Source organism: Pseudomonas sp. B10(2017) (genome assembly GCF_002113295.1).
Lineage (GTDB): Bacteria > Pseudomonadota > Gammaproteobacteria > Pseudomonadales > Pseudomonadaceae > Aquipseudomonas > Aquipseudomonas pudica.
This window is the reverse complement of sequence record NZ_NEJU01000009.1, coordinates 168,663-210,886: the sequence shown is the minus strand read 5'-3', so window position 1 is coordinate 210,886 and position 42,224 is coordinate 168,663. Positions and strand designations below refer to the sequence as shown.

Below are 42,224 nucleotides of genomic sequence, written 5' to 3'. Positions count from 1 at the left end.
TGAATGGCAAGCTGAATGCCAGAGGTGCCTTGAGCACGTGTGGGAGCACAAGCTGCCATTCACCGTTCCACTTTGGCGAGAGCCCGAACAGTTGGATGAGGACCTAATCTCGAACCACAAGCGTGGGCCACGCCAAAGCTCTCTCACACTGTGAGTCTAGGAGGTTTTGGCGATGGCTTCCTTCTTGGGTATCGATGTTTCCAGTCTTTCCCTTGATGCACTGGTGCGGCCCCAGGACATCAGGATCAGTGTGCGCAACGATCCAGCGGGCTTTGAGGAACTGGTGAAGAGCCTTCGAGGGCTCAGCATCAAGCGTATCCTGCTGGAAGCTACAGGCGGCTACGAGCTTGATGTCATGCGCTTTCTCCAGAACGCCAGCTACAAGGTCATACGCGTGAACCCCAAGCGAGCCAGATCGTTCGCGGATTCCTTGGGTATCAAGGCCAAGACCGATGCCATCGACGCCGCAGTGCTGGCCCATTTCGCTGAGGTCATTCCAGACCAGCCAACCCTGAAAACAAGCCCTGAAAGGGCCCTGTTACGGGAACTCCTTCAGCAGCGTGATCGCCTAGTCCAACAGCGAGATGACGATCGACGGCGCCTGAAGCAGGCCCAGTCAGCGATGGTCGCCAATTTCCTGAAAACCAATCTTCAGCACTTTGCATCGCAGATAAAGTTGGTGGAGCAGGCGATCAAGCGGCAGGCCACAGTGCTCAACGATGAACGGATAGCCAAACTGAACGAAGTCAAAGGCATCGGGATGGTAACCGCGACCAAGCTGGTAGCGCTCTTGCCGGAACTGGGGCACGTGGAGTCCCGGGAAATAGCCTCTTTGGTCGGTGTGGCCCCCTTCAATCACGACAGCGGAAAGTCCGTGGGCAAGCGCTTTATCTCAGGAGGCCGATTTGAGGTAAGGCGTGCGCTGTACATGGCGTGCCTGGTAGCGGTGAAACATAATCCAACGCTCAAAGCCCGATATGAGGTGCTGCGTGGGCGAGGGAAACTTGCCAAGGTTGCGCTTGTAGCCTGCATGAGAACCTTCATCGTGCGCCTCAACGCAATGCTCAGAACGGGCACGCCGTGGCTGGATGACTTACCGCAGCCTGAAAACATGGCGCAGATCACAGCGTGATCCCTGTGGGAGCGGGTTACCCGCGAAGAAGACACCGCGATGGATGGCACGGGCTTCGCCCGTGTTCGCGGGCAAGCCCGCTCCCACAGGGATCACGCCAGCTTTTAGAAATTGAGCAAGACAGTTGCTCCCACACCGGCCGCATCGGCCTCAAACCATGCGCAGTCCTTGTAGGAGCCTGGCTTGCCAGCGGTGAGGCCAGTACAGGCAGTACAAGACAGTTTCTCCCACACCGAATACATCGGCCCAAAGCCTGTGCAGTCCCTGTAGGAGCGGGCAAGCCCGCGAAGGGGCCGACAGGAATACCTCACTGGCTGCCCACCAAAGCATCCTCAACCACCTTCAGCAGCACCTCTTCGGAAAATGGCTTGCCCAGGCAGACCAGCGCCCCAAGCGCCATCGCCGCCCGCACCGTTCCTTCATCCAAATGCGCCGACATGCAAATCACCGGCAAACGCCAACCCAGCCGGGCCAATTCGCGCTGCACCGCCAGCCCGCTCATCCCGGGCATCCTCAGATCGAGCAGCACGCACCCCGCCTGCCGCGCCAGTGCCGAGGCCAGGAACAGGTCCCCTGCAGCAAACGACAAGGTCTCGAAGCCTGCCGAACGCAGTAGGTTGGCCAGGCTTTTGCGCACCGACGCATCGTCGTCGACGATGCACACCGCTCTGCTCATGCGCCGCCCAGGCCCTCAGGCCGCGCCCCGATGACGTTGTGCATGGCCACCAGCTCCAGCAGCGAGCGGGACTGCATCTTGTTCATGATGTTCTTCTTGTGCACCTTGGTCGTCACTTCGCTGGTGCCGATCTGCTTGGCGATCTGCTTGTGCGACAGGCCGCCAACCACCAGCGAGAACACCTGCCGTTCGCGTTGGGTCAGGCGCTGGTACTTTTCCTCGACCTGCCGCGCATGGTGCCATCTGCGCCCTTCCGCCACGGCACGCGTGCGCACCGCCTGCAGCAGTGTCAGCAACTGGTCTTCGTCGAACGGTTTGGTCAGGAACTCCACGGCCCCGGCACGCATGGCCTGGACGGTCATCGGGATGGTGCCGAAGCCGGTCATGAACACGATCGGCCAGGGCAGCGCCAGCCGGCGCAGCGCGTCTTGTACCTCCAGGCCACTGGTATCGGGCAGATGCATATCCAGCAACAGGCAGGCACAGGGGGTTTCCAGGCGAGCCTCGAACAACGCCTCGGCACTGGCGAACAAATGATGCGGAATGTCCTGCGAGCGCAGCAGACGGCCCAAGGCCGTGCGCACCGACGGGTCGTCATCCACCACCAGCACCGGCACGTTCAAGTGCTCATCGAACAACTCGACAGTGTCGGCCACGGCGCACAACGGTGATTTGCCCAACGCCTCGCCAGGCACCTCGAGGCTGATCTCGGCAGCCAGGCGATAGCCCCGGCGCGGCACGGTCTGGATCAGGCCACGGTCGCCGAAGGCCTTGCGCAGCAAGGACACCTGCACCTGCAGGTTGTTGTCCTCGACCACCGTGCCGGCCCACACCTGACTGAACAGCTCGTCCTTGCCGACCACCCGGCCCTTGGCCTTGATCAGCGTCGCCAGCACCTCGAAGGCACGCCCGCCCAACAGGATCGGCTTGCCATCAACAAAGGCTTCGCGCCGCTCCAGCGACACCTGGGCATTACCTATTCGGATCATGGCTTCCTCGCGCGGGCATGGGCGTCTCCCAGCCCCGGGCAGCCTAGGCCAGCGTACGCCTTCAGACAATTATCCCGAGGGATAGGTTGGCCTGAGGACTATACAAAAGCCCGCCAGCCCCCAGGGGACGATAACGGACAACAGCGTGCCCGTTCCTGCCAAGCAGGCTGCAGGCCGCATCCGTGCTGGGCCCGCTGCGTATACTCGCGCGTCAGGATGTTGCTAGCAGGGGTGCCTTATGCTCGATGAACGCCTTGCCAACAGGCCCATCGATTACGACCAGTCCATCGACGAGGGCTGGCTGAACCGGTGCGACATCAGCGCGCTGGGCCAGGAAGGTGAGCTCAGCTACTTCCGCCTGCGCGACCCTGCCACCCGCCAGGCCTGGATCGCCGTACGCGCCCCGCGCGAGGCCCCCGCCGCCTGCCAGCGCCTGGAACGTGACTACCGCCTGCAACTCGACCCGGAGTGGGCGGTGATCCCCTCGGCGTTCGTGCGTTCGGCCGAAGGCCCGCTACTGGTGTACCCGGCCGGCCGCTCCATCGCCGACCTTATCGCAGAAGGCCCAGCAGCCCTGACGCCGTTTCTCGAGATTGCGGTAAACGCGGCCACTGCCTTGGCCCAGGCCCACGAACGCAATGTGCTACACGGCGCGCTGCAGCCAGAACATGTGTGCCTGCACACCAACCAACGAGTGCGGCTGGGCTGCTTTCACGCCGACCCGGCGCAGCTGATCAGCGAACAGGGCACCGCGCTCGGCAACTGGGCGTACCTGGCGCCAGAACAGGTCTGCCCGCACGGCAGCAGCAGCGACCGACGCACCGACATCTATGCGCTGGGTGCGATCCTCTACCAGCTACTGCTGGGCGAACTGCCGCTCGCCGGACGCGACACCCAGCACTGGCGCCAGCTGCATGCGGGCGTGCAGCCACGAGCGGCCTGCGAAGTGGACAGCAATGTGCCGCAACCTCTCAGCCGGATCCTGGCCAAGGCCTTGGCCAAAGAGCCGGATGCCCGCTACCAGAGTGCCCGCGCCCTGGCGGTTGACCTGGCCCATTGCCAACGGCAATGGGCCGCCAGCAAATCCATGGAGGCCTTCGAGCCAGGCTGTGCCGACCCGGTCACGCCCGACCGCGCACGCCTGTATGGCCGCTGCGCCGAGCAGAAGGCCATCGCCCTGCTGCTCAAGGCCCTGCGCCGAGACAGCAAGCCACAAGCCCTGTTCATCAATGGGGCTACCGGCATGGGCAAGTCGAGCCTGGTCGAGGCAGCACTCAAGGCCAACGCCCAGGGTTACTGGGCCACCGGCAAATGCAATGGCGTTGCCCAGGCCGTGCCCTACGCGCCCTGGGTCGAGATTCTCGGCGCGCTGACCACCCAGTTGCTGGCCAAGAACAGCCAGGACCTCGACACCCTGCGCCGCGAGATGCTGCGCCGCATCAAAGGCCACGGCCGGCTGCTGGGCAAACTGGCGCCAGACTTGCAGCTGGTCCTCGGCCCCCTGCCCGAGTTGCCGGCCAAGCCCACGCGCCTGGCGCTGCAGAAGGAGCTGCGGGCGATCGTCGAGTTCCTGCAGGTGTTCAGCCGCCCCGGCCAGCCGCTGGTGCTGTTCTTCGATGACCTGCAGTGGGTCGACGACGCCAGCCAGCAACTGCTGGCGCAACTGCTGGCTCACGCGCCCGGCAATCTGTTGCTGATCTTTGCCCGGCGCAATGATGCCCCAGCCAGCAGTCCCCCCATTGCCCTGCCCGCAGCGGTGCGCAGCACCACACTGAACCTGCGGCCCCTGCCGGTGGGCGCGGTGGCCGAGCTGATCGGCGAGCGCTACCACGTCGGCGCCGAGGACGCATTGCAGGTAGCCGAACTGGTGCACGAAAAGACGGCGGGCAACCCGTTCTTCATCAATCAGATTCTCCGGGCCCTGGTCGAGGACCAGCTGTTCACCTTCGATACCCAGGCCATGCGCTGGTCATGGTGCCTGAAGGCCGTGGCCCGCCACCGCTATTCCGACAATGTCGCCGACCTGATGATCCACCGCCTGGCGCGCCTGCCAGAGCCGCAGCGCAACCTGCTGCGGGTGGCCAGCGCGGCGGGCAGCCGCTGCGATGAACGCCTGCTTCAGCAGGTGCTCTCTCAAGTGCCCGGCGAACCGTTGAAAGCCTTGATTGGCGCGGGTTTCCTGCAATCGGGCCAGAACGGCCTGGGCTTCGCCCACGAGCGGGTGATGGAAGCCGCGTACGCTCTCACGCCCGCGCGCGAGCGTGCCCAGTTGCATGCACATATCGCCCTGGCCATGCGCAAGGCCTGGCCGGGGCGCCTGCACGAGGCACTGTTCGAGCTTGCCAACCAGCTTCAACGCGCCAGCCCATGCGGGTTTGCAGCGGATGACTGCGAAGCGTTCCTGCAGCTTTTACGCGAAGCCGCAGCACGCGCACGCGACAACGGCGCTTTCGAACAGACAGCTGGCTACCTGCACACGGCCGAGCAGTTGCTGCACCACTGCGCAACGCTGGAAAGCCGCGCCACGCATGGCTTTGCCATCGCCTGCATGGCCACCGAATGCGACATGCAACTGTCGCGAATGATCGCGGCCGAGGCCCGCATCACTGAATGCCGCCAGCGCGCTCGCTCGGCGTTGGACCAGGCGCGGGTATGCCGCCTGCAGGCGCTGCTGTGCACCTTGCGCGGCGACTATCAGGCGGCCATCGACAGCGCCATATCCGGCCTGGACTTGCTGGGTATGAGCACGGTGCGAGGTGTCGACTGGCAACAGGTCGAGGCCAGTCATGCCCATGTACAGGCCTTGGTCGAACAGAAAGGCCGGCACTGCCTGGAGTCGCTGCAGCGCACCGATTCGGAGGAAGTGACAGTTGCCATCAGCCTGCTGGCCACCCTGTCGTCATCGTTTTTCGTGAAGGACGACATCTGCTTCCTGCACCTGGCCAAGCTCATGGAGCTGTCACTGCTGCACGGCATCGCGCCGGGCAGCACCTATGGCATGGCCTGGTACGGGGTGATGATTGCCGAGCGCTTCGGCGCCTACCATGATGGCCATGCTTGCTGCCTGGCTGCGCTCAAACTGATAGAGCGGCACGGTTTCGACGCTGACTTGACCAGCGCGCTGCTGGCCCTGGACCAGGTCAGCGCCTGGACCTCGCCCATGGAGTTCGCCCGCCGCACCGCGCTGGATGCAGTTGACTCAGGGCGCGTGAGCGGTGACTTGGCGATGAGCTGCTATGCCTGCAACCACCTGGTTTCCGATTCGCTGTTCATGGGCCGCTACCTGCCGGACGTGGTGGAGGAACTGGCGCAAGGCCTGGCCGCCGTGCGTCGCCACGGTTACCGCGACATCGAGCAGATCCTGCAGGCCCAGCAAGCGTTCATCGCCAAATTGAGCGGCACGCCCTCCCCGGCCTCGGCCACAGCCTCGAAATCGCCTACCACGCGATTCTTCCAGTACCTGATGGCCGGCATGGGCGACTTCTACCTGGGCGATATCCCGCAGGCCATGCGCAACCTTGCACTGGCCGGCGACAACACCTGGGCGGTACCAGCGCACATCAACCTGGCTGATTATCACCTGTTTCGCGGCCTGGCCCTGGGCAGCCCCGAGGCCATTGGCAGCCCTGCCGACAAACTGCGCGAGCTACGGGCCCTGCGCGAGCGCTTCGGCCGCTGGGCCGGCTTCAACCCGGCCACCTTCCGCAACAAGCTGTTGCTGATCGAAGGCGTGATCGCCAAGCTCGAAGGCGACGGCCTGGCCGCCATCCGCTGCTTCGACCAGGCACAGATCGCCGCCACCGCCGCCGGTTTCATCCACGAGCAGGCGCTGGCCCACGAACAGCTGGCCGAGGTATGTATCCCCAGCGGCCTGATCTCTGGCGCCAACCTGCACCTGCGCATCGCCCGCGACTGTTTCCATATCTGGGGTGCGACCGGCAAGGTGCACCAACTGGAGGCTTTGCATCCATTCCTGCGCACTCAGCCGATCCAGGAAAGCCACCGCGCCACCAACCAGGCCAAGCTCGACCTGGAAGCCGGCATCGAGGCAGCACGGGCGCTCTCCGAGGAAGTGCTGCTCGAAGGCCTGATCGAAACCCTGATGGGCCAACTGACGCAGCACTCCGGCGCCGATCACGGTGCGCTGCTGATCGTCAGCGGTGCCGAATTCCAGATGGCGGCCCTCGCCTACATTGACGACGCCGGGCTGCACGTGAGCATGGACGACTGCCAGAAGTTCATGACCCAGGCACCGCTGTCGATCATCAACGCCACCATGCGCACCAAGAAGCCCCTGGTGCTCAACGATGCCCAGAGCGATTGCCCCGAGGCCTTCCGCCAGCAGTTGCTGGCGCGCAAAGCCCGTTCGGTGCTGTGCCTGCCGCTGGTGATCCAGGGCGTGCTGATCGGCCTGGTGTACCTGGAAAACCGCCTGGTACCAAACCTGTTCAGCAGCCAGCGCCTGGCCATGCTGGAAATCCTCGCCTCGCAGGCGGCAGTGTCGCTGCAAACCGCCAAGTTCTACACACGCCTGGCCGAAGACAACCAGACTCGCGCCCAGATGGAAGCCGAGTTGCGCCGCTCCCGCGCGGAGTTGGCGCGCACAGCGCACCTGCAGGTGATGAACGAGCTGTCCGCGTCCATCGCCCATGAGATCAGCCAGCCGCTGCTGGGCATAGCTTCCAACGCCGCTGCCAGCCTGCGCTGGCTGAAGCGAGCCAAGCCCGACCTGGAAGAGGCGATTGCCGGCCTGGAAGACATCCGCAACGACAGCGAACGAGCCGCCAACATCGTGCGTGCGCTGCGCTCGCTGGCCAAACAGTCGCCGATGCAACTCAAGGTGGTGAAGCTGGACGACCTGATCCGCGAAGTGGTGCGCCTGACCTCGGCCGATGCCGCCAAGGGCACGGTGGACGTGCAGATGCGCTTGCAGGCGGGGGTGAACGTGATGGCCGATCCGGTGCAGTTGCAGCAGTTGGTGTTCAACCTGATTACCAATGGCCTGGAGGCGCTGGCGGGGTATCGCGGCGATGGGGTACTGCGGATTGCGTCGGCGGTGGCCGGGGATGAGGTGGAGATCTGCGTGGACGACAACGGGCCGGGAATTGCAGCGGATGAGCGCGAACGGGTGTTCGATGCGTTTCATACCACCAAGATCGGCGGCATGGGGATGGGCCTGGCGATCTGCAACTCGGTGGTGCAGGCCCATGGCGGGCAGTTGCAGGCGCTGGTGTCAGAGTTGGGGGGGTGACGGGTTCGCTTTACGCTGCCTGTGAATCCTTCTTGAGCCTGTACCGGCGCTTTCGCGTGTGAACACGCTCCCACAGGGATAGTGCACAGCCTGAGAACTGCACGGTTCCTGTGGAAGCGGGTTCACCCGCGAAGGGGCCGGTACAGGTTTGCATCAACGGGCGCTCAGGGCCGCATAGCTGTTCATCAGGTTGCGGTAGTTGGGTATGCGCTGCGACAGCAGGTTACCCAGCCCTTCGATGTCATTGCGCCAGTCGCGGTGCAGCTCACAGGCCACCGAGAACCAGTTCATCATCTGTGCACCCGCCTGGGTCATGCGCACCCAGGCCGCCTGCTGCACGGTTTCGTTGAAGGTGCCCGATGCATCGGTCACCACGAACACTTCAAAACCTTCTGCCAGCGCCGACAGGGTCGGGAACGCCACGCACACATCGGTCACCACACCAGCGATGATCAGCTGCTTGCGGCCAGTGGCCTTGATCGCCTTGACGAAGTCTTCGTTGTCCCATGCGTTGATCTGGCCAGGGCGGGCAATGTACGGCGCATCCGGGAACATCTTTTTCAGTTCTGGCACCAGCGGGCCGTTCGGGCCCTGCTCGAAGCTGGTGGTGAGGATGGTCGGCAGGCCGAAGAACTTGGCCAGGTCGCCCAGAGCCAGCACGTTGTTCTTGAACTCGTTGGGCGAAAAGTCCTGCACCAGCGAGATCAGGCCGGTCTGGTGGTCGACCAGCAGCACCACGGCGTCGTCTTTGTTCAGGCGCTTGTAATCGGGTTGGCTCATCGGGGTGACTCCTTGGGTTGGGAAAAGGGGCCGGCACTGTCCGCAAGGGCTATACCGGCGGATAGGTTCGGCTTAAGGATGGGCCTGCGCCTGGCGCCAAGCCTTGGGCGGCTGACCGACCAGGCGGCTGAAGGCACGGGTGAAATGGGCCTGGTCGCAGAAGCCGCATTCCAGGCTCACGTGGGTGATCGGCGCCTCGGTGGCGAGCAGGCGCTTGGCCTTTTCCATGCGTGCCAGCAGGCGCCAGGCCTGTGGCGAGAGGCCGGTGTTGACCTTGAATGCGCGAGAGAAGTGGCTGCGGGTGAGGTTGCATACCCCGGCGATTTCGATGATCGACAACGGGCTGTGCAGCATCAGTTCCTTGGCCCGGCGCAAACGCGCTGGCGTAAGTGCGCCGGGGGTTTGCAGCGGTGCTTGGGGCGTCCCGGGGTGCATGGCGACTCTCCTGTTCAATGCAGAAAGTCTCGCCCTCGGCACATGACAAAGTCCTTAGCCAAACCTGAATTGTTGTTAATTGCGCGCTGCTGGCCCTGGCGGTTTTGCCGATACTTTAAGATGCGTTTCGTATTCAGCTTGAGGCCGCTAGTGGCGGCCGGTATCCAAGGCAAAGAGCCATGCAGGAAAAACCCGCCCACCGCACCGTGGCCATGGTGCTGTTCAACGACGTGCTGTTGCTGGATGTCACCGGCCCCATGGATGCCTTCGCCATCGCCAACCGGTTCTTGCCTGCAGAGCGGCAATACCGGTTGTTGACCCTGGCCGAGGGGCAAGCGGCAGTGCGCGGCTCATGCGGGCTGAAAGTAATGGCCGACCTGCGTCTGGAGGACTTGCCGGAGGCCGTCGATCTGTTGCTGGTGCCTGGCGGCCCGGGGGCCTATGACATCGCCCTGCCAGGCATCGAGCGCTGGCTGCCACGCGCCGTGCGCCAGGCCAAACGCTTTGGTGCCATCTGCACCGGGGTATTCCTGCTGGGCCGGGCCGGGCTGCTGGACGGCTATCGCTGCACCACCCACTGGAACTACGTGGAGCGCCTGGCACAGGCGTTCCCCAATGCCAAGGTCGAGACCGAACAGATCTACGTGATCGACCGCTGCCTGATTACCTCGGGCGGCATCACCGCTGGCATCGACCTGGCACTGGCGGTGGTGGCCGAAGACCACGGCAAGGCGCTGGCCCTGGAAGTGGCCAAGGTACTGCTGGTCGCCCGCCATCGCCAGGGCGGGCAGACACCCTACGGGCCACTGCTGGCGGCTGTACCGCGGGATGATTCGCCGATTGCCCGGGTGCAGGCTTATATCGTCGACCATATCGAGCAAGCCTTCACCGTGCAGAAGATGGCCGACCTGGTGGCCATGAGCGGGCGCAACTTCGCCCGGACATTTCTGCGCGAGGTGGGGATCACACCGCTGCAGTACCTGCAGAATGCAAGGATCGACCGCGCGCGAAAGCTGCTGGAAGGCACCGACCTGCCGTTGAAGGTAGTGGCGGCGCAGTGCGGGTTTGGCAGTGACCGGCATTTGCGCAAGGTGTTTTGCGAGCGGATTGGCATGACGCCGGCGCAGTATCGGGCGCAGTTTGGTGGCAGTTGAGTATGCAGATTTCCTGTGCTGGCCTCTTCGCGGGTGAACCCGCTCCCACAGGTACAGCGGTGTGTTCAAGCCTGCGCAACACCTGTGGGAGCGGGTTCACCCGCGAAGAGGCCAGCACGACTGTCACCTGATTCAGGACAATATGTCTTCCTCACAGCAGATTGTCTGGCACCCGCACATTCCCCAGAATTGTCCGCCAAACTGATCTAACGCTGCCCCGGCAGCTCATGGAGTACGGGCCAATGCCACACGAAGGCAGCCTTCTGCAAACCGCGGTGATCTTCCTGCTCGCCGCTGTCCTCGCCGTCCCCCTGGCCAAGCGCCTGCACCTGGGGGCCGTGCTCGGTTACCTGCTCGCCGGTGTGATCATCGGCCCGCAAGCGCTGGGCCTGATCCGCGACACCGAAAGCGTGGCGCACATTTCCGAGCTGGGCGTGGTCCTGCTGCTGTTCATCATCGGCCTGGAGCTGTCGCCCAAGCGCCTGTGGCTGATGCGCAAGTCCGTATTCGGCGTCGGTACCGCCCAGGTGCTGCTGACCGGTGCGCTGATCGGCGCCATCGCCCTGTTCGGCTTCAGCCAGACGCTACCGGCGGCCATCGTGCTCGGTCTGGGCCTGGCGCTGTCGTCCACCGCCCTTGGCCTGCAGAGCCTGGCCGAAAGCAAGCAGCTCAACGCCCCGCACGGCCGCCTCGCGTTCGCCATCCTGCTGTTCCAGGACATCGCCGCCATCCCACTGATCGCATTGGTTCCGCTGCTGGCCGCCAGTGGCCCGGATACCAGCCACGGCGACAGCCTGGAGCACGGCCTGAAGGTGTTCGCCAGCATCGCCGTGGTCATCGTCGGTGGCCGTTACCTGCTGCGCCCGGTGTTCCGTACCGTGGCCCGCACCGGCCTGCCGGAAGTGTCCACCGCCACCGCGCTGCTGGTTGTGATCGGCACTGCCTGGCTGATGGAAGAAGCCGGCATTTCCATGGCCCTGGGTGCCTTCCTCGCCGGCCTGCTGCTGGCCGACTCGGAATACCGCCACGAGCTGGAATCGCAGATCGAACCGTTCAAGGGCCTGCTGCTGGGGCTGTTCTTCATCAGCGTCGGCATGGGCGCCAACCTGCGCCTGCTGCTTGAAATGCCTTTGGTGGTGCTGGGCCTGACCCTGCTGCTGGTGGCCGTGAAGCTGGTACTGCTGATCGGCGTCGGGCGCCTGGCCGGTGGCCTGAACAGCGCCAGCGCCCTGCGCCTGGGCATGGTGCTGGCTGCCGGTGGCGAGTTTGCCTTCGTGGTGTTCAAGCTGGGCAAGGACCAAGGCTTGTTCGACACCCAGACCTACGACCTGCTGCTGATGACCATTACCCTGTCGATGGCCATTACCCCGCTGCTGATGATTGGCTGCGCCCACGCCCTCAAGCGCCCGCAACCGGCGCGTGAGGTGCCGGAGCATTACAAGCAGATCCAGGCTGACACGCCACGGGTAGTGATCGTCGGCATGGGCCGCATGGGCCAGATCGTCGCGCGCATCCTGCGGGCACAGAAGATTCCATTCATTGCCCTGGAAACCTCGGTGGACACCATCGAGATGACCCGTATGTTCGAACAGGTACCCGTGTTCTACGGCGACCCGCTGCGCCCCGAGGTGCTGCATGCCGCCAAGGTGGGCGAGGCGGAATACTTCATCATCACCATCGATGACCCGGAAGCTGCCATTCACACGGCGGAACGGGTGAAACGCCTGTACCCGCACCTGAAAGTGCTGGCCCGCGCGCGTAACCGCCAGCATGTGCACAAGTTGGCGGATGTCGGCGCCGAGCCGATTCGCGAGACGTTCTACTCCAGCCTGGAGATGACCCGCCGGGCATTGGTGGGGTTGGGGTTGAGCGAGGCGCAGGCAGCGGACCGGATTGCGCGGTTTACCCAGCATGACGAAGAGGTGCTGGTGGCCCAGGGACAGGTGCGTGATGACCGGGCCAAGGTGATGCAGACGGCCAAGGAGGCCCGGGCGGAGTTGGAGCGGTTGTTTGATTCGGATGCGGATTGAGGGTTGGCGCATCGATTCAGGAAGAGGGCTCAGGCCCTCTTTTGTATTTTTGGCTTGAGATTGTCTGGGTCCGCTGCGCGGCCCTTCGCGGGCACGCCCGCTCCCACAGGTACTGCACCGCTTGCCAGGCTTGCGCTATTCCTGTGGGAGCGGGCGTGCCCGCGAAGGGCCGCGCAGCGGACCCAGTGCACAAAAATATCAGCAGCATCCTACTTCGTTGCGAGCCATTTCCTACTCAGCCACCCCATCTGACGAATTATCCTACGCACCGTGTCGACGCCCGTCTGATTGTCCGGGTAAAGCCTGCTCTCTAGGCTTGCCGGGTCGCTGTCGGTTCAGCGATCGGGTGTGGAAACCCGTCTGGTCTGAGGTGCTGTCTTCAATGGCAGCTGTGCGCGGGAGGCCGTATGGCCTACCGGGTTGCCTCCGACCGGTTTTCCACCCCGCGTACAACTGCCACCCTTCGTGTGGAAACGGATGGTTGCAGGACAACCTTGTGAGGTCACTGCAATGAAAAAAATTGTCCCCAATCCACCTCTTCCCGACACCAAAGAGCGCGCTTTCAGCCGCTGCGATGCCGGCCATCCACCTTTGTTCACAGTAAACCCGGGCGTCTCCGCCCACGACGCCCTGGTGCATGTCGCCCAGTACCTGCGCGGCGCCTACGACTGTGGCTACAAAGCCCTGGAACACCTGGATGAAACCGGCAAGAGCCTGTTCTGGAGCAACCTGAATGCGCTCGAAATGGCAGAAGGATTGGTTGAGGCATTGCTGGATGGGATTGAGTCGCAGCCTGTAAGTTGAAGTACATTGCATTTGCACAGAGCAGGCTGCGGTAACCGGCCTGCTCCGCCTCAATATAGGAATTTGAGGTATGGCAGGTCGCCTACACCAATGACACCTACAGGTTGGCGTTCATTGGCGTGTACGAGACCAAGCGGCAGATGCTGGTGGTCGTGACACTCGATAACGACAAAATGCTGTGGAATTTCATGCAGTGCGATGCAAAGGCACTGAATAAGCATCGCCATGGAAAACTGCTCTACAAGCGGTACGCTTATATGCCGAGCAAAGAAAAGGGCCACTGTCACCAGTGGCCCTGTGCTCGTGCTTGATACTCATATACACACCCTCAAGCCGGGGTGTGGAGGTCTCACCCGACGCTGATGATTCAGCCATCGACGGGGTTCCTACACCAGCTATTGCCGCTGAATGGCAGCTGGTTTCGCGCTCAGGTGAAACGCTAACAACACTTCTGGACCAAGTCAACGATGGCCCCCTTGCGGAAGCCATCCATCAGATTACTTGGTGTTACTTACCCGCAGTCAGCGCGTTGTAGCTGGTAATCAGGTTGCGATAATCCGGAATGTGGTTGGAGCACAGCGCCGCCAGCCCTTCGATGTCGTTGCGCCAGTCGCGGTGCAGCTCACAGGCCACGCCGAACCAGGTCATCATTTGCGCGCCGGCGCGGCTCATACGGTCATGGGCAGCATCGCGGGTCATTTCGTTGAAGGTGCCGGAAGCATCGGTCACCACGAACACTTCGAACTCCTCTTCCAGGGCCGACAGCGCCGGGAACGCTACACAGACCTCAGTCACCACGCCAGCAATGATCAGCTGTTTCTTGCCAGTGGCCTTCACCGCCTTGACGAAGTCTTCGTTGTCCCAGGCGTTGATCTGGCCTGGGCGGGCGATGTACGGGGCGTCCGGGAACATGGCTTTCAGCTCTGGTACCAGCGGGCCGTTGGGGCCTTGTTCGAAGCTGGTGGTGAGGATAGTCGGCAGGTTGAAGAACTTGGCCAGGTCGGCCAGGGCCAGCACGTTGTTCTTGAACTTGTCCGGCTCGATGTCGCGGACCAGGGACAGCAGGCCAGCCTGGTGGTCGACCAGCAGGACAGCGGCGTCGTCTTTGTTCAGGCGGTTGTAGGTGAATTTGCTCATGGTCTGTGCTCCTAAGGGTTATGAATTTTTCAGCAATCTGGGGTGTTTCGTGTTGATGGGGACAGATTAAAATCATCACCTTTACGGCGGTAGATAGCAGAATTTGGCTTTAGCGTTCCGTTTTACGAACGATAGATTTGCACTGGATTTACTGGCCTCTTCGCGGGCACGCCCGCTCCCACTGGGATCGCACAAGTTTCAAGGCCAGTGCGGTACCTGTGGGAGCGGGCGTGCCCGCGAAGAGGCCAGCACAGGCTGCCAACAACCGGAGACCGATCATTGGAAGACCTCAACTCCCTCTACTACTTCACCCAAGTCGTGGAACACGGTGGCTTCGCACCTGCCGGCCGGGCGCTGGACATGCCCAAGTCGAAGCTCAGCCGGCGCATCGCCGACCTTGAGGACCGCCTCGGCGTGCGCCTGCTGCACCGCACCAGCCGCCACTGCTCGCTGACCGAGATTGGCCAGGCCTACTACAACCGTTGCCTGGCCATGCGCGTGGAAGCCGAGGGCGCGGCAGAGATCATCGAGCGCAACCGCAGCGAACCACGCGGCCTGGTGCGTATCAGTTGCCCGACCACCCTGCTCAATTCCTGGGTCGGGCCGATGCTGACCCGCTACATGCTCAAGTACCCGCAGGTGGAGCTGTTCATCGAGAGCACCAACCGCCGCGTCGACCTGCTGCACGAGGGTTTCGACATCGCCCTGCGGGTGCGTTTTCCGCCGCTGGAGAACACCGACATGGTGATGAAGGTGCTGAGCAACAGTACCCAGTGCCTGGTCGGCCAGCCGCAGTACCTGGAGCAGTTGCCCAAGGGCTTCGACCCGCAGCTGCTCGGCACGCTCCCCAGCGTGCATTGGGGCAGCGCCCAGCGTGAGTACCAGTGGGAGCTGTTCCAGGGCGAGGACAGCAGCCGCAGCATCGTCATCCCGCACACACCGCGTATGGTGACGGACGACCTGTTTGCCCTGCGCCATTTCGTGGTGGCGGGGGTGGGTATTGCGCACCTGCCGCGGGTGGCGGTGCGTGAGGACCTGGCAGCGGGGCGGCTGGTGGAGTTGTTGCCCGACTGGCACCCGCGTTGCGGCATCGTGCATGCGATCTTCCCGTCGCGGCGCGGGTTGCTGCCTTCGGTGCGTGCGCTGATCGATCACCTGGCCGAAGAGTTCGCCATCAGCGACATGGCCTGACGCTCCTTGAGCAGCAGGTCGACCAGCAGCGCCAGCAACACCGCCCCGGCCGCCACCGCGAACAGCACACCGTAGTGGCCATCCGTGGCGGCGAACAACGCCGAGTATGCGTAGCCGGCAATGGCCTGAAAACTGGCGAACGAAACTGTCGCACGGCTCCAGGTCGCATTCTGCCGGGCATGGCCGTCCACCAGCTGATGCACTCTGGCAAGCGCCAGTGGCACGATGCCCGGGGGGAAGGAGCCGATCAGCAGCGCGGCGGCACCCAGCAGGCGCAGGTCGTGACTGCTCAGCAAGATCCCGAGCGCACCCAGTTGTGCCAGCAGCACCAGACGAATGCCGGCACGGGCACCGAGGTGATCGGCCAACAACCCATACAGTACCGGTCCGGCAATCGCGCCCAGGCCATAGAGCCCCCAAATTACAGCGCCAGCGTGGGTGCCCGCGCCCAGGCCGCGGCTGATGTAATCGACCAGAAACATCATGGGTGCCACCAGCGCCGTGGCCATCAACGCGTATTGCCCAAACAGCACGAGAATTGCGGGTGAAACCGCCGCCTGCCGCCGTGCGGGGGGCACCGACGAATGTTCAAGTTCAACGGGCCAGCCAGCCCAGCTGGTAACGGTCAGCAGCAGCGACAACGCGGCCAGCCCCAGCCAGGTCTGCTGCAGGCCTTTATCCAGCAACCATGGCACCAGACTCGCAGAAGCCGCGACGCCCAGGCCCAGGCCCAGGAAGATGGCCCCGCTGGCCAGGCCGCGTCGCGAGGCAGTGACATGGGGCAATATTGCGCTGGCCACCAGCACCATGATCACACCACCTGCCACGCCCGACAGCAGGCGCCAGGCAAAGAACCAGCTCACCGACAACGGCCAGGCACACGCCAGGAATGTCAGGCTCACCAGCACCATCATGCCGCGCAGCGCCATGGCGCTCGACCACCGGGCAGCCAGCGGCCTGCCAATCAGGGCGCCGATCAGGTAGCCGGCCAGGTTTGCCGCCCCCAGATAGACCACTGCTGAACTGGCGAACCAGTGAGCACCGATCAGTGCCGGAATCAGCGGTGTATAGGCAAACCGTGCCAGGCCGATCCCGACCAGGCTGGCACATAGCCCAGCCCAAATCGGCAACCAGGGTGCCCGTAACGAATTGTTCATGATTTTCCCCTGCCCCGTGAACGGCGCTTGATGATGGTGATGGGGAAAGCATAAATTCGCCGAACGATGAAATAACGCAGCGAGTTTACATACCAGCCCTGCATTTTCGCATCACCGAGGACGACTTCGATGAACTGGGACGACACCCGCGTGTTTCTTGCATTGTGCCGCGAGCAAACCCTGCGCGGCGCCGCACGCCGTCTGGGCGTGGACCAGGCCACGGTGGGTCGCCGGCTCGCATCGCTGGAGGGCGCGCTGCATGCCACGCTGTTCCTGCGGACCTCCAGCGGTTACTCCCTGACCAGCGCCGGCGAAGTGGCTATGCGGGCTGCCTTGGCGATGGAATCTGCCGCCGCCGGCCTGCAGCGGCAGATTCTTGGACTGGATGACCGCCTGAGCGGAGTAGTGAGAGTGACCAGTACCGACGCCTTCGCATCGGACTTCATCATCCCAGCCGTGGCTCGGTTGCGCCTGGAACACCCTGGGATCGAAGTGCAATTGCACGCGTCCACGCAGATGCTCAACCTCAGCCAGCGCGAGGCAGATATCGCCGTACGTACGCACAAGCCGGACAACCCTGAACTGGTGGTGCGGAGCCTGGCGCGCTGGCAAACCGCACTGTTCGCCTCGCATACGTACCTCAAGCACTTTGGCGAGCCGGTGCCCGGTGGTGCGTTTGCCGGGCACGAACTGGTGATCTACCAGCCTTATCTGGACAGCGGCAAGGAGGTGACACTGGCCGGCGAACCGATCGCCAAAGGGCGCATCGCCATGACTTGCACCTCGGGGCTGATGGTGCGCCAAGCACTGGCCAGTGGCATCGGGCTGGGTGAACTGCCGGTGCCGATGGGCGCACGTGCGGGCTTACAGCAAGTGTGGGCGCAAGGCAGGCCTTACGACATCTGGCTGGTGACCCATCAGGATGTCCGCCATACGGCGCGGGTGCGGGTGGTGATCGATGCGATCGCCAAGGCGTTCAGCCTCTAGCTGCCCGTTCCAGCACAACCTTACAAGACCGCTGGCCTATCCTTGCTCCACAGTCCCGGATCATCCCCCTTGGAGGCCCCATGATCCGCGCCAACCCCGGACCAGGCCGCGCCCTGCTCGCCACCCTCGCCCTATGCCCGGTACTCAGCCAGGCTGACGAACCCGGCTGGTCGCTGCTCAGCCGCAACTACTTCCTGCACAGCGACTTCCGCTCGCCCTCCGGCAGTGGCCAGAACTACCGCCAGGAATGGGCCCAGGGTTTCATTGGCGAAATCCGCTCCGGCTTCACCGAGGGCACGCTCGGCGTCGGCATCGATGCCCATGGTTTTCTCGGCCTCAAGCTGGACGGCGGCCGCGGCCATGCCGGCACCGGCCTGCTGCCGCGCGACAGCGATGGCCGCGCCGAGTCCGACTACTCAAGCGCCGGCGCCGCACTCAAGCTGCGCCTGGGCAATACCCAACTGCGCTACGGCGAAATGACCGTGGAAACCCCGGTGTTCGACACCAGCGACAAACGCCTGCACCCGGAGTACGCCACCGGCTGGTTCCTGGACAACACCGACCTGCCCGACTGGCGCCTGCAGGCCGGGCATTTCACCGCCTTCAACAACCAGGACAACAGCTCCAGCCACGATGACTTCAGCGGCTATGGCGCTACCACCGACAAACGTGCCATCAGCCTGGCCGGCGCCGCGTTCGCACCCGACGGGCCATTCGGCGGCGCACTGTACGCAGGCCAGCTGGATGACACCTGGCGCCAGGCCTACCTCAACCTGAACCTGGCCGAGGGCAACTGGCGCCTGGACGGCAACCTGTACAAGACCCGCGACACCGGCAATGCCAGTGCCGGGGCAATCGACACCCTCGCCTACAGCCTGCTGGCCAGGTACAGCTTCGGCGCCCAAGCGCTGAGCCTGGCCTACCAGAAGGTCGAGGGCGACACCCCGTTCGACTTCGTCGGCGGCGACTCCATCTACCTGGCCAACTCGATCAAGTATGCCGACTTCAACGGCCCCGGCGAGCGCTCGTGGCAACTGCGCTACGACCTCGACTTCGCCACCCTTGGCGCCCCCGGCCTGAGCCTGATGGGCCGCTACGTCAGCGGCCGTGGCATCGATGGCAGCCATGCCCCAGCCGGTGGCGTCTACGTGGGCCAGTACGGCGACGGCGGCAAGCACTGGGAACGCGACATCGACCTGAAATACGTGGTGCAGTCCGGCGCCGCCAAGGACCTGAGCCTGTCGTTTTCCCACGTCAGCCACCGCGCCAACCAGGCCCAGGCCGGCGATGACATCGACCGGATCTACCTGATCATCGAATACCCACTCAAAGGCAGCTTCTGACATGAGCACATCCCCTTCAGGCGCCTGGAGCCCATTGCGCAACACCACCTTCCGCATGCTGTGGATCGCCACCATCGCTTCCAACATCGGCACCTGGATGCACGAGGTGGGCGCCGGCTGGCTGATGACCACGCTGTCGGCCAGCCCTTTGCATGTGGCCCTGATCCAGGTAGCCGGCTCGCTACCGATGTTCTTCCTTGCCCTGCCGGCCGGCGCGGCGGCGGATATCGTCGACAAGCGCCGCTACCTGTTGCTGGTGCAACTGTGGATGTCTTCGGTGGCCGTGGTGCTGGCGGCCCTGACCCTGCTCGGGCTGATGAACGTCACCCTGCTGCTGGTGCTTACCCTGGCGTTGGGCATCGGCACGGCACTGATGATGCCGGCCTGGAGCGCGCTGACACCGGAGCTGGTGAGCAAGGACGACCTGGCCAACGCGGTGGCGCTTTCCAGTGTCGGTATCAACGTGTCACGCGCCGTCGGCCCGGCTTTGGCCGGCGTGGTGGTGAGCATGGTCGGCCCGTGGCTGACCTTCGCCCTGAATGCCATCTCGTTCGCCGGGGTGATCCTGGTGCTGTTTCTGTGGAAGCGCGAGGTGAAGGAGCCGCTGCTGCCGGCCGAGCGCTTCGTCGGCGCCATGCGCACCGGGCTGCGTTTCGCGCGCAGTGCCAAACCCTTGCAGGCGGTGATATTGCGCGCCTTGGCATTCTTTTTCTGCGCCAGCGCCGGTACCTCGCTGCTGCCGTTGATCGTGCGTGGCGAAATGCATGGCACCGCCGCCGATTTCGGCCTGCTGCTGGCGGCCATCGGCATTGGCGCAGTGGCCGGTGCCACCTTGCTGCCACGCTTGCGCGAACGCATCAGCCGCGACCGCCTGGTGCTGCTGGCCAGCCTGCTGTATGCACTGTTCCTGCTGGCCCTGGCGCTGGTGCGCAACTTCTATGTGCTGCTACCGGCGATGCTGCTCAGCGGCGCGGCGTGGATTGCCGTGCTGTCCAACCTGCAGGTGGCGGCACAGACCTCAGTGCCTGCCTGGGTACGGGCGCGGGCTTTGTCGGTGTATATCCTGATCTTCTTTGGTGCCATGGCCAGTGGCGGGTTGCTGTGGGGCACGCTGGCCAGCCATGCAACGATCACCTTGAGCCTGCTGCTGGCCGCAGGCGGCCTGGCGTTGGGCACGATGCTGACCTGCAAGGTGACGCTACCGGAAACCGCAGCCGAGGAGCTGACGCCGTCACTGCATTGGCCGGTGCCACTGCTGAGCGACGACATGGACAAGGAAAGCGGGCCGGTGATGGTCACCGTGGAATACCACATCGACCCGGCCAAGGCCGAGGCGTTCCAGCAGGCCGCACGGGAGCTGGAGTCGATGCGCAAGCGCAATGGCGCGTTGTCGTGGGGGTTGATGCGCGACAGTGCGGACCCGGCATTGTGGCTGGAGTTTTTCTTCGAGGAGTCGTGGCTGGAGCATTTGCGGCATCACCACCGGGTAACCCGGGGTGAGCTGAAGATCGAGGCGCGGGTGCGGATGCTGCAGACCGATGGGGTGGAAGTGAAGATTCGGCATCTGTTGGCTGGAGCTGAGCACAAGGCTCACCATTGATGTTATTCGCGGGCTCGCCCGCTCCCACAGGGATCGCACAGAGCCTGAGGGCTGTGATGTACCTGTGGGAGCGGGCGAGCCCGCGAAGGGCCCAGCACTGAAGGAACAAAAAAGGAGGCCAATAACTGGCCCCCCTTTTTCACATCAGCTCAGCTTAGAACGCGAAGCACGAGCAACCGAGCGCGCCCCAGAAGCCTTGGTAGTCATTCACCGGCACACTCGAATGGCGGGCCTTCTCATGGCTGTGCGCATGCACCCCGCATGGCCCGCTGCACTGGTGCACGGCGGCTGCCAGCGACGGCGTGCCCACCCGCCAGTGCCCCGGCACTTTGGTCACCGGCGACCACTCCGGCAGCACCGGCACCTGGGGCGGGCCGAGCTTGTCGAATTCCGCCGCGCCATACACCACCTTGCCGTCAACCACGGTCAGCACCGACTCGATGCCCTTGATCGCCTCTTCATCGACACTGAAGAAGTCCAGCGACAACGCCGCCAGGTCGGCCAGCTGGCCCACCTTGATCTGGCCCTTCTTGCCCTGCTCGCTGGAGAACCAGGCGCTGCCTTGGGTAAACAGCTGCAGCGCGGTGTCACGGCTGAGGCCTTCCGGGTACAGCTCCATGCCACCGACGGTCTTGCCGCTGACCAGCCAGTACAGCGAGGTCCACGGGTTGTAGCTGGACACGCGGGTGGCGTCTGTACCGGCGCCCACCGGCACGCCCATGTCGAGCATGCGCTTGATTGGCGGGGTCTGCTCGGCGGCCTTGGCACCGTAGCGGTCAACGAAATACTCACCCTGGAAGGCCATGCGGTCCTGGATGGCGATACCGCCGCCCAACGCACGCACGCGCTCGATGTTTTGCGGCGTGATGGTTTCGGCGTGGTCGAAGAACCACGGCAGGCCATTGAACGGGATGTCGCGGTTTACCTTCTCGAACACGTCGAGCATGCGCGTGATCGATTCGTTGTAGGTAGCATGCAGGCGGAACGGCCAGCGCTGCTCGACCAGGTGGCGCACCACCGGCTCCAGCTCCTGCTCCATGGTCTGCGGCAGGTCCGGGCGCGGTTCGAGGAAGTCCTCGAAGTCGGCGGCGGAGAACACCAGCATTTCGCCGGCGCCATTGTGGCGCAGGAAGTCGGTACCGCTGTGCAGCTTCACGCTGGAGGTCCACTTGCGGAAGTCGTCCAGCTCTTCCTTGGGCTTCTGGGTGAACAGGTTGTAGGCAATGCGCACGGTCAGCTGGTTGTTGTCGGCCAGCTCCTGGATCACCTGATAGTCGTCCGGGTAGTTCTGGTAGCCACCACCGGCATCGATGGCGCTGGTCAGGCCCAGGCGGTTGAGCTCGCGCATGAACTGGCGGGTGGAGTTGACCTGGTATTCCAGCGGCAGCTTCGGCCCCTTGGCCAGGGTGGCGTAGAGGATCATCGCGTTGGGGCGGGCGATGAGCATGCCGGTCGGGTTGCCGAACTTGTCACGCTGGATCTCGCCGCCCGGCGGGTTGGGCGTGTCCTTGGTGTAGCCGACTGCCTTGAGCGCGGCGCGGTTGAGCAGTGCGCGGTCATACAGGTGCAGCAGGAATACCGGGGTATCTGGCGCGGCCTGGTTGATCTCCTCCAGAGTGGGCATGCGCTTTTCGGCGAACTGGAACTCGTTCCAGCCGCCGACCACGCGCACCCACTGCGGGGTCGGCGTACGCGCAGCCTGGTCCTTGAGCATGCGCAGGGCATCGGCCACCGAAGGCACGCCTTCCCAACGCAGTTCCAGGTTGTAGTTCAGGCCACCACGGATCAGGTGCAGGTGCGAGTCGTTCAAACCAGGGATGACCGTACGCTGCTTGAGGTCGATGATTTGCGTGGTGGCGCCCTTGTGGGCCATGGCTTCGGCGTCGTTGCCCACGGCGATGAAACGGCCATCCTTGATGGCGACGGCGGTCGCGGTGGGCTTTTCACGATCAACGGTGTGCAGTTTGCCGTTGAACAGAATCAGGTCGGCGGTCATGGAACCTCCTTGGGTGGATGCGTGAGCGGAACCGGCGGAACCGGTAAAGGGCAATGCGGACCAGAGCGCGCCGGCGGCACCGAGCACGGTACTGGTGGCGAGGAACTGGCGACGGGTCTTGTCGTTGCGGTCCTGGGACATGGGGTTCTCCGTCTGGGTGCGGCAGCGGGCAGGCGCAACTGCGGAGCATGCCGGTTGGTGTAGGGGCAAGGCTTGGATGGATGTGCGGTGGGTGGTTGAAGGTTAGCCCTGTTCAGCATTTGTGCTGCCTGGGCTGGCCTCTTCGCGGGTGAACCAGCTCCCACAGGGACACCACAGGCCTGCAAGACTGTGGTATCCCCCTGTGGGAGCGGGTTTACCCGCGAATGCCTCCCACCATTACTCCTGGAGGAACGCCAGCAAGTCCTCATTCAGCTGCTGTGCATGAGTCACCGCAAACCCGTGCGGCGCCCCCGCGTACACCTTCAGCTCAGCCCCGCGAATCAGCTCCGCCGCCTGCTTGCCGGTGCTCTCGAACGGCACGATCTGGTCGTCGTCACCGTGGATCACCAGGGTTGGTACATCGATCTTGGCCATATCCGGACGGAAGTCGGTTTCGGAGAACGCGGTCACACAATCCAATGTGCCCTTGATCGATGCCATCAGCGCAATGTTCAAGGTCTGGGTTTGCACACCCTGGGACACCTGCTGCCCATGGTTGAGGCCATAGAACGGCGTGGCGAAATCGGCGATGAACTGCGCCCGGTCGGCACGCAGGCCGGCGCGGATACCGTCGAACACCGACAGGTCGACACCTTCAGGGTTGTCGCCACGCTTGCCGAACACCGGTGTCACCGCGCCCAGCAGCACCAGCCCGGCCACCCGCTCGTTGCCGTGGCGGGCGATGTAGCGGCTGACGTCACCGCCCCCCATCGAGAAGCCCACCAAGGTCACGTCGCGCAGGTCGAGGTGCTCGATCAGCTGGGCGATGTCATCGGCAAAGGTGTCGTAGTCGTAGCCGTTCCACGGCTGGCTCGAACGGCCGAAGCCACGGCGGTCGAAGGCAATGGCCCGGTAGCCGCGGCTGGCCAGGAATTCCATCTGCGAATCCCACATGTCGGCATCCAGTGGCCAGCCGTGGCTGAACAGCACAGGCTTGCCGCTGCCCCAGTCCTTGAAGTAGATCGAAGTGCCATCGCGGGTAACGAACGTGCTCATGTCGGTATCTCCTTGAAAATGTCGAGGTAAAGGCCTGGCTCAGCCGCGCAGCCAATTGGCGCAGCGGCGGGTTACCCAAGGCATGATGTAGAACACCACGGGCAGGATGACGAACAGGTTGACGATCAGGTTGCTGGTGATCACTCCACCCAACTGCGGGACGCGTGCGAACAACGGCGCCAGCAGTTGTGGAACGATCATGGTCATCGGGCAGATCACCAGGTAGGTCAGCAGCGCCTGCTTCCAGCGCGGCGGTTGGGCTGCCGTGGTGCCCGGCGTGCTATCAATAACCTGGTGTTGCAGGCATACGGTTACCACTTCGCGGTTGTCTTGGAGTGCGGTGTTCATCGGCGTTCCTTGGGATGAGCTTGCCCGCATCCACTGTGCAACGGCGGGCGGGCGCAGGATTGGACAGGTGTGCTGCCTTGGCGGGCACCGGTTTGCGGTGCCCGCGCATCTGGCTTACTTGCTGGCGTTGAAAGCGTTGTAGCTGGTGATCAGGTTGCGGTAGTCCGGGATGTGGTTGGAGCACAGCGCCGCCAGCCCTTCGATGTCATTGCGCCAGTCGCGGTGCAGCTCACAGGCCACGCCGAACCAGGTCATCAGTTGTGCGCCGGCCTGGCTCATGCGGTCGTGGGCGGCGTCGCGGGTCATGGCATTGAAGGTGCCGGAGGCATCGGTGACCACGAACACTTCGAACTCTTCCTCCAGGGCTGACAGCGCCGGGAAGGCTACGCACACTTCAGTCACCACGCCGGCGATGATCAGTTGCTTCTTGCCGGTGGCCTTCACCGCCTTGACGAAGTCTTCGTTGTCCCAGGCGTTGATCTGGCCTGGGCGGGCGATGTACGGGGCGTCCGGGAACAGGGCTTTCAGTTCCGGTACCAGCGGGCCGTTGGGGCCTTGCTCGAAGCTGGTGGTGAGGATGGTCGGCAGGTTGAAGAACTTGGCCAGGTCGGCCAGGGCCAATACGTTGTTCTTGAACGCGTCCGGTTCGATGTCGCGGACCAGGGACAGCAGGCCAGCCTGGTGGTCGACCAGCAGGACAGCGGCGTCGTCTTTGTTCAGGCGGTTGTATTTGAATTTGGTCATGGTCGTTGCTCCCAAGGGTTTTGATCTTTTCAGTAAGTGGGGTGTTTCGCGTTGATGGGAGAAGATTAAAACCATGACCTTTTTGGCGGTAGATAGCGATTTTTGGCTCTAGCGTTCTGTTTTATGAACGATGGTTTTGTGTGGGCTGTACCGGCCCTTTCGCGGCTAAAGCCGCTCCCACAGGGATTGCGCTGGATTTGAATCGTGCGCAGTACCTGTGGGAGCGGCTTTAGCCGCGAAGAGGCCGGCACAGGCCCCATTGCCTGCCCGGCCAACCTGCTCTATTACTACCCACAGCCCTCCCCTCACCCGAGACCACCATGCTGGCGTTCATCCAGTCATACCCGTTGTTGCTCGGCACCGCCCTGATCCTGCTCGACCTCGTGCTCTGGCAACTGATCCCTCTCCAGCACCGGGCCTGGCGCATCGGTGCGCGGCTGGTGCTGTTCCTGCTGTTCAGCTCGGTGCTGGTGGCTGCCGGCATGAGCCCGATGCAACCGCCACCCTGGCCGGATGATGTTTCGCGCAACCTGATCGCCACAGTACTGGCGATCGGCTGGTGGCTGTTCGGTGCGCGCACGGTGACGGTGGTGTTCGGCCTGTTGCTGGGTGCCCGTGGCAGCCACGGCGGGCGTTTGCTGCAGGATGTGCTGGGGGCGCTGATCTTCCTGGCTGCCGTGGTCGCTGCCGCAGGCTATGTGTTGCAGTTGCCGGTAAAGGGCCTGCTGGCTACGTCGGGGGTCATGGCCATCGTCATCGGCCTGGCGCTGCAAAGCACGCTGGCCGACGTGTTCAGTGGCATCATCCTGAACACCACGCGGCCGTATCAGATTGGCGACTCGATCTCCATCGACAACACCGAAGGCAAGGTGCTGGAAATCGACTGGCGTGCCACCCGCCTGCTCACCAGCACCGGCAGCCTGGCGGTAATCCCCAACTCGGTGGCGGCCAAGGCCCGGCTGCTCAACCACAGCCGCCCGGCCGATGTGCATGGGGTGTCGATCAGCGTGGTGGTGCCGGCCAAGGTGCGGCCCAAACGGGTGTTCGATGCGCTGGAAAAAGCCTTGCAAGGCGTCAGTGCCATTCTTGCAACCCCAAAACCAAAGGTGACGGTGAAAGCCTCGACGCTGGAATCAGTGGAGTACGAAGCCAGCGGCTTCGTGGCCGATGCAGGCGCCAAGGGCGACGCGCGCAACCAGCTGTTCGACCTGGCTCACCGGCACCTGGAGGCCAGCGGGGTGATGTGGAATGCTGACCTGGCCACGCCACCACGCAGCCGCCAGCGCGAGGTGCTGGACGAGGTGCGGGTGTTCCGCTCGCTGAGCGCGGAAGAGCGCGATGCGCTGAGCCAGCGCATGACGGCGGTGGAATACCTGGCCGACCAGGTGATCCTGGGCGTGGGCGAGCATTCCGATCATTTGCTGGTGATTGGCAGCGGAGTGGTTTCGGCGTCGATCCGCGATGGCGACAAGCTGGTGGAGGCCGGGCGCATGGGGCCCGGCGAGGTACTGGGGATCGAAGGGATCGTCGATGAAGAGGACTCGCTGGCCGAGTTCCGCACGCTGACCAGTTGCGTGCTGTACCGGATCGACAAGGAACAGGTGAAGAGCTGCCTGGTGCAACGCGGCGATGTGCAGACGGCGTTGAGCAAGTTGCAGCGATTTCGGCGGCAGAACCGGGAGTCGTTGTTGCTGCAGAAGCCGGCTTCGATCAAGAAAGGCGGCTTTCTCAGCTGGTTGCACAAGTAAGCCTGTGCCGGCCCTATCGCCGGCGAGCCGGCTCCCACAGATACTGCACAGGCCTTAAGGACGATGCGGTCAATGTGGGAGCTGGCTTGCCGGCGATCGGGCCGGTACTTACAACACAACCCTTAGGCATTGCCCCGCGTGGTACAGCGAGAACCCGGACTCATAGAACGCCGTCCGCAGCGAGGGCGCACTCACGCCCTTCATCGGCGAAAACGGAATCGGCAGGCTACCCGCCTCCCCCTTCAGCAGAAACTCGGCAAACGCCCGGCCAATCACGGTCCCGGTGGTATTGCCCCGCCCGTTGTACCCGGTCACCGCCACCAGCCCCGGCGCCGGCTCGAAAAGGCGCATGAGATGATCGGGGGTGAAGTCGATGCAACCGGTCCAGTGCATTTCCCACTCGACCTTGCCCAGCTCCGGGTAATAGTGGCTCTGGATGCGGTCGGCCCAGCTGCGCACGAACCACGCCGGCTTGTTGTCGACTCGGCCCAGGCTGCCTAGCAGCAGGCGACCCTGGTCGTCGCGGCGGATGCTGCTGAGCACGGTGCGGGTGTCCCACGAGCCTTGGCCATGTGGCAGCACCTTGTCGGCTGCAGCGCCCTGCAACGGCTTGGACGCCACCTGGTAGTAATAACCACGGAAGAACTGCTTCTGCAGGTTGCTCCAGTCGCCTTCGGTATAGGCGCCGGTGGAAATCACCACCTTGTCGGCGCGCACCGAACCGCGAGCGGTCTTCACCCGCCAGGCATCGCCGTCACGCTCCAGGCCTTCGACCGAAGACTGCTGGAACAGCTTGCCACCCAGGCGTGCTACCGCTGCGGCCAGGCCCTGGGTGTAACCCATGGGGTTGATGGTGCCTGCGCGGCGGTCGAGCAGCGCGGCGGAAATCTTGTCGGTGCCGCAGTATTCCTGGCACTTGCCGCCGGTCAGCAGTTCCACATCGGCACCACGGCGGCGCCATTGTTCGTGGCGGGCCTCGAGGTCGGCGATACCGGTGGCGTTGTGCGCCATGTGCAGCGTGCCTTTGTGCTGGGCCTGGCAGTCGATGCCAAGGCGTTCGATCATGGCGAACACTTCGGCCGGGGCTTCGCCGAGCACCTTGTTCAGGCGGCTGCCCTGCTGCAGGCCGAGGGTGGCCTCGACATCGTCGGGGCGGATCCAGGTGCCGGCGTTGACCAGGCCGACGTTGCGCCCGGAGCCACCGTGACCGATCTTCCAGGCCTCCAGCAGGATTACCGACTTGCCCTGTTCGAGCAGATGGATGGCCGCCGACAGGCCGGTAATGCCGCCACCGATCACGCAGACATCGGCCTTGTGCTCACCGGCCAGAGCCTGGGCGGCGACGGTCGGTTTGCTGACGAATTCCCACAAGCATTCTTGACGCAGTTCGGACATGGCCCGGCTCCAGCAATTTGTTCTTGTTGGGGCTGCTTTGCAGCCCATCGCCGGCAAGCCAGCTCCCACAGATTACGATCCCTGTGGGAGCTGGCTTGCCGGCGAAACGGGGGCAAAGCCCCCGCCTGCGGACATCAGTCGAACACGATACCCTGCGCAAGCGGCAGCTCGCGCGAGTAGTTCACGGTGTTGGTCTGGCGACGCATGTAGCCTTTCCAGGCATCCGAACCGGACTCACGGCCACCGCCAGTTTCCTTCTCGCCACCGAACGCACCGCCGATCTCGGCGCCGCTGGTGCCGATGTTGACGTTGGCGATGCCGCAGTCGCTGCCCGAGGCGCTCTGGAAGCGTTCGGCTTCACGGATGTCGGTGGTGAAGATGCACGACGACAGACCTTGTGGCACTTCGTTGTTCAGGCGCAGGGCCTCTTCGAAGTCGTCGTAGGCCAGCACGTACAGGATCGGGGCGAAGGTTTCGTGGCGCACCACGTCGCTCTGCGCCGGCATTTCGGCGATGGCAGGCGATACGTAGTAGGCGTTCGGGTACTGGTCGGCCAGCTGACGCTCGCCACCAAATACCTGGCCACCTTCGTCGCGGGCCTTGGCCAGCGCGCCCTGCATGGCATCGAACGACTGCTTGTCGATCAGCGGGCCCACCAGGTTGTCCTTGCGTGGGTCACCGATGCGCACCTTGCCGTAGGCGGCTTTGACGCGGGCAACCACTTCGTCCTTGATCGAACGGTGCACGATCAGGCGGCGCAGGGTGGTGCAACGCTGGCCGGCGGTGCCGACTGCGGAGAACAGGATGCCACGCACGGCCAGGTCGAGGTCGGCGCTCGGGGCCAGGATCATGGCGTTGTTACCACCCAGCTCGAGGATGCTGCGGCCGAAGCGGGCAGCCACACGTGGGCCGACTTCGCGACCCATGCGGGTGCTGCCCGTGGCGCTGACCAGCGGTACGCGCGGGTCGTCGACCATGGCTTCGCCGGCTTCACGGCCGCCGATCACCAGTTGTGCCAGGCCAGCCGGGGCATCACCGAAGGCTTTCAGGGCTTTTTCGAACAGCGCTTGGCAGGCCAGGGCGGTCAGCGGGGTCTTCTCGGACGGTTTCCATACCACCGAGTTACCGGCGACCAGGGCCAGGGCGGTGTTCCAGGCCCAGACTGCGACCGGGAAGTTGAAGGCGCTGATTACGCCGACCACGCCCAGCGGGTGCCAAGTTTCACGCATGTGGTGGCCAGGGCGTTCGGAAGCGATGGTCAGGCCGTACAGCTGGCGCGACAGGCCAACGGCGAAGTCACAGATGTCGATCATTTCCTGCACTTCGCCCAGGCCTTCCTGGGTGATCTTGCCGGCTTCGATCGAAACCAGCTCGCCGAGGTCGGCCTTGTGCTCACGCAGCACTTCGCCGAACAGGCGCACCAGCTCGCCGCGGCGCGGGGCCGGCACGCTGCGCCAGGCTTCGAAGGCGCTCTGGGCCTGATCGATGCGGGCGATGGTCTCGGCCTTGCCGAGCAGTTTCACCGAGGCGATCTGGCTGCCGTCGATCGGCGTGTGAACAGGGTAGTCGCCCTGGGTGTAAGCCTCGGCAGCAACGCCAAGGCGCTCGAGCAGTCCAGCAACCATTTGTGCATCTCCTACATCGGGTGATGGGGTGGAAAAATGATGTGGATCAGTATTAATCCGATCACACCGGTGCAACAAACGACCTTTATTCCGCATATCATTCCGTCAGGTAATGATTTGAGCCGCAGAGACCGCTATGTCCAAACGCCTGGTGCCCTCCATGACCGCCCTGCAGTGCTTCGAAGCTGCAGCCCGCCATTTGAGCTTTACCCGTGCCGCCGAAGAGCTGCACCTGACCCAGAGCGCGGTCAGCAAGCAGGTGGCGCAGCTTGAAGACATGCTGCGCCACCACCTGTTCCTGCGTATCCGCCGCCGCCTGCAGCTGACGCCCGCGGGCAGCTTGTACCTGGCCGAGGTCAACAAGATCCTCACCCAAGTGGATATGTCCAGCCGCTACGTGCTCACCTACGGCGAACAGACCGAGATATTGAAGGTAGCCACTCAGCCGAGTTTTGGTGTGCGCTGGTTGATCCCGCACCTCAAGGGCTTTGGCAAGCGCCACAGCAACATCCACCTGGACATCCGCAACGAGATGGAGCCATTCGCGCTGCTGCAGGGCTCGGCGGACGTGGTGTTCTTCTATGGCCAGGGCACCTGGCCGGGGGCCACCTGCGTGGAGCTGTTCGGTGAGGAGGTGGTGCCGGTGTGCGCGCCAGAGTTGCTGGCCGGGCGTGAACTGAATGATGCCGGGGAGCTGGCGGACCTGGTGCTGCTGCAAAGCACCTCGCGGCCCGAGGCCTGGCACGAGTGGTTCCTGGAGTTGGGATTGCAGAGCGTCAGCGCCTATCACGGGCCGCGCTTCGATACCTTCTACATGGCCTTGAGCGCGGCGCAGGCCGGGTGCGGGGTGGCGTTGGTGCCGCGCTACCTGGCGGCGAAAGAGCTGGCCGAGGGCAGTTTGGTGGTGCCGTGGAACCATGCGATGCGCAGTGCCGGGGCGCATTACCTGGCGTATGCCGAGCATGCGGCGGAAGTGCCCAAGGTCAGGGCGTTGGTGGAATGGATTCGTGAGCAGCTTCAGGCTTGAGGGCCTCTTCGCGGGTGAACCCGCTCCCACAGGTATCGCGCAAGGCCTGGGCCCTGTGAGGTACCCGCGAAAGGGCCCTTGAGGTCGATCAAAAAAGGAATGACACACTCACTTTTTTTCGCTTGTGAGCAAAGTGCATTCCCAGCTTTCATGTAAGCGTCCGAACCCAACCAGGAAGCTAGCGATGCCCGCCCACGATTTCGTCAGCCCCGACAGCATCCGCGCGCAGTTCTCTGCCGCCATGTCGCTCATGTACAAACAGGAAGTGCCCCTTTACGGCACGCTGCTGGAGCTGGTGAGCGAAATCAACCAGCAGGTCATGGCCCAGCAACCCGAGGTTGCCGAGGCCCTGCGCTGGACCGGCGAAATCGAGCGCCTGGATCAGGAGCGCCACGGTGCCATCCGTGTCGGCACCGCCGCAGAGCTGGCCACCATCGCCCGGTTGTTCGCGGTCATGGGCATGCAGCCGGTCGGCTACTACGACCTCAGTTCCGCCGGTGTGCCGGTGCATTCCACCGCCTTCCGCGCGGTGCACGAGCAGTCGCTGCACGTCAGCCCGTTCCGCGTGTTCACCTCGCTGCTGCGCCTGGAACTGATCGACAACCCGCAACTGCGCGAGCTGGCAGAAAGCATCCTGGCCAAGCGCCAGATCTTCACCACCCGCGCCCTCGAGCTGATCGCCCAATGCGAGCGCGATGGTGGCCTGAACGCCGCCGATGCCGATGCGTTCGTGCATGAAGCGCTGCACACGTTCCGCTGGCACCATGACGCTACCGTCACTGCCGAGCAGTACCAGCAGTTGCACGACCAGCACCGCCTGATCGCCGATGTGGTGGCCTTCAAGGGCCCGCACATCAACCACCTGACCCCGCGCACCCTGGACATCGATGCAATCCAGCTCGGCATGCCGGCCAAGGGCATCCCGCCAAAGGCCGTGGTCGAAGGCCCGCCCACCCGTCGTCACCCGATCCTGTTGCGCCAGACCAGCTTCAAGGCCCTGCAGGAAAAGGTAGCGTTCAGCGACCAGCAGGGCAGCGAAGGCAGCCATACCGCACGCTTCGGCGAAATCGAGCAACGCGGCGCGGCGCTGACGCCGAAAGGTCGCCAGCTGTACGACAAGCTGCTCGACGCCACCCGCGCCGCCCTGGGTGGCGCCCCGGCCGAGGCCAATGCCGAACGCTACATGGCGTTGCTGAAGGACACCTTTGCCGAATTCCCGGATGACCTGGCACAGATGCGTGAACAGGGGCTGGCCTACTTCCGCTACTTCGCCACCGAGAAAGGCTTGGCTGCGCGCGACCAGGATGGCCGCCCAACCACATTGGAAGGGCTGATCGAGGCTGGCCATGTGCACTTCGAGGCGTTGGTGTACGAGGACTTCCTGCCGGTGAGCGCGGCGGGGATCTTCCAGTCCAACCTGGGTGACGATGCGCAGGCCGAGTACGGCAGCAACGCCAACCGCGATGCATTTGAAGCAGCGCTTGGGCTGCAGGTGCAGGATGAGCTGGCGTTGTATGCGCAGAGCGAGCGTCGGTCGCTGCAGGCGTGTGCACAGGCTTTGAACCTGGGCTCGATGTAAGGCTGTAATCGCAGGGGCCGCTTCGCGGCCCTATCGCCGGCAAGCCAGCTCCCACAGTATCGCAGCGAGCCTGAGGCAAATGCAGTCCCTGTGGGAGCTGGCTTGCCGGCGATGAGGCCAGGGCAGGCAACACAGACAGTTGCTCCCAAACCTGTGGGAGCGGGCAAGCCCGCGAAGAAGGCCGGTACAGGCAATCAGAGGGGCGGCAGGATCTGCACATCCGGCAAATCCATCGCCGCCACCTCCTCTTCCAGAAACGCGCTCAAACGCCGCAACCGCTCGCCCCCTGGCCGAGTGCGCGGCCACACCAAGTAATAATCCATCCCGCTGGGCACCGCCGTCGGCCAAGGCAGGCTCAAGCGCCCCTGCGCCACATCCTCGGCCACCATCAGCAAATCACCCATGGAAATACCATAGCCACGCGCCGCGGCAATCATGCCCAGCTCCAGGGTGTCGAACACCTGCCCGCCCTTGAGCGAAACCTTGTCACTCAGCCCCATGCGCTCCAACCATTCTCGCCAGTCGCGTTTGTCCACCGTGGGATGCAGCAGCTCTATGCAGGCCAGCCGGCGCTCGTCCCAGGGCTCCTCGTCGAGCAGGTCTGGCGCACCCACGGGGATCAGCAGCTCCGGGAACAACTTGCGCACTTCCCATTCCGGCGGGAACACCCCGTCGCTGAGCAACACCGCGCAATCGAACGGCTCCTGGTTGAAGTCCACATGGTCGACATCCATCCAGGCGCTGGTCAGCTGCACCTCGTTGCCAGGCTGCAAATGGCGAAAGCGGCTAAGGCGCGCCAGCAACCAGCGCATGGTCAGGGTCGAGGGGGCCTTCATGCGCAGGATGTCATCCTCACCGCGCAAGGTATCGCAAGCCCGCTCCAGCGCGGCAAAGCCTTCACGCACACCGGGCAGCAACACCCGCGCGGCTTCGGTCAGTTGCAGGCTGCGGCCGCTGCGGACGAACAGGCGGCAGGCAAAATGCTCCTCCAGCGTGCGGATATGCCGGCTGACCGCGCTCTGGGTAATAGACAGCTCTTCGCCGGCACGGGTGAAGGAGCTCAGCCGCGCGGCGGCTTCGAATGCGCGCAGGGCATACAGCGGGGGGAGCTGACGGGACATGAGGCACCTGCCATACGGGGCTGTGAAATGAATCACCGGAAAGCATATATACATGAGTCAGACTCATGCCAATGATCGCTTTTATCCTTTTGTGCAAAGTTGACCAAAGCCTCAGAATCGCCCTTCGTTGATCACCCCAGGAAAAGGACTGCCCCATGCATGTCGCGCCCACCACAGAACTCAAGGCTTTGCTGCGCCTGGCCGGGCCGCTGATCGCCTCGCAGTTGGCGCACATGCTGATGGTGCTGACCGATACCCTGATGATGGCCCGCATCAGCCCGCAAGCCTTGGCTGGCGGCGGCCTGGGCGCGGCGAGTTACTCGTTCGTGTCGATCTTCTGCCTTGGCGTGATCGCTGCGGTCGGCACCCTGGTAGCCATTCGCAAGGGCGCCAACGACATCGAGGGCGCCACCCGCCTGGCGCAGGGTGGCCTGTGGCTGGCCTGGGGCCTGGCGCTGTTCGCTGCGCTCGTGCTGTGGAATCTGGAGCCGGTACTGCTGCTGTTCGGGCAAAAGCCCGAGAACGTTGCCTCGGCCGCCGAATTCCTCACCCTGCTGCCACTGGCCCTGCCCGGCTACCTGACTTTCATGGCCTTGCGCGGCTTTACCAGCGCGCTGGGCCGCTCGACCCCGGTGATGGTCATCAGCCTGGTCGGCACGGTGCTCAACTACCTGTTCAACGTGGCACTGATCGAAGGCATGTTCGGCCTGCCCAAGCTGGGCCTGATGGGCATCGGCCTGGTCACCGCAGTGGTGTCGATGGGCATGGCCATCGCCTTGGCGCTCTATATCCGCTGGCACCCGGCCTATGCCGCCTACCCACTGCGCAAGGGCCTGTCGCGCCCGTCGTTGCCGGCCCTGCGCGAGCTGTGGCGGCTGGGCCTGCCGATTGGCGGCACCTACATGGTGGAAGTCGGCCTGTTCGCCTTTGCCGCGCTGTGCATGGGCGTGCTGGGCAGCACCGAGCTGGCGGCGCACCAGATCGCCCTGCAGATCGTCTCCACGGCGTTCATGGTGCCGACCGGGTTGTCGTATGCGGTGACCATGCGCGTGGGGCTGTACTACGGCGCTGGCAACCTGCTGGCGGCACGCAGCGCCGGGCGGGTGGGCATCGGCTTCGGGGCGATGATCATGTTTGCCTTCGCCGCGCTGTTCTGGCTGCTGCCCGATGCTCTGGTGGGGCTGTTCATCGACCGTGACGACCCGGCATTTGCGGCGATCTTCCAGCTGGCGGTGCAGTTGCTGATGGTGGCTGCGTGGTTCGAGCTGTTCGATGGCATGCAGACGATCGCGATGGGCTCGATCCGTGGGCTGAAGGATGCCAAGACCACCTTCCTGATCGGCCTGGTCTGCTACTGGCTGGTGGGGGCGCCGAGCGCCTGGCTGTTCACCTTTACCCTGGGCGGTGGCGCGGTCGGGGTGTGGTGGGGGCTGGCGTTGGGGCTGGCGTGCGCAGCGGTGGCACTGACCTTTGGCTTTGAGTGGCGCATGAAGCGGCTCTTGGGCAAGGCCGGGATTGGTGGCGCGGCGGCGGCTTCGGCCTGACTTGCGGGCCTCTTCGCGGGTAAACCCGCTCCCACAGGGAATGCGCAGAGTCTGAAACCTGTGCAAAGCCTTTGGGAGCGGGTTAACCCGCGAAGAGGCCCTAAAGGGCCGCGCCCAACTGGCCGCCGGTCGCCTGCAGCAAAAACTCCATCAGTTCCCCCACCGGCAGCGGCTTGCTGACCAGGAAGCCTTGAACCTGGTCACAGCCAAACCCGCGCAGCAACGCCATCTGCTCTTCGCTCTCCACCCCTTCGGCCACCACCTCCAGGTTGAGGTTGTGCGCCAGGTTGATCATGGCGTGCACCAGCTTGCGGTTCTCCTCGCGCATTTCCATTTCCGCGACAAAGCTGCGGTCCACCTTGAGCAAGGTGATCGGCAGGCTGTTGAGGTGCACGAACGAAGAAAACCCGGTACCGAAATCATCGAGCGAAAAGCGCACGCCCAGGCGCCCCAGGGCGTCCATGGTCTGGCGCACCAGTTCGTTGCGGCGCATCACCGCCGTTTCGGTCAGTTCGAACTCCAGCCAGCGAGCATCCACGCCATGTTCGAGAATCAGGCGGCTCAAGGTCGCCAACAGCTGGCTGTCCTGGAACTGGCGGAAGCTCAGGTTGACCGCCATGTGCAGCGGCTCCAGGCCGCGCTCGCACAGCGCCTGCATGTCGCGCAGGGCACGGGAAATCACCCAGTAGCCCAGCGGGACGATCAGGCCGCTCTGCTCGGCCAGCGGCACGAACTCGCTTGGCGGCAACAGGCCGCGCTCGGCATGCCGCCAGCGCACCAGCGCCTCGAGGCCGACGATGCGCCCGTCGGCCAGGTTCAACCGCGGCTGGTAATGCAGCTCCAGCTCGTCCCGGCGCAGGGCGCGGCGCAGTTCGCTTTCCAGGTCGGCAAGGCTGCGGGCGTTACGGTTGATGCGTTCGTTGAACACATGGAACGTGCAACCCTGGCTGCCCTTGGCCTGGCGCATGGCGATGTGCGCGTGCCACATCAGCGGGTCTGCACCACCCTGAGCGCGGGCATGGGCCAAGCCCAGGCTGCAGCCCAGCAGCAGGCTTTCGCCGTCGATCCAGTAGGGTTCGGCCAACGCCTCGACAATCCGCTCGGCAATCGATTCGGCACGATTGGGGTCGCGTCGGGTGTCGATCAGCAGGGCGAACTCGTCGCTGCCCAGGCGCGCCAGCTGGTCGCCCGCCTCCAGTTGCTGTTTCAGGCGCGCCACCACCTGCAGGATCAGGCGGTCGCCACTCTGGTGGCCGAGGGCGTCGTTGACGTGGCGGAAGTTGTCCAGGTCCAGGTGGCCGAGGGCAAGGCCACGGCCGTCATTCTCGGCCAGGCGCGCGGTCAGCAAGGCCTGGAAGCCCTGGCGGTTGGCGATGCCGGTCAGCGGGTCCTGCTCGGCCAGGCGCTGCAAGGTCGCCACCAGCACGCCGCGCTCGCGCACATGGCGCAGCGAGCGGCGCAATGTGTCGGCATTGAGCTGGTCACGCACCAGCCAGTCGCTGACAGCGGTGGGCGCTAGCTGGGGCTCGTGGTCGAGCAGCAGGATGGTCGGCAACTCGCAGCGCCCGGGCGCGGGCTGCAGGGCCGGGGTTGCCAGCACGACAGCCTGGCGGTCCTGGTTGAACAGGCTGTCGACCGACTCCCAGTTCGGCGCCGTCAGCAGTACGGCGCTGCCACCCAGGGCAGGCGTGCACTCGCGCAGCAGCGCCCCCCATTCCGGCTCATCGGCCAACAGCAGCAAACGCAATGGTTCGACAGGCGTGGACAAGCGGGCTCCTTAGGGCTTCACGGTGCAACGGAAACTGGCGGGTATGCTACTGCATTAATGAAAATGATTTTCAATTTAATACATGTTTTTACGGGTGTAGCATCCCGACGTATTTTGTCGTGCATCCTGCGCGAAACTGCGCCAGCCGGCAAATCCCGTTTACATATTTGACTCAGACGTCAGACGGTCGCGCCACAAACGCCCCATGCCTGTTAGAATGCGCGGCTATTTTCTGGCGACCCCCGGTTTCTAGCATGTCCCGACTCAATCCCCGGCAGCAGGAAGCCCGTGACTATGTCGGCGGCCCTCTTTTGGTGCTCGCCGGTGCAGGCTCGGGCAAGACCAGCGTAATCACGCGCAAGATTGCCCACCTCATCCAGAACTGCGGCATCCGTGCCCAGTACATCGTGGCGATGACCTTCACCAACAAGGCCGCGCGCGAGATGAAGGAGCGGGTCGGCACCCTGCTGCGCCCGGGGGAAGGGCGAGGCCTGACGGTGTGCACGTTCCACAACCTGGGCCTGAACATCATCCGCAAGGAGCACGAGCGCCTGGGCTACAAGCCAGGTTTCTCGATCTTCGACGAGTCCGACATCAAGGCATTGCTGTCGGACATCATGCAGAAGGAATACTCCGGCGACGACGGCATCGACGAGATCAAGAACATGATCGGTGCCTGGAAGAACGACCTGATCCTGCCCACCGAGGCCCTGGAGAAGGCGCGCAACCCGCGCGAGCAGACCGCCGCCATCGTCTACACCCACTACCAGCGCACGCTCAAGGCGTTCAACGCGGTGGATTTCGACGACCTGATCCTGCTGCCGGTCAAGCTGTTCCAGGAGCACCCCGATGTGCTGGAGCGCTGGCAGAACCGCGTGCGCTACCTGCTGGTGGACGAATACCAGGACACCAACGCCAGCCAGTACCTGCTGGTAAAGATGCTGATCGGCATGCGCAACCAGTTCACCGTGGTGGGTGACGACGACCAATCGATCTATGCCTGGCGTGGCGCCCGGCCGGAAAACCTGATGCTGCTCAAGGAGGACTACCCCTCCCTGAAAGTGGTGATGCTGGAGCAGAACTACCGCTCCACCAGCCGCATCCTGCGCTGCGCCAACGTGCTGATCGCCAACAACCCGCACGCGTTCGAGAAGCAGCTGTGGAGCGAGATGGGCGTGGGCGACGAAATCCGCGTCATCCGCTGCAAGAACGAGGAAGCCGAGGCCGAACGCGTGGCCATGGAAATCCTCACCCTGCACCTGCGCACCAACCGCCCGTACAGCGACTTTGCCATCCTCTACCGCGGCAACTACCAGGCCAAGCTGATCGAACTGAAGCTGCAGCACCACCAGGTGCCGTATCGCCTGTCGGGTGGCAACAGCTTCTTCGGCCGCCAGGAGGTCAAGGACCTGATGGCCTACCTGCGCCTGCTGGTGAACCCGGACGACGACAATGCCTACCTGCGGGTGATCAACGTACCGCGCCGTGAAATCGGCTCCACCACCCTGGAAAAACTCGGCAACTACGCCACCGAGCGTGGCATTTCGATGTACGCCGCCAGCGAGGAGCTTGGCCTGGGCGAGCATCTGGACGCCCGCTACACCGAGCGTTTGCAGCGCTTCAAGCACTGGCTGGACGGGGTGCGCCACAAGGTTGCCCTGGAAGACCCGATTGCCGCGCTGCACGAGATGATCCGCGACATCGACTACGAGAACTGGATCCGCCAGCAGACTGCCAGCGACAAGGCTGCCGAGTTCCGCATCAGCAACGTCTGGTTCCTGGTCGAAGCGCTGAAGAACACCCTCGAGAAGGACGAAGAGGGTGACATGACCATCGAGGACGCCATCGGCAAGCTGGTACTGCGCGACATGCTCGAGCGCCAGCAGGAAGAGGAAGAGAACGCCGAAGGTGTGCAGATGATGACCCTGCATGCCTCCAAGGGCCTGGAATTCCCCTACGTGTTCATCATGGGCATGGAAGAGGAAATCCTCCCGCACCGCTCCAGCATCGAGGCCGATACCATCGAGGAAGAACGCCGCCTGGCCTACGTGGGCATCACCCGCGCGCGCCAGACACTGGCCTTCACCTTCGCCGCCAAGCGCAAGCAGTACGGTGAAATCATCGACTGCACGCCCAGCCGGTTCCTCGACGAACTGCCACCGGAAGACCTGGCCTGGGAAGGCCTGGACGATGCGCCGGTCGAGGTAAAGGCCGCACGCGGCAACAACGCCCTGGCCGATATCCGGGCAATGCTCAAACGCTGATCAACCATTACTCTCTAACTTTGCCGCTATTTGCGGCGACCTTTGTTACATCGAGGAATACCACAGTGGAAGCACTGCATCAGAAGATTCGCGAAGAAGGCATCGTGCTTTCCGATCAGGTTCTCAAAGTCGATGCGTTTCTCAACCACCAGATCGACCCTGCGCTGATGCAGCTGATCGGTGACGAGTTCGCCCGCCTGTTCGCCGACGCGGGCGTGACCAAGATCGTCACCATCGAAGCCTCGGGCATTGCCCCGGCGGTGATGACTGGCCTGAAACTGGGCGTGCCGGTGATCTTCGCCCGCAAGCACCAGTCGCTGACCCTGACCGAGAACCTGCTGACCGCCTCGGTGTATTCCTTCACCAAGCAGACCGAGAACACCGTGGCCATCTCGCCGCGTCACCTCAACAGCAGCGACCGCGTGCTGGTGATCGACGACTTCCTGGCCAACGGCAAGGCGTCGCAGGCACTGATCTCGATCATCAAGCAGGCCGGCGCCACCGTGGCCGGCCTGGGTATCGTGATCGAGAAGTCGTTCCAGGGCGGCCGTGCCGAGCTGGACAGCCAGGGCTATCGCGTTGAGTCGCTGGCCCGGGTGAAGTCGCTGGAAGGTGGTGTGGTTACCTTCATCGAGTAAGCCTGTAGCGGCCCTATCGCCGGCAAGCCAGCTCCCACAGGGAACTCACAGGACCCAAGCCTTGCGCAGTACCTGTGGGAGCTGGCTTGCCGGCGATGGCTGCAAAGCAGCCCCGGCAACTCATCCGGTTGCCGCCAACCCAGCCAGCAGCAACCGCTGGTAAAGCTCTTCCTTCAACCCCTGCGGCTGATCCAGCTGCATCCGCGCAAGATGCCTCGCATACCCCTCTGGCCCCGGCGCATCCAGCGCTGCCTTGCCCAGCTCCAATAGCTCGCTCAGCTTGAACTTGCTCTTCAACCAGTTCAGTGCCCGCAGCAAATCCCGCTCTTCAGCCGTAAAGTCCGTGCCCAGCGGATACTCCGGGAAAAACCGCGAGTGCCGCGCCCGGATTGCCTCCAGCCGCTGCGGCGTATTGTCGGCAAAGCACGCCTCCAGTTGAAAATCTTTGGCCAGCTTGCCGGCGTCCTTTGCCTGCTCGATCAGCTCCTGCTGGAACCGCGAATCACATACCGCCAGCAACCGCGCAATCACCTCGCTGTCGGTCTGCCCACGCAGGTCGGCAATGCCGTACTCGGTCACAACGATATCGCGCAGGTGCCGGGGGATGGTGCAATGGCCATAGTTCCAGAACAGGTTCGAGGTCACCTCCCCACCCGCCTCACGCCAGCTGCGCAGCAGCAGGATCGAACGCCCACTCTCCAGCGCATGGCCCTGGGCGACGAAGTTGTATTGTCCGCCCACGCCACTGAGTACCCGGCCATCCTCCAGCTGGTCGGCCACCCCAGCGCCGAGCAGGGTCATGCCGAATACAGTGTTGATGAAGCGCGCATCACGGCGTTGGCGGCGCTTGAGCTCCTCCTGCCCATACAGCTCGTTGATGAAGCTGATACGAGTCATGGCAAACCGTGCACGTTGCTCCAGTGGCGTGTCGCGCAAGCGCTGGTAGAACGCTTGGGGGCCGAGGAAGAAACCGCCATGCAGCACTGCCGCCCCCTGCTCGTCCGCCGGGCGCCGCAACAGGCCCGCTTCGGCCAGCGCCAGCAGGCCGTTGACGAACATCTCGCTGCAGCCGTACAAGCCTTGGACGAAGGTGTCCACCCCCCCTTCCCGTTCGATCAGCGCTTGCCACGAGCCAGCACCCAGCGCGTCGAGCACGGCACGATAACCAGCGTTGTCACCCTGGCGCGCCAGCAATGCGGCAGCTACCGCATCGCCCATGGCACCAATGCCGATCTGTAGCGTGCCGCCGTCGCGAACCAGGCTGCTGGCGTTCAGGCCAATGCAGTGGTCCTGGGTGTTGACCGGCATGTTCGGCGTGGAGAACAGGCGGCGTTGCTCGGCTGTATCGATCAGCAGGTCGAACGTATCGATGGGTAGCTCGGCGTCACCCGGCATGTAAGGCAGCTCGGCATGCACCTGGCCGAGCATGAGGATGGTCTCGCCGGCGGCGCGACGCTTGGCGATCATTGGCAGCAGGTCGAGGGTGATGTCGGGGTTGCAGGCCAGGCTCAGGTGCACCGGCCTCTCGGGGGTGGCGGCCACCAGCTGCGCGATCAGATTCAGGCCCTTGGAGTTGATATCGCGTGCGGCGTGGCTGTAGTTGCTGCTGATGTAGCTCTGCTGGGCCGACGCGCTGTGCAGCAGGCTGCCGGGCTGCATGAAGAACTGCTCGACGCGAACGTTGGATGGCAACGAGTCGTTGCGCAGGTCGGTGAGGTAGGTGAGTTCTTCGTAGTCGGCAAAAACGCGGTCGACAAAGGGTTCGAGAAAGCGCCGTTGCAAACCGTCACCCAGTGGCGGGCGGCCGAGGGACAGGGCCGTGTAGATGGTCAGCTGCCGTTCAGGCAGATCGCGGATGCGGGTGTAAAGCGCATTGACGAAGGCGTTGGGCTTGCCCAGGCCCAGCGGCAGGCCCATGTGGATGTGGGCTGGCAGGCGCGACAGGACTTGCTCGACGGCCTGGTCGATGGAGCAGAGGTGCATCGGGGCCTCCTGAGACATCCATGGGTTCAGGGGTTGGACATGGGCTTAGGTGGGTTGGTTGCCTGTGCCGGCCCGTTTGCGGCTAAAGCCGCTTGTATGGTGATGCTTGAAGGGGTGGTTGGAGCGGCTTTAGCCGCGAAAGGGCCGGTACAGGCACCACAAAAACAGAGCCCGCCATCAATGGCGGGCCTCATGCAATTCAGCTGTTTCTCACAGCCCGGACATCTTCTTGATCGCCCCTTTCAGGTCGTCATCCGAGCAGTCCGCGCAGGTGCCTTTCGGTGGCATGGCGTTGATGCCGGTAATGGCCTTGGCCAGGATGCCGTCCAGGCCGCCCTGGTGGTCGGCGCGTTCCTTCCACGCCGCGGTATCGCCAATCTTCGGTGCGCCGAGCAGGCCGGAGCCATGGCAGGCATTGCAGTGCTTGGCGATGATCTCGTCAGGCGTCTTGGCACCACCGCCACCAGCGGCGGCGGCCACTTCCATGCCCTTGCACTCTTGGCCCTGGACGCACACCTGGCCAACCGGCTCCAGGCGCTTGGCGATGTCATCGCTGGTCGCAGCGGTTGCGCTCATTGCCC

At 63.9% G+C, this 42,224-nt stretch carries 31 protein-coding genes and 1 pseudogene (1 of these 32 only partly in view); 16 read left to right on the top strand and 16 right to left on the bottom strand.

The features are described from left to right. Positions 1-172: 172 nt before the first annotated feature. Positions 173-1,132 carry an IS110 family transposase gene (locus CAF92_RS13825; protein WP_085601147.1) on the top strand — a complete coding sequence of 320 codons (960 nt, stop codon included), beginning with the start codon at positions 173-175 and terminating at the stop codon, positions 1,130-1,132. A gap of 307 nt (positions 1,133-1,439) precedes the next feature. On the opposite strand, the gene CAF92_RS13820 is transcribed toward CAF92_RS13825, so the two are convergent. Continuing rightward, a complete protein-coding gene (locus tag CAF92_RS13820) occupies positions 1,440-1,808 on the bottom strand; it encodes a response regulator transcription factor (RefSeq protein ID WP_153670629.1) in 369 nt (122 codons plus the stop codon). Next, positions 1,805-2,797 (bottom strand): response regulator, encoded by a 993-nt coding sequence (locus CAF92_RS13815; protein WP_085601146.1) that lies wholly within the window; start codon positions 2,795-2,797, stop codon positions 1,805-1,807. The genes CAF92_RS13820 and CAF92_RS13815 overlap by 4 nt, the downstream gene beginning before the upstream one ends. A 238-nt stretch (positions 2,798-3,035) precedes the next feature. Between CAF92_RS13815 and CAF92_RS13810 the strand changes: the two genes are divergently transcribed. Then, the gene (locus CAF92_RS13810; RefSeq protein WP_085601145.1) at positions 3,036-8,048 is read left to right on the top strand and encodes an ATP-binding sensor histidine kinase; all 5,013 of its coding nucleotides are present in this window, start codon (positions 3,036-3,038) and stop codon (positions 8,046-8,048) included. A gap of 153 nt (positions 8,049-8,201) precedes the next feature. On the opposite strand, the gene ycaC (CAF92_RS13805) is transcribed toward CAF92_RS13810, so the two are convergent. Next, the gene (ycaC, locus tag CAF92_RS13805; protein WP_085601144.1) at positions 8,202-8,828 is read right to left on the bottom strand and encodes an isochorismate family cysteine hydrolase YcaC; all 627 of its coding nucleotides are present in this window, start codon (positions 8,826-8,828) and stop codon (positions 8,202-8,204) included. Between the two features lie 72 nt (positions 8,829-8,900). Next, a complete protein-coding gene (locus CAF92_RS13800) occupies positions 8,901-9,263 on the bottom strand; it encodes a helix-turn-helix domain-containing protein (protein ID WP_046613660.1) in 363 nt (120 codons plus the stop codon). Between the two features lie 179 nt (positions 9,264-9,442). Between CAF92_RS13800 and CAF92_RS13795 the strand changes: the two genes are divergently transcribed. The 4 genes and pseudogenes from CAF92_RS13795 to CAF92_RS27870 form a co-directional block, all read left to right on the top strand. Continuing rightward, a complete protein-coding gene (locus tag CAF92_RS13795; RefSeq protein ID WP_085601143.1) occupies positions 9,443-10,417 on the top strand; it encodes a GlxA family transcriptional regulator in 975 nt (324 codons plus the stop codon). Positions 10,418-10,659: 242 nt separating this feature from the next. Further along, complete coding sequence (locus tag CAF92_RS13790) at positions 10,660-12,447, top strand: monovalent cation:proton antiporter-2 (CPA2) family protein (protein WP_025341083.1); 1,788 nt, start codon at positions 10,660-10,662, stop codon at positions 12,445-12,447. Between the two features lie 510 nt (positions 12,448-12,957). Continuing rightward, positions 12,958-13,251: a hypothetical protein gene (locus CAF92_RS13785; protein WP_085601142.1), complete on the top strand. Its 294-nt coding sequence runs from the start codon at positions 12,958-12,960 to the stop codon at positions 13,249-13,251. Between the two features lie 77 nt (positions 13,252-13,328). After that, positions 13,329-13,562: pseudogene (locus CAF92_RS27870) on the top strand (hypothetical protein); the annotation flags it as partial. Positions 13,563-13,758: 196 nt separating this feature from the next. Here CAF92_RS27870 and ycaC (CAF92_RS13775) read toward each other — a convergent pair. Continuing rightward, on the bottom strand, positions 13,759-14,388 hold the full coding sequence (gene ycaC / locus CAF92_RS13775; RefSeq protein ID WP_085601140.1) for an isochorismate family cysteine hydrolase YcaC: 630 nt from the start codon (positions 14,386-14,388) through the stop codon (positions 13,759-13,761). Between the two features lie 279 nt (positions 14,389-14,667). Between ycaC (CAF92_RS13775) and CAF92_RS13770 the strand changes: the two genes are divergently transcribed. Then, positions 14,668-15,579: a LysR substrate-binding domain-containing protein gene (locus CAF92_RS13770; protein ID WP_046613664.1), complete on the top strand. Its 912-nt coding sequence runs from the start codon at positions 14,668-14,670 to the stop codon at positions 15,577-15,579. Here CAF92_RS13770 and CAF92_RS13765 read toward each other — a convergent pair. After that, complete coding sequence (locus CAF92_RS13765) at positions 15,540-16,736, bottom strand: YbfB/YjiJ family MFS transporter (RefSeq protein WP_085601139.1); 1,197 nt, start codon at positions 16,734-16,736, stop codon at positions 15,540-15,542. The two genes, CAF92_RS13770 and CAF92_RS13765, sit on opposite strands and share 40 nt — an antisense overlap. Before the next feature lie 129 nt (positions 16,737-16,865). Here CAF92_RS13765 and CAF92_RS13760 point away from each other — a divergent pair, with 129 nt between their 5' ends. The 3 genes from CAF92_RS13760 (at position 16,866) to CAF92_RS13750 (ending at position 20,666) form a co-directional block, all read left to right on the top strand. Continuing rightward, positions 16,866-17,723: a LysR family transcriptional regulator gene (locus tag CAF92_RS13760; RefSeq protein ID WP_085601138.1), complete on the top strand. Its 858-nt coding sequence runs from the start codon at positions 16,866-16,868 to the stop codon at positions 17,721-17,723. Between the two features lie 80 nt (positions 17,724-17,803). Beyond that, complete coding sequence (locus CAF92_RS13755) at positions 17,804-19,066, top strand: OprD family porin (protein ID WP_046613667.1); 1,263 nt, start codon at positions 17,804-17,806, stop codon at positions 19,064-19,066. Position 19,067: 1 nt separating this feature from the next. Continuing rightward, the gene (locus CAF92_RS13750; protein WP_085601137.1) at positions 19,068-20,666 is read left to right on the top strand and encodes an MFS transporter; all 1,599 of its coding nucleotides are present in this window, start codon (positions 19,068-19,070) and stop codon (positions 20,664-20,666) included. 154 nt (positions 20,667-20,820) lie between these two features. On the opposite strand, the gene CAF92_RS13745 is transcribed toward CAF92_RS13750, so the two are convergent. The 4 genes from CAF92_RS13745 to ycaC (CAF92_RS13730) all read right to left on the bottom strand — a co-directional run bounded on the left by CAF92_RS13745 (position 20,821) and on the right by ycaC (CAF92_RS13730) (position 24,951). Then, positions 20,821-22,662, bottom strand: a complete 1,842-nt coding sequence (locus CAF92_RS13745; RefSeq protein ID WP_161797614.1) for an amidohydrolase — start codon at positions 22,660-22,662, stop codon at positions 20,821-20,823. A gap of 378 nt (positions 22,663-23,040) precedes the next feature. Next, the gene (locus CAF92_RS13740; RefSeq protein WP_085601136.1) at positions 23,041-23,859 is read right to left on the bottom strand and encodes an alpha/beta fold hydrolase; all 819 of its coding nucleotides are present in this window, start codon (positions 23,857-23,859) and stop codon (positions 23,041-23,043) included. A gap of 39 nt (positions 23,860-23,898) precedes the next feature. Beyond that, positions 23,899-24,207: a hypothetical protein gene (locus tag CAF92_RS13735; protein WP_046613671.1), complete on the bottom strand. Its 309-nt coding sequence runs from the start codon at positions 24,205-24,207 to the stop codon at positions 23,899-23,901. Between the two features lie 114 nt (positions 24,208-24,321). Next, entirely contained in the window at positions 24,322-24,951 is a 630-nt protein-coding gene (ycaC, locus tag CAF92_RS13730) for an isochorismate family cysteine hydrolase YcaC (protein WP_046613672.1), read from the bottom strand. A 320-nt stretch (positions 24,952-25,271) separates the two neighbouring features. On the opposite strand from ycaC (CAF92_RS13730), the gene CAF92_RS13725 reads away from it, so the two are divergent. Next, a complete protein-coding gene (locus CAF92_RS13725) occupies positions 25,272-26,699 on the top strand; it encodes a mechanosensitive ion channel family protein (RefSeq protein WP_085601135.1) in 1,428 nt (475 codons plus the stop codon). A 108-nt stretch (positions 26,700-26,807) separates the two neighbouring features. Here the strand turns inward: CAF92_RS13725 and CAF92_RS13720 are convergent, their stop codons facing one another. Together CAF92_RS13720 and CAF92_RS13715 are read right to left on the bottom strand one after the other, a co-directional pair. Beyond that, a complete protein-coding gene (locus tag CAF92_RS13720) occupies positions 26,808-28,094 on the bottom strand; it encodes an FAD-binding oxidoreductase (protein ID WP_085601134.1) in 1,287 nt (428 codons plus the stop codon). A gap of 134 nt (positions 28,095-28,228) precedes the next feature. Further along, entirely contained in the window at positions 28,229-29,719 is a 1,491-nt protein-coding gene (locus CAF92_RS13715) for an aldehyde dehydrogenase family protein (RefSeq protein ID WP_003253547.1), read from the bottom strand. 136 nt (positions 29,720-29,855) lie between these two features. Between CAF92_RS13715 and CAF92_RS13710 the strand changes: the two genes are divergently transcribed. Together CAF92_RS13710 and CAF92_RS13705 are read left to right on the top strand one after the other, a co-directional pair. Beyond that, positions 29,856-30,746 carry a LysR family transcriptional regulator gene (locus tag CAF92_RS13710; protein WP_046613675.1) on the top strand — a complete coding sequence of 297 codons (891 nt, stop codon included), beginning with the start codon at positions 29,856-29,858 and terminating at the stop codon, positions 30,744-30,746. A 184-nt stretch (positions 30,747-30,930) separates the two neighbouring features. Continuing rightward, a complete protein-coding gene (locus tag CAF92_RS13705) occupies positions 30,931-32,325 on the top strand; it encodes a VOC family protein (protein ID WP_046613676.1) in 1,395 nt (464 codons plus the stop codon). Between the two features lie 194 nt (positions 32,326-32,519). On the opposite strand, the gene CAF92_RS13700 is transcribed toward CAF92_RS13705, so the two are convergent. Beyond that, on the bottom strand, positions 32,520-33,446 hold the full coding sequence (locus tag CAF92_RS13700) for a LysR substrate-binding domain-containing protein (RefSeq protein ID WP_046613677.1): 927 nt from the start codon (positions 33,444-33,446) through the stop codon (positions 32,520-32,522). Positions 33,447-33,601: 155 nt separating this feature from the next. On the opposite strand from CAF92_RS13700, the gene CAF92_RS13695 reads away from it, so the two are divergent. Next, positions 33,602-34,990 (top strand): NorM family multidrug efflux MATE transporter, encoded by a 1,389-nt coding sequence (locus CAF92_RS13695; RefSeq protein ID WP_085601133.1) that lies wholly within the window; start codon positions 33,602-33,604, stop codon positions 34,988-34,990. A 100-nt stretch (positions 34,991-35,090) separates the two neighbouring features. Here the strand turns inward: CAF92_RS13695 and CAF92_RS13690 are convergent, their stop codons facing one another. Beyond that, positions 35,091-36,758, bottom strand: coding sequence for a bifunctional diguanylate cyclase/phosphodiesterase (locus CAF92_RS13690; RefSeq protein WP_046613679.1), 1,668 nt, complete (start codon positions 36,756-36,758; stop codon positions 35,091-35,093). Between the two features lie 254 nt (positions 36,759-37,012). Between CAF92_RS13690 and rep the strand changes: the two genes are divergently transcribed. Next, on the top strand, positions 37,013-39,022 hold the full coding sequence (rep, locus tag CAF92_RS13685) for a DNA helicase Rep (RefSeq protein WP_046613680.1): 2,010 nt from the start codon (positions 37,013-37,015) through the stop codon (positions 39,020-39,022). A 65-nt stretch (positions 39,023-39,087) separates the two neighbouring features. After that, positions 39,088-39,660 carry a xanthine phosphoribosyltransferase gene (locus CAF92_RS13680; RefSeq protein WP_009683322.1) on the top strand — a complete coding sequence of 191 codons (573 nt, stop codon included), beginning with the start codon at positions 39,088-39,090 and terminating at the stop codon, positions 39,658-39,660. 120 nt (positions 39,661-39,780) lie between these two features. On the opposite strand, the gene CAF92_RS13675 is transcribed toward CAF92_RS13680, so the two are convergent. Together CAF92_RS13675 and CAF92_RS13670 are read right to left on the bottom strand one after the other, a co-directional pair. Continuing rightward, the gene (locus tag CAF92_RS13675; protein ID WP_085601132.1) at positions 39,781-41,643 is read right to left on the bottom strand and encodes an acetyl-CoA hydrolase/transferase C-terminal domain-containing protein; all 1,863 of its coding nucleotides are present in this window, start codon (positions 41,641-41,643) and stop codon (positions 39,781-39,783) included. A gap of 210 nt (positions 41,644-41,853) precedes the next feature. Beyond that, on the bottom strand, positions 41,854-42,224 hold the 3' portion of the coding sequence (locus CAF92_RS13670) for a cytochrome c5 family protein (RefSeq protein ID WP_085601149.1). Its footprint extends 34 nt past the window's final position; the window shows 371 of its 405 coding nt (coding positions 35-405); the start codon falls outside the window, past its right edge; it ends in the stop codon at positions 41,854-41,856.

Bases quoted from the DNA above. Each gene is read 5' to 3' on its own strand.
- CAF92_RS13825 (WP_085601147.1), top strand. From the start codon at position 173: ATGGCTTCCTTCTTGGGTATCGATGTTTCCAGTCTTTCCCTTGATGCA.
- CAF92_RS13820 (WP_153670629.1), bottom strand. From the start codon at position 1,808: ATGAGCAGAGCGGTGTGCATCGTCGACGACGATGCGTCGGTGCGCAAA.
- CAF92_RS13815 (WP_085601146.1), bottom strand. From the start codon at position 2,797: ATGATCCGAATAGGTAATGCCCAGGTGTCGCTGGAGCGGCGCGAAGCC.
- CAF92_RS13810 (WP_085601145.1), top strand. From the start codon at position 3,036: ATGCTCGATGAACGCCTTGCCAACAGGCCCATCGATTACGACCAGTCC.
- ycaC (WP_085601144.1), bottom strand. From the start codon at position 8,828: ATGAGCCAACCCGATTACAAGCGCCTGAACAAAGACGACGCCGTGGTG.
- CAF92_RS13800 (WP_046613660.1), bottom strand. From the start codon at position 9,263: ATGCACCCCGGGACGCCCCAAGCACCGCTGCAAACCCCCGGCGCACTT.
- CAF92_RS13795 (WP_085601143.1), top strand. From the start codon at position 9,443: ATGCAGGAAAAACCCGCCCACCGCACCGTGGCCATGGTGCTGTTCAAC.
- CAF92_RS13790 (WP_025341083.1), top strand. From the start codon at position 10,660: ATGCCACACGAAGGCAGCCTTCTGCAAACCGCGGTGATCTTCCTGCTC.
- CAF92_RS13785 (WP_085601142.1), top strand. From the start codon at position 12,958: ATGAAAAAAATTGTCCCCAATCCACCTCTTCCCGACACCAAAGAGCGC.
- ycaC (WP_085601140.1), bottom strand. From the start codon at position 14,388: ATGAGCAAATTCACCTACAACCGCCTGAACAAAGACGACGCCGCTGTC.
- CAF92_RS13765 (WP_085601139.1), bottom strand. From the start codon at position 16,736: ATGAACAATTCGTTACGGGCACCCTGGTTGCCGATTTGGGCTGGGCTA.
- CAF92_RS13760 (WP_085601138.1), top strand. From the start codon at position 16,866: ATGAACTGGGACGACACCCGCGTGTTTCTTGCATTGTGCCGCGAGCAA.
- CAF92_RS13755 (WP_046613667.1), top strand. From the start codon at position 17,804: ATGATCCGCGCCAACCCCGGACCAGGCCGCGCCCTGCTCGCCACCCTC.
- CAF92_RS13750 (WP_085601137.1), top strand. From the start codon at position 19,068: ATGAGCACATCCCCTTCAGGCGCCTGGAGCCCATTGCGCAACACCACC.
- CAF92_RS13745 (WP_161797614.1), bottom strand. From the start codon at position 22,662: ATGACCGCCGACCTGATTCTGTTCAACGGCAAACTGCACACCGTTGAT.
- CAF92_RS13740 (WP_085601136.1), bottom strand. From the start codon at position 23,859: ATGAGCACGTTCGTTACCCGCGATGGCACTTCGATCTACTTCAAGGAC.
- CAF92_RS13735 (WP_046613671.1), bottom strand. From the start codon at position 24,207: ATGAACACCGCACTCCAAGACAACCGCGAAGTGGTAACCGTATGCCTG.
- ycaC (WP_046613672.1), bottom strand. From the start codon at position 24,951: ATGACCAAATTCAAATACAACCGCCTGAACAAAGACGACGCCGCTGTC.
- CAF92_RS13725 (WP_085601135.1), top strand. From the start codon at position 25,272: ATGCTGGCGTTCATCCAGTCATACCCGTTGTTGCTCGGCACCGCCCTG.
- CAF92_RS13720 (WP_085601134.1), bottom strand. From the start codon at position 28,094: ATGTCCGAACTGCGTCAAGAATGCTTGTGGGAATTCGTCAGCAAACCG.
- CAF92_RS13715 (WP_003253547.1), bottom strand. From the start codon at position 29,719: ATGGTTGCTGGACTGCTCGAGCGCCTTGGCGTTGCTGCCGAGGCTTAC.
- CAF92_RS13710 (WP_046613675.1), top strand. From the start codon at position 29,856: ATGTCCAAACGCCTGGTGCCCTCCATGACCGCCCTGCAGTGCTTCGAA.
- CAF92_RS13705 (WP_046613676.1), top strand. From the start codon at position 30,931: ATGCCCGCCCACGATTTCGTCAGCCCCGACAGCATCCGCGCGCAGTTC.
- CAF92_RS13700 (WP_046613677.1), bottom strand. From the start codon at position 33,446: ATGTCCCGTCAGCTCCCCCCGCTGTATGCCCTGCGCGCATTCGAAGCC.
- CAF92_RS13695 (WP_085601133.1), top strand. From the start codon at position 33,602: ATGCATGTCGCGCCCACCACAGAACTCAAGGCTTTGCTGCGCCTGGCC.
- rep (WP_046613680.1), top strand. From the start codon at position 37,013: ATGTCCCGACTCAATCCCCGGCAGCAGGAAGCCCGTGACTATGTCGGC.
- CAF92_RS13675 (WP_085601132.1), bottom strand. From the start codon at position 41,643: ATGCACCTCTGCTCCATCGACCAGGCCGTCGAGCAAGTCCTGTCGCGC.